We start from the raw sequence: 57,671 nt of genomic DNA, 5'->3' as shown, positions 1-57,671 counted from the left end.
CAGTACTCTCCTGGTTCTCGGGGGGTGACGGTGGTTCAGGCGTCGATGCGCGGACGGTGCTCGGCGTAGAGCGCCCGCACCGAGGCCTCGATGCGGTCGTTGAAGGACGAGGTGGGCTCCTTCTCCCGGGCGACCAGCGGCTCGCCGACGGCCACCACCACGCGGGGGCGGCCGCGGCGCGGCCAGCGGGCGCCGCGGGGCATCGCCTCGTAGGCACCGATCAGGGCGACGGGGACCACCGGCACTCCCACGGCCTTGGCCAGGCCCGCGGCACCGATCTTGAAGGACCCCATCTTCCCCGTGCGGGACCGGGTGCCCTCCGGGAAGATCAGCAGCGGGACGCCGGCCTTCAGCAGCTGCTTGGACAGCCCCCGGTTCGCTCCGGTGCCCGTCCGGTCCACCGGGAAGGCGTTGAAGATCAGCTCGGTGAACATGCGCTTGTGCGGGGCGGTGAAGAAGTAGTCCGCGGCCACCCCGGTGGCGAGGTCCCGGCGGATGCGCCGGGGCACCGAGCCCAGGACGAGCGGCGCGTCGAGGTGGCTCGAGTGGTTGGCCACCACGATGCACGCCCCGTCCAGGGCGTCGGCCGCGGGGTGCGTCACCACGGTCCGGCGGACCGTGCGGTACGCGAGGCCCTGCAGGAACACCCGCTGGGCGATCCGGCGGGCGAGGCGGCGCCGCGGGTCGCGGAAGCGGTCGGGGCTCAGCTGCGCGGAGGACGCGGGCGGGGCCTCCGGCGCGGCCTCGGGGGAGGAGCCGGCGCTGCCGCCGTCGATGGAGCGCTGGACCGGGACCGGGTCCTGGGGGTCGCGGCGGGTCACGAGCCGGCCGCCCGTTCCTTCTGGCGGGCCGAGGCGACGAGCCCCGAGATCCGGCGCACCGCGGAGCGCGGCAGGTGCCGCAGGGCGAACCCGAGGAGCCGGTAGCGCTTGGTGGGCATCGAGAGCACCTTGCCGCGCGCGACGTCGTCGAGGGCCTCCTCGACCACGCGCTCGGGGCTGAGCCACATGAAGGAGGGGATCGAGGAGCCGCTGATGCCGGCGCGCTCGTGGAACTCGGTGCGCACCCAGCCGGGCAGCAGGGCGGTGACGTGGACGCCCGTCCCGTGGAGCTCCACGGCGAGGGCCTCGGTGAACGCGGTCGTATACGCCTTGATCGCCGAGTACGAGCCCATCGTGACCAGGCCCGCGGTGGAGGAGACGTTGATGATCCAGCCGGAGCCGCGCGCCGTCATCGCCCGTGCCGCGGCCGAGGAGAGCACCAGGACGGCCCGGCACATGACCTCGAACGCGCGGTCGTGGGCGCCGGTGTCCGGATCGGCGAAGCTGGTCTTCACGGAGAACCCGGCGTTGTTCACGAGCACGTCCACGGGTCGCTCGGGGTCCTCGACCCGGGCGGCGACGCGGTCCACGTCGGTGCGGTCGGAGAGGTCCGCGGGCAGGACCTCGACCGGCACGCCGTGCTCCGAGCGCAGCCTGGAGGCCGTCTGCTCGAGGCGGTCCGCGTCGCGGGCCACCAGGACGAGTGCATTTCCCCGGCGGGCCAGGGCTTCGGCGAACGCGGCGCCGATGCCGGACGTCCCCCCGGTCACGAGAGCGGTAAGCATGAGATCTAGGCTACACTACGGTAGCCGTAGCGCAGCCGGGTGCGGTCCGCTCGAGGGCGTCGTCGTCGCCCGCCGGGCAGGGCCCGCCCGCAGCCCCCCGCCCGCTCCGCACCGGCGGCGGACCAGCACACCACCGGAGGAACACCGTTGACCGAGACCCCCACCACGCGCGTCCTGCTGACGGGAGCCACCGGCTTCCTCGGGCAGGCGGTGCTCGAACGGCTGCTGTCCGCCCACGAGGGTGTGCACGTCACCGCCGTCGTCCGTCCCAAGGGCAGCATCAGCGGTGAGCAGCGGCTGCGGCAGCTGCTGCGCAAGCCCGCCTTCCGCACCTGGCGGGAGAGCGTGGGCGACGACGAGGCGAAGCGGGTCTTCGCGGAGCGCACCGCGGTCCTCGAGGGGGACCTGTCGGCACTCGCGGGCATCACGGAGCCGTTCGACGTGGTGATCCACTCGGCCTCCACCGTGTCCTTCGACCCGCCCATCCACGAGGCCTTCAGCACCAACGTCGGCGGCGCCACCGGTCTCTACGACGCGCTCCTGGCCTCCGGGCAGGACCCGCACGTCATCCACGTCTCCACCTGCTACGTCGGCGGGATCGCGAAGGGCCTGCGCCCCGAGGCGGCCGTGGACCACGAGGTCGACTGGGCCGCCGAGTTCGAGGCCGCCCAGCGGGCGCGCGAGGAGGCCGAGATGGCCTCCCGCACCCCGGAGCGGCTGCAGGCCATCATCGACGCCGCCACCGCGGACCACGGCAAGGAGGGGCCCAAGTCGGTGGCCCGCGCCGCGGAGGCCGCGCGCGAGGAGTGGGTCCGCACCCGCCTCGTCGAGTACGGGCGCACCCGGGCGCAGTCCCTCGGCTGGACCGACATCTACACCTTCACGAAGGCCCTGGGCGAGCGGGTCGCCGAGCAGAAGTGGGCGGGCGCCGGCCACCGCCTCTCCGTGGTGCGTCCCTCCATCATTGAGTCCGCGCTGCGCCACCCGTACCCCGGCTGGATCGACGGCTACAAGGTGGCCGACCCGCTGATCATGGCCTACGCCAAGGGCGCCCTGCCGGAGTTCCCGGGGCTGCCGGACTCCGTGCTCGACGTCATCCCCGTCGACTTCGTGGTCAACGCGATCGTGGCGCTGGCCACGGGCGGGCACCGCGCCCCGTCGGGCGCGGCCACCCCCGACGGGCAGGCGGACCCCGCCCCCGCGTACTACCAGGTCTGCTCGGGCGCCTCGAACCCGCTCCCGTTCCACCAGATGTACGAGAACGTCCGCTCCTTCTTCCTCGCCCACCCGCTCGAGGACGCCGACGGCAAGCCCATCCGGGTGCCCGAGTGGAAGTTCCCGGCCAACAACGCCGTGGAGCGCTCGCTGGCGGTCAAGGAGCGGCTCTCCGCCGTGGGCGGCCGGATCACCTCCGCGCTGCCCGCGACCTCCCGCACCCGGGAGTGGTCGACCTCCCTGCACCGGATGCAGTCCGGCCTCGGCTCCCTGCGCACCTACGTGGACCTCTACCAGTCCTACACGCGCACCGAGATGATCTTCGACGACGCCAGCACGCGGCAGCTCAACGACTCGCTGCCCGCCGGCACGCCGGAGGACCGGACCTTCGACGTCCGGTCGATCGACTGGGCCGACTACTGGAAGAACGTGCACCTGCCGGCGCTGACCACGATGACCAAGGCCTACGGCCGGCTCCAGGCGGCGTCCAAGCGGCGCGGCACGACCCGGCGGGGTCTCAGTGAGGGCACGGACGTGCTCGCGGTCTTCGACCTCGAGGGCACCGTCCTGGACTCCACGGTCATCCGCCAGTACCTCCAGCTGCGCCGCCGGACGCTGCACCTGGCGAAGTGGCCCGCGGAGGTCGCCGACCTCGTCTCGAGCGCCCCGACCTACCTCAAGGCCGAGAAGCGGGACCGGGGGGAGTTCATCCGGGCGTTCATGCGCCGCTACCAGGGCGTGCCCGCCGGGACCGTGCGGGAGCAGGTGGCCGGGCCGCTCGGCGAGGACATGCGGCGCCTCCTGCGCCCCGGGGCCCTGAGCCGGATCGAGGAGCACCGCGCCGCGGGGCACCGCACGGTGCTGGTCACCGGGTCCATCGACCTGCTCGTGGAGCCGATCGCGCACCTCTTCGACGAGGTCGTGGCGGGCCGGATGGACGAGCGCGACGGCGTGATGACCGGCTACCTCGCCGCTCCGCCCCTGGTCGACGAGGCGCGGGCCCAGTGGCTCAAGAAGTACGCCGAGCAGGGCGGCTACGACCTCTCCCGCTCCTACGGCTACGGGGACTCCCACGCGGACGCCAGCTGGCTGCTGCTCATGGGCCACCCGTACACGGTCAACCCCGACCTGCCCCTGTACCGGCTGGCCCGGAAGAACCACTGGCCCATCGAGGACTGGAAGACCGCCTGAGCGCTCCGGCGGCGGACGGCGAGCAGGAGGGCACCGATGGGCGACGACGACCGGACCGATCCGCGGACCGTCACCACCGACAAGAAGATCACCGCGGCGGCACTGGCCCTCCTGCGCGAGGGCGGACCGCACCGGGTGACCATCGAAGCGGTCTCGGCGGCCTCCGGCGTGGCCAAGACGTCGATCTACCGCCGCTACGCGAACAGCCTGGAGATGCTCGAGGGGGCCCTCGAGGACGCCGTGGCCACGTACTCGCCGCAACGGCCGAGCGCCCCGGCGAGCTGGGACGAGGGCCTCGCCGAGGCACTGGACTTCCTGCTCCACGACATGGGCATCGGGGTGGCGGTCTCCCTGCTGAGCGACCCGGAATCGGAGACGTCCCGGATCCTGCGCGCGCACCTGGTCCGCCCTCGCGTGGAGCGGCTCAAGGAGCTCCTCGCGGCGGAGACGGCGGCGGGACGGCTGAGCCCGGACCTGGACGTCGACGTCGTGCTGGACTTCGTGCTGGGCTCCGCCTACTCGCACGTGGCCCGGTACGGGAGCCTGGGCGACGACTGGCCCCGGCGGGTGCACCGGACCCTGACCGGGGTCCTCGAGACGCACCGGCCCTGACCCGTGCGGGCCGACTCCCGGCTCAGAAGACCTCCCGCTCGTCCGGGCGCTGGGCCAGCTCCGAGGCCACGTAGTCCTCGACCGCCGTGTGTGTCGCCACGTCCTTGCCGGCGCGCTCGGAGAGGAACCACCGGTGCTCGAGCACCTCGTGCACGATCTCGGCGGGCTCGAGCTTGCGGCGCATCGGCGGGGTGACCGCCTCCATGATCGGGGAGAACACCTCGCGCATCCACAGCTGGGCCACGAGCTCCTCGGGCAGGCCGGGGTAGAGGTCCTGCCCGAGCTGGGCGATGTCGGTCAGCAGCCGGCGCGCCTGGTTCTCGTGGGCGCCGAGGCCGGTGAGCCGCTGCAGGCGGCGGGTGTGGTGGCCGGGCTCCACGACCTGCGGGCGCAGCCGGATCCGCCCGTCGACCGTGTCCATGGACGCCTCCTCGACGTCGAAGCCGAGCTCGTTGAGGCGGCGCACCCGCTCGACCACGCGCCAGCGCTCGTCCATGCTGAAGGTCTCCTCGACCGTCAGCTCGCGCCACAGGAACTCGTAGGTGGCCACGAGCCGGTCGGAGACCTCGAAGGGGTCCACCACGTCCGCGATGTCGTGGCCCTCCTCGACGGCGCCCGCGAGCAGATCCATGATCTCCCCGGCCACGTTGGTGCGGGCCAGCTCGATGTCGTACCCCCGCTGGCCGCGCGTGAGCTCCGGGTGGATCTCGCCGGTCTCGGCGTCCACCAGGTAGGCGGCGAACGCGCCGGCGTCCCGGCGGAACAGGGTGTTCGAGAGCGAGACGTCGCCCCAGTAGAAGCCCGAGAGGTGCAGCTGCACGATGAGGGAGGCCAGCGCGTCCACGAGCCGCTCGACCGTGGCGGCGCTGGGGCCGGCGGAGAAGATGGCCCGGTAGGGCAGGGAGAAGCTCAGGTGGTCGGTCACCAGGGCGGCGGGCAGGGGCTCGCCCTCGGGCGTGTACCGGTCCGTGACCACGGAGTCCGGTACCACGGACGGGATGCCCATGCGCTGCAGCCGGCGCAGGGTGGCGTACTCGTGCCGGGCGTAGTGGGGGACGGTCTCCTTGACGGCGACGATCTTCTCGCCGGCGTGGGCGAAGCGCACCACATGCCGGGAGATGCCGCGGGGCAGAGCGGCGAGGACGTCCTCCGGCCACTGCTCGAGGGGGGTGTCCCACGGCAGCTCCAGGAGCACGGGGTCCGGGAAGGCCGTCTGGATGGACACGCTCCCGGACCGTCCGCCAGGGGCGGTACCGTCCTGGGGTGCGAGGGGGAAGTGTGGGGCCAGGGAACCCTTCATACCTGGTCATGCTAGCAACCGGCACAGGCCGGAAGTCCCCGCGGGGCCTCCGGCGCTCGATCCCGGCGGTCGCTAGGGTGGGGAGGGTGTCGATCGAACAGCGCATCCATGCGCACTACGCCGGGCTCTCGCCCCAGGAGCAGCGGGCCGCCGACCTGATCCTGGACCACCTGGACGACCTCGCCCTGTACAGCTCGGCGGAGCTGGCGCAGATGAGCGGCGTCTCCCGCGCCACCCTCTCCCGGCTGTACCGGCACCTGGGCTTCGAGTCCTTCACCGACCTCCGGGAGACGGCCCGCACCCTGCGCCAGCAGGGCGTGCCGCTCGGCCCCGACGCGGACCCGGAGCTGAGCCAGCACCTGGAGCAGGAGCTCAAGAACCTGCGCAAGGTCCTGGACCCGGCGGGGGAGGACCGCCCGGCCCGGGCCGTGCGCGCGCTCGCCGACGCGGGAACGGTCCTGGTCGTGGGCCTGCGCAACAGCTACCCGGTCGCCCTGCACCTGAAGCAGCAGCTGCAGCAGGCGCGGGACCGCGTCCGGCTCGCCCCGCTGCCCGGCCAGACCCTCGGCGAGGAGCTCGTGGACGTGGGCGAGGGCGACGTCGTCGTCCTGCTGGGCTTCCGGCGGCGCCCCCGCGGGTTCGAGCGCCTGGTGGAGGTCTGCGCGGCCACGGGGGCGCGGACCGTGCTCGTCGCCGACAGCACGGCCCGGCGCCACGCCTCGGCCGTGGACCTGTGGATCGAGTGCCCCCTCGACGGCGTGGGCCCGTTCGACTCCTACGCGGCGGCCATGAGCCTCGTGTCGGTGCTCGCCGACGGCGTGCTGGCCGCCGCGGGTCCGGACGGGCGACGACGGGTGGGCCGCACCGCCGAGCTCTACGAGGAGCTCGAGGAGCTGGACCTGCGCTGAGCGCCCGGCGGTGCCGAGGAAAGGGCCACCGGGCGCCGCGTCCACCACGGCGGTCCCGGCCCGACCCTGGGTCGGCAGTGCGCGGCCCCGGAACATCCACTAGAATTCGTCAGTTGGCTGATCACTCCGGGTCCTGAGCGACCCGGTCCGTCCCGAGAGGAACCCGCCATGCATGAACCCCAGGCGCTCGCCCAGGCCGAGACGCACCTTCTCCACGTGCTGGAGCACTCCGATCCGCCGCGCGACGCCAGTCGCTACAACGTGACGGCGGCCGCACGGGACTACCACGACCGCACCGGCACCTGGGACGTGCAGGACGCCGACCCGGACCTCGTCGAGCAGGTGCTCGCCGCTCACCCCGCCGACGGCTGATCCGGCCCCGGACGCGCCACGGCGCCCTCCCCGTCGGGGGAGGGCGCCGTGGCGTCGGTGCGGTCGGTCGGCCGCTGGGGTCAGTCGGGGAGGCGGTTGCCGGTGGCGGTGTCGAACAGGTGCACGTGGTCGAGGTTCGGGGCGACCCAGATCGTGGCCCCGGCCCTCGGCGGGGTGCGGCCCTCGACCCGGACGATGATCTCGTGGGCCCCGGCGGCGTCCTCCTCCACGGTCCCGGTCGGGTCCACCGTCACGACCGTGTTCGCCGCGGTGACCGGGGCGAGGTGGCCGTAGACGAAGGCGTCGGCGCCGAGCTCCTCGACCACGTCGGCCTCGATCGGCAGCCCGGTGCCCTCGGCGGCCGGGTGCAGGTCCTCGGGGCGGATGCCGACGGTGACCTTGTCCCCGGTCAGGGCCGCCTGCTGCTCCCGGGTCAGTTCCAGGCGCATGGTGCCGAAGGTCGCCGCCCCGCCCGCCACGGGCACCCGGAAGAGGTTCATCGCCGGGGAGCCGATGAACCCGGCCACGAACTCCGTGGCCGGCCGGTCGTAGAGCGCCCGCGGGGTGTCGACCTGCATGAGGTGCCCGTCCTTGAGCACCGCGACCCGATCGCCCATGGTCATCGCCTCGACCTGGTCGTGGGTGACGTAGACGGTGGTGACCCCCAGCCGGCGGGTCAGGGAGGCGATCTGGGTGCGGGTCTGCACGCGCAGCTTCGCGTCCAGGTTCGACAGCGGCTCGTCCATCAGGAACACCTGCGGGGAGCGCACGATGGCACGGCCCATGGCCACGCGCTGGCGCTGCCCGCCGGACAGCGCCTTGGGCTTGCGGTCCAGGTAGTCGGTCAGGTCCAGGATCTTCGCCGCCTCCTCGACCCGGCGGCGGCGCTCCTCGGCGGAGATCTTGGCGATCTTCAGGGCGAAGCCCATGTTCTCGGCCACGGTCATGTGCGGGTAGAGGGCGTAGTTCTGGAAGACCATCGCGATGTCGCGGTCCCGGGAGGGGACGTCGGTGACGTCGCGGTCGCCGATGTAGATGTTGCCCCCGGTGACCTCTTCCAGCCCGGCGAGCATCCGCAGGGTGGTGGACTTCCCGCACCCGGAGGGGCCCACCAGGACGAGGAACTCCCCGTCGGCGATGTCCAGGTTCAGGTCGGTCACCGAGGGCCGCTCGGCCCCGGGGTACTGGCAGGTCACATTGGCATAGCGCACAGAAGACATGGTTCAAGGCCTCTTTCCCGGCAGGCACGTGCCGGACGATCCGAAGGAGAAGAGCTGCCCCCTCAGGTGATGGGGGCCACAGTGATCCTAATCACCTTCGGGGCGTCTCCGCCATCGGCGCGCCGTCATCCGAGGTCACGGCAGCGCGCCCCGGCGCAGTTCGGACAGCCGGATCAGGGCCGCGGCCAGGTCTTCCGGGGACGCGACCCGGTGCGCGGCCACGCTCTGCCCCGTGCCCACCTTGATGCCGAGATCGGCGGGGCCGAGCTCGCGCATCGCGTTCTCGTCCGTCACGTCGTCGCCGGCGAACAGGGTGACGTCGGCGCCGGTGGCCTGCATGAACGCCGTGATGCCCTCACCCTTGGTCGCGGAGTGCACGGAGGACTCGACCACGTGCTGGCCCGGGGTGATCTTCAGCCCCTCGAGCTGCTCGAACTGCTCGACCATCTCCTGCTCCGCGCGGGCGCACAGGCTCTGGTCCGCCATCGTGCGGGTGTGGAAGGCGGCCCCCGTCGGCTTGAGCTCCAGCCTGGACCCGGGGTACCGGGCCACCTGTGCCTCCACGAGCGCGGTGGCCTGTGCCAGCAGCTCCAGCTGGGCCGGGGAGAGCTGCAGGGCGGTGTCGGCGGCGGCGTCCCCCAGGGCGTCGAGGAGCAGCTCCGCCCCGTGCGAGCCGGAGAGGAGCATCCGGCCGTCCGGGTCCACCACGGAGCGGAGGAACCGCATCGGCCGGCCGGAGATGACGGCCACGTACGTGCGGTCCAGCGTCAGGAGCTCCTCCAGCGCGGACCGGGCCTCCGGCAGCGCGCGGCTGTCGTCCGGGTCGTCCGTGAAGGGCGCCAGGGTGCCGTCGAAGTCGAGGGCGACCAGCAGGGTCCCGGCCTCCGCCGCGCGGGCGAGGGCGTCCTCGAGCGCCGGGCGGGTGTCGTCGTGCGGGGCCATCACTGCTCCTCCTCCTCGGTCGTCCCGGGGCGGGTGCGGGCGAGGTCCCGCAGGAACGCCTCGGACCAGTCGTTGACGTCGTTGCCCAGGACCTGCCGGCGCATCGAGCGCATCCGCTTCTTCGCCTCGGGCGCGGGCATGTCCTTGGCCCGCAGCATCGCGTCCTTGAGTCCGTCGATGTCGTGGGGGTTGACCAGCAGCGCCTGCTTGAGCTGCTCGGCGGCGCCGGTGAACTCCGAGAGGACCAGGGTCCCGGACCCGTCCGTCTTGGCCGCCACGTACTCCTTCGCCACCAGGTTCATGCCGTCCCGGAGGGAGGTCACGAGCATGACGTCGGTCGCCAGGTACAGCGCCACCATCTCCTCGAACGGATAGCCGTGGTGCAGGTAGCGGATCGCGGTGTGCGAGATGGTGTCGTGCTGGCCGTTGAGGTGGCCCACGAGGCCCTCCACGTCCTCCCGCAGCTGGACGTAGGACTCCACGCGCTCCCGGGAGGGGTTCGCCACCTGGATCAGCACCGACGGCCCCACCGTCAGCCTGCCGTCCTCGAGCAGCTCGCCGAAGGCCTTGATGCGGTGCAGGATGCCCTTGGTGTAGTCCAGGCGGTCGACGCCCAGGAACACGGTCTCCGGGTCGCCGAGCTCGTGCCGGATCTCCCGGGCCCGGTCCTTCACCTCCGGCCGGGAGGCCAGCTCCTGGATCGACTGCGCGTCGATGGAGATGGGGTAGGACGCCGCGCGCACGGTCCACGCGTCGTCGTCCGTGCCGAACCGGGCCGCTCCGTTCTTGAACGGCACGTCCAGGAACCGCCGCACGCAGCGCTGGAAGTTCTGGGCGTCACCCGGGCGCTGGAAGCCGATGAGGTCCGCGCCCGAGAGCCCGTCGAGGACGGCCCGCCGCCAGGGCAGCTGCGCGAAGATCTCCAGGGGCGGGAACGGGATGTGGTTGAAGAACCCGATCGTGAGGTCCGGCCGCAGCTCGCGCAGCATCTTGGGGACCAGCTGCAGCTGGTAGTCCTGCACCCACACCGTGGCGTTCTCGGCGGCGATCTCGGCGGTCCGCTCCGCGAAGCGGCGGTTGACCTGGCGGTAACTGTTCCACCACGTGCGGTGGAACTCCGGCGGCGCGATGACGTCGTGGTAGAGCGGCCAGAGGGTCGCGTTGGAGAAGCCCTCGTAGTAGGCCTGCACCTCCTCGGCGGACAGCGGCACGGGGGCGAGGTGGAAGACGTCGTGGTCGAAGCGCTCGAGCGTCTCGTCAGGGGCCCCGTGCCAGCCCACCCAGGCGCCGGCGTTGCGGGCCATGACGGGGGACAGGGCGGCCACGAGGCCGCCGGGGGAGCGGCGCCAGGAGGACTGCCCGTGCTCGACGACGCGCTCCACCGGCAGCCGGTTGGAGACCACGACGAAGTCGTAACCGGCCTCCTGCGGCACGTCCGTCCGGGGTTCCGGCACCTCCTCCAGGTCGGCCGAGGAGGCGGTGGGGGGATGCTCTGCACTCACGGGATGTCCTTCCGGTAGGTCGTCGTCGTCCTCGTCCCAGTCTATTCATCAGCGTGCTCACGGTTCTGCCTGGGGATCTCCTGAGTCGGCGGCCCGGGAGGGGGTCCGATAATCTGGGCGACGACACCTCCCCGTCCACCCCCCAGGATCTTTCGAAGAGGACCCATGGCAGCCAGCAGCAGCACCACCCCCGATCCCCGGAACCGCGACGCCGCCCGGGAGCGGGCTCGGCAGGTCGCGGACCAGCACGCACGGCAGGACAAGCGCTCCCGCCGGATCCTGCAGCTGGGCATCCTCGCCCTGGTCCTCGTGATCGTCGCGGTGATCGGCGTCGTCGTGGCGCAGAACCGGGCCCAGCAGATCCCCGAGGCCGGGCCCGTTCCCGCCAGCGCCAACCAGTGGGGCGGCACGGTGCTGACGGCCGACGGGATCCGCACGGGCGAGTCCGAGGTCGAGGAGCGCGACCTCGCCGAGGTGCCCGAGGCCCCGGAGACCCCGGACGACTCCGCCGTCCCGCCGGGCGTCGAGGCCTCGGGCGACGGCGAGCCCGTGCAGGTCGTGATCTTCCAGGACTTCGAGTGCGTGCACTGCGCCGACTTCGAGGCCGAGAACGCCGATGCGCTCGAGAAGGCCGTGACCTCCGGCGACATCGTCCTCGAGTACCGCAACCTCAACTTCCTCGACCGCTCGACGCCGACGCAGTACTCCTCGCGGGCCGCGGCCGCCGCCTACGAGGTGGGCAACCAGTCCTCGGCCGAGCAGTACCTGGCCTTCGTCGAGGAGGTGTTCAGCCACCAGGGCACCGGTGGGCTGGACGACGAGCAGCTCGTGGAGATCGCCTCCTCGCACGGCGCCGACATCGCGGGCGCGCTCGAGGAGGACACGTGGCGGCCGATGGTCAACGTCGTCTCGCAGGAGTCCCTCGCCAACGGCGTGTCCGGCACCCCGACCGTCTTCATCGACGGAGAGCGGCTGGGCAACGAGGCGTTCCAGGAGGCCCTCGACGCGGCCGTGGAGGCCAAGGAGTAGGGTCCCCGCTCCGCCGGAGCAGCGCGACGGCGCCGTGCCCCCGCGCGGGGCACGGCGCCGTCGCGCTGTGCGGACCGTCCGGGCGCCCGGGGATTTCGGGGTCCTGCAACGCGTCCGATATCCTGGGGAACCGGCCGCCGGGGCCGCACCCGTGCGGAGGCCCGAGGGCCGATCCGCCTCCTTAGCTCAGCTGGCCAGAGCACCTGTCTTGTAAACAGGGGGTCACCGGTTCGAATCCGGTAGGGGGCTCCACCGGTCCGCGACGTTGCACTCGCGACCGCTCATGACGTCACATGTTGCGCCGCGGTCTCGGTGCGGGGTGTGCGCATGCTGATGTCCGTGTCCCGGCCGGGCTGCGGCGAACTCGCTCCTGACCCCCTCGGAAGATGTGCGGTGGCAAGGGGTGAGCCGGAGATCCGCGCCGTCACGGGGATTCTGCCGGTCCGGCTTCCGGGGTTGCCGGCGGCCCGACCGCGCCGGGACCGCACCGGCGAGGGTCCGGACAGGACATGCCGCTCCGGGGATGCGACGAGACGGAACCGTGATCGTGATCGCCCCGGCCGGAGTCTTGAACCGTGACTCAGCTCACTCCTACGGTGTTCCTACCTATCTCATAGGTGAGACCTCTTGCCCAGGTCTCGGAACATCTCGATCGCATGACGATCCCCATGTCATGCCCTCTCCACAGGAGCAGCAATGAGCAGTCTGCGGAAGACCCTCGTCGGCGCGGCCATGGCCGCCGCCCTCGTGGGAGGAACGGTTGCCACCCCGGCGGTCGCGGGGTCAGATCAGGATAACGGCAAGAGCCGTGGAGACCACAGTGAATCGCATGAAAGTCGTCACGACCGCGGCGACCGCGGCGATCGCGGCGATCGCGAGGATCGCAGGGACCGCGGTGACGACGAGGAGCGGAAGTACGCATACCATCGCGGCGGCAACGGCGACGACGACCGGGGTCGCGACGAGGAGCGCGACCGGGACGACCGGGACCGCAGGGAGCACCGGGACGACAAGTACGACCGGGACGACCGGGACCGCAGGGAGCACCGGGACGACAAGTACGACCGGGACGACCACGACGGCAAGTACGACCGGGACGACAAGGACGACAAGGACAACAAGGACGACAAGTACGACCGGGACGACGAAGACGACCACGACGGCAAGTACGACCGGGACGACAAGGACGACGAGTACGACCGCGACGACGGCGATCACCAGGACCACTGGTGGTACTGCGAAGAGCACGAGAAGTGGCACTTCTACGACGACGACGACTGGAGGAGCAGGAAGCACCACGACGACATGAAGGACGAGGGCGAGCACTCGCACCAGAAGGGCGATGACGACGGCGAGCACTGAGCGGCCCGGCACCGACGGATCCCGCCGGCGCGGTCCGCACGAAGCCGGGGGATCCTGAGGGGGAGCCTCCGGGGACACGGCCCGAGCCTCCGCGCATCCGGAGCCGCACCGTGATGATATCGGTGGACGCACGCGGGGAGAGTCCTCCCGCGTGACGTCCGTCGTCCGCCGCAGGCCCCCCGGCCGCCTCGGCACCCCCGGGCGACGGTCCCCCCTGCGAGCGGACGACGCCGCACGCGGACCGACCCTGGAGGGCACCCTGGTACCCATCGTCCGAGGACGCGTGCGCCCCCCGGCCACCGCGGCGCTAATCCTGCTCCTGCTCGCGCTCCTCCTCGTGCCGTCCGGGGCCGCCCGGGCCGCGGAGGACGAGGGCCCAGAGGGCCCGTACCTGGGGGCCCTGCTGGACTGGGGCACGGACACGGCGGCCGGCCACGCCGAGCGTCTCGGCGCGCCGGCGGCCGTCTACGGCAGGCCCGTCCCGCTGCCGATGGACGAGCAGGAGCAGGGCCACCTGCGGGACTACCTCTCCCAGGTCTCCGCGCAGGGCGCCCACGCCCTGCTCACCGTCCGCCCCGAGATCGCGCTGGACCGGGTGGACCAGGCGCAGGCCGCGGTCCTGGCAGGACAGCTCGCGGACGCCGCGGAGGGGTTCCCCGGCACGGTCTTCGTCCGCTTCGCCCCGCAGATGAACACCACCTGGGTGCCGTGGGGGCAGCAGCCCGAGGCGTACACGGAGGCGTTCCGCACGGTGGCGAGCGCGCTCGACGCCGAGCTCCCGGACCCGGTCATGGTCTGGTCGCCCACGGTCGGCACGGACTACCCCTTCCGGGATTCGTCCAGCGCCCCGGCGCGCAGCGGTGGACCGGCCGCCCCGGACACGAACGCCGACGGCGTCTGGGACCGGGAGGACGACCCCTACGGTCCCTACTACCCGGGCGACGACGTGGTCGACTGGGTGGGGCTGGTGGCCTATCTCGACGAGACCGGCACGGGTCCGGCCCGCAACGTCCTGCCGGAGGCCGGCTCGTTCGGCGCCATGCTGGGCTCCGGGGAGCCGGCCGGATCCGCGGGGCAGGACGACTTCTACGCCGCGTACGCCGTCGGCCGCGAGAAGCCGCTCATGGTGGAGACCGGCGCCTTCTACGATCCGGGGACGGACGGCCCGTCCGAGCGCGACATCAAGGAGGCCTGGTGGGACCAGGTGCTCGCGACGGTCGCCGCCGGCGACCACGACCGCATCCGCGCGATCGTGTGGAACGAGACGGTCGAGCAGCGCGACGACGGTGCGGTGACCGTCGACTGGCGCATCACGGCCGATCCCGGGCTGGCCGCGGCCGTCGGCGAGCGGCTCCGGGACTCCGCCCTGGTCAGCGGGCCGGTCACGGCGGCGGCGCCGCTCCCGGGCGCCGGTCCGGCGGCGGCGGGGGCCGTCCTCGAGGGGCCGGCCGCCTGGGGCGCGGCGGCGGCCGTGCTCGCCGCGGGCGCGCTCCTCTGGCTCCTGGCGCGGCGGGGGCCGGCCCGGGCCTGGGCGTACGCCGAGCCCGCCCCGCGCGACAGCCGGATCGACATGCTGCGGGGCCTCGCGATCGTGTTCGTCGTCGTCAACCACGTGGGCCTCACCTCGTTGTTCCAGCTGCTGACCCAGGAGACCGTGGGCGTGGTCTCGGGGGCCGAGCTGTTCGTCCTGCTCTCCGGGGCCGTGCTGGGGATGGTCTACGGGCCCCGGACGAAGGACGACCTGGGGACCGTCGTCGACCGCACCGCCGCGCGGGCGTGGAAGCTCTACGTCACCGCGCTGGTCGTCGTGCTGCTCGTCTACGGACTCAGCCTGCTGCCCTTCCTGGACGCGGGCGCCGTCACCACGTTCACCGACCAGGGCACCGGCGCCGCCGGCAGGGGGGCCTCCGGCGCCACGTACGACCTCTACGCGGGCATGGACGGGCTCCTCGAGTTCCCCGTCCGGGCCCAGCTGATCCCTGCCGTGCTGCTGCTGCAGGTGGGCCCGTGGCAGTTCAACATCATGGGTCTCTACGTGATCCTCCTCCTGGTGAGCCCCCTCGTGCTCGCCGCCCTGGCCCGAGGCTGGGCCTGGCTGGTCCTGCTGGTCAGCGCCGGGCTCTACGCCGCGGGCTCGGTCTTCCGGATCCGCCTTTTGCCCTCCCAGTTCGAGGACTCGTTCCCCCTGCTCGTGTGGCAGGTGCTCTTCGTGCTCGGCATGGTCACCGGGTTCTACCGGCGGCAGATCGTCACGTGGTTCGCCGACCGGCGCCGCCGGCCGCTGCTCGTCGCCTGCCTGCTGCTCGCCGTCGCCCTCGCCCTGTTCTCCTGGTCGAGTCCCTACGCCAGCAGCGCCTACGACGTCCGGCTGGCCCTGCTGCCGGAGCCGGCGTTCCGCACGGTCTACGACGCCTACTTCGGCCGGACCTACCTGGGGATCGGCCGGCTGCTGAACGTGCTCCTCGTGGTGATCGCCGGCTACGCCGTCCTCAGCGCCTACTGGAGGCCGCTCGAGCGCGCGCTCGGGTGGTTCCTCGTTCCGCTGGGACGGGCCACCCTCTACGTGTTCATCGTGCACGTGTTCCTGATCCTGGCCGTGGCCAACGTGCCCGCTCTCCAGCAGGGGGACGTGTGGCTCAACACCGCCGCCTACGTGGTGGTCCTCGGCCTGCTGTGGGTCATGGTCCGGACCCGGTTCCTCTTCCGGCTCGTCCCCCGGTGAGATGCAGCCGGCGGCCCCGGCCCGGCCCAGGCCGTGGTCCACTGCCGGCCCGCGTCGTTCCGTGACGGAGGGACCCCCCGTCCGGTCAGCGCGTATGACGCGGCCGGCGGGCGGGTGGGGGAGCGGCCGCCCGCGGGTGGTAGTTTGCGCTCGCTAATTCTCGTGGCCCCGTGCGAGACCCCCAGCGCGCTCGCCGTCGGCGGGGAGCCCGCTCCCGTCGGAAGAACCCCCATGCCTGCTTTCGTTCCCCCACGTGTCCTGTGCTCCCTCACCGCGGCCGCCGCCGCCGTGGCCCTGGGGCTCGTCGCCGTGCCCGCGGCGCACGCGGCACCCTCGGTCCACCTCCCGGCCGGACCGGCGGCGCTCGCCCCGGCCAAGAAGCCGGTCCCGACGGCCGCCGTCGTGCCGGCCGAGCCCCAGGTCCGCACGTGCCCCCTGCGCTTCGGCGTCGGCACGGCCGGTGGTCCCGCCGCCTCCACCGAGCTCGCCGAGGTGGCGTCCCTGGCCGGTGAGAAGCCGTCGATCGTCCTCTCCTACAAGGACTTCGCCCAGCCCGTTCCCTCCTGGGAGCTCGAACAGACCCGCGCGGCCGGGGCCACCACCCTGCTGACCTGGGAGCCGTGGGTCTGGGGCGGCGGGATCGACCAGCCGGCCCACTCCCTGGACGCGATCGCCTCCGGCGCCCACGACGCCCACATCACCGACTGGGCCACCCGCCTGGCCGACTGGGGATCCCCGGTGATGCTGCGCTTCGGCCACGAGATGAACGGGAACTGGTACCCGTGGGCCGAGGGGGTCAACGGCAACGGCGCCGGGGACTACGTCGCCGCCTGGCGCCACGTCCACGACATCTTTACCCGCGCGGGGGCCGACAACGTCCAGTGGGTCTGGAACCCGAACGTGCCCTACTACGGGTCCACGCCCCTGGACGGGCTCTACCCCGGCGCCGACTACGTCGACGTCGTGGCCCTGGACGGCTACAACTGGGGCACCTCCCAGAGCTGGTCCAGCTGGCAGCAGCCGTGGGACCTGTTCGCCTACGGCCTGTCCGAGATGCGGCGCCTGGCCCCGGGCAAGGAGATCGTCGTCGCCGAGACCGCCACCGCCGAGGCCGGCGGGTCCAAGGCCGAGTGGAACGCGCACCTGGTGTACTACCTCGCGCAGCAGCCCGACGTCACGGGGCTCGTCTGGTTCCACCTCGACAAGGAGGTGGACTGGCGGATCAACTCCTCCACCGCCTCGGCCCATGCCCTGGCCGCCGAGCTCGCCAAGCGCCCCTGCCCCTGAGCACCGCGGCGCCGCGCGCCACACCGGGTCATGCGAATCACAAAAGCAAACCGCGCGTGTAGCGTGACCCCCAACGACCGGCGCCGCGCCACCGCTCATCCGGAGGCGGCGCGGCGCCGGTCGGTCCCCCCAGGACCGTGTCGAGGAGTCCCCCCCATGGCAGTTCCCCTCACCCCGCCCCCCGGCCGCCGGCTCGGACCCGTCTGCGCGGCGCTGCTCGTCGTCGCGCTGGCGGGCTGCGCCGAGGACCGGGGGACCGGCACCACCGCGGCGTCCAGCGCGAGCCCGCCGGCGGCCACGGCCGGTTCCGCGCCCGCGTCGGGGGCGGACGGAAGCACGACGCCGGAGACGCCCCGCGACAGCCCGGCCCCGCCGGGCAACGACGTGGCCCCCTACGACGACACCGCCACCCGGGACGCCGCCGGATCCTTCGGCGCCGCCCAGCGGCTCGAGGACTCCCTCGAGGCGGTCGTGGAGGGCCCCCGCCCCGGCACCACCGGCGAGCGCCCCGTCCGGGCCGCCCCCGGCACCCCGGTGCAGGTGTTCACGCTGACCCTCACCAACACCGGGGCCGCCCCGGTCGACGCCGTGCCGTGGTCCTTCCCGGTCGCCGTCGACGGCGAGGCCCCGGCGCCCCCCGTCTTCGACGACTCGCTGGGCGTGCCGATGGAGACCTTCCCGACCATCGCCCCCGGCGGGAGCGCCTCCCTCGAGGTCGCCTTCTCCGCGGAGCACGACGCCGACCTGGCCGTCCGCGTCTTCGACAACACCACCCCCGACCACTACGTCGAGTTCACCGACTGAAGCCCAGCAAGGGACCCCCCATGAAGATCTCAGCTCTGCGCATCCCCGCCGCGGTCGCGGCCTGCTTCGCGGTCGTCCTCGCCGGTGCCCCGGGGGCGTCCGCGGCGCCGTCCGCGCCCGCCCCCGGCGTCTCGGCCGGTCCGACGACGACCCCCGGACCCACGGCGGGTGCCGTCGCGGCGACCGTGCGGCTCGAGCCGGTGGACGACGAGTCGACCGTGCCCGAGCGGGAGACCTCGCTCGTCGACGTCCTCGCCAACGACGGCCTCGAGGACCCCGCGACGGTGCGGCTCCTGCTCGTGGACCCCGCGGCCCGCGCGGCCGAGGACGAGCTCGTCGACGAGCTGCGCACGGATCTCGGGTCCCTGCGCGTGGTGTCCCCGGACACGGAGCCCGACGCCCTGCCCGAGGGCTGGGAGGTCCCGGACCACCCGGTCCTCGCCCTGACGCCCGCTCCGGACCGGCCCGCCGACGCCGCCTCGGTGGAGGTGGCCTACGCCGTGCTGGGCGCCGGGGGCGAGGCGGCCCGGGCCGTGCTCACGGTCGCCCCGGACCAGGAGGCCCCCGGGGCCTCCGCCGCGCCCACCGCCTCGGGGGAGCCGACGGAACCGGCGGTCCCGGCCGAGCCGACGGACGGCGCCGAGCCGACGACGGAGCCCTCCCCGGGCGCGGAGCCCGCCGAGGAGCGGCCGGCCGCACCGCGGCCGGAGTCGCAGGAGACCGCCGCCGCGGCCGCCGCGGAGAACGCGGACGTGCCCGCCGAGGTCCGGCAGGCCCTGGAGGCCGCCGCGGCCCGGGCGTCCGCCAGGACCGGGGAGCCGACCGGGGAGATGCGCCCCTGGAAGGGGGGCTGGGAGTGGCCGCACCAGAGGGGCGTGGTCCTCTGGTCCGAGGCGCACGGTGCGCACTTCGTGCAGCTGCGGGGCGCGATCGGGCACCGGTGGAGCTCCACGGGCGGCGTGGACGTGCTGGGCTGGCCCGTGGACGACGAGTCCTGCCTCCTGACGGGCGGCGGGTGCCGGCAGTCCTTCTCGAAGACCCGCACGATCTACTGGAGCTCCTCCACCGGGGCGCGGACCGTCAACACCCGGGGGGCGATCGGCCACCAGTGGGTGCTCGGCGGGCGCGAGGCCGGGGCCTACGGCTACCCCACGACCGACGAGGTCTGCGGGGCGGCCGGCGGGTGCCGCCAGTCCTTCGCGGGAGACCGGACGATCTACTGGACCTCGTCCACCGGGGCGCGGACCGTCAACACCCGGGGCGCGATCGGCCACAAGTGGGTCCTCGGCGGGCGCGAGGCCGGGAGCTACGGCTACCCCACGACCGACGAGGTCTGCGGGCTGGCCGGGGGCGGGTGCCGTCAGTCCTTCACCAAGGCGCACACGATCTACTGGAGCCCCGGGACGGGGGCCCGGGCGGTCAAGACGAAGGGCGCGATCGGGCAGCGGTGGATCGCCACGGGCCGCGAGCGGGGGTCGCTCGGCTACCCCGTCACGGACGAGGTCGGCACCGGCACCGTGCACCAGAAGTTCCAGCGGGGACTCGTCACCTGGAGCCGCGCCACCGGCGCCCGGACGCACCTGTTCCGCGGCGAGTGCCACCACCTCAACACGGGGCGCTCCGTGCAGCCGACCCGTAACGCGGCGCGCGTGTCCCTGACCATCGCCGAGGGCTACGGGCGCTCGCAGGCCACGTTCGTCAACTGCGTGCGGATCGGCGGAAGCTACGTCGAGGAGTGGCGGACGTCCGCCTACGTGGGGGCCAGCGGGTTCAAGCGGCCCGGGGTGCCCTCGGGGCACACGCAGTACCTGTTCTCCCCGCAGGGCTCGTACTCGGTCACGGAGTCCTTCGGGGTCTACAACCCGGGCACCGCGCTGCCCTACCGGCAGCTCAACCCCAGCTCCCGGTGGGGCGGCCGCCTGGGCACGCTCTACAACAAGTACTTCGAGTCCACCGGCTACACCTGGCCGGACGAGAACATGTGGTACTTCTCGCTGTCCGGCGACTACCGGCTCGGCGTGGTGATCAACTACAACCGCCCGCCCGACTCGTCCATCGTCCAGGGCAACGGCTTCGCGATCTTCCTGCACGCGAACAAGAAGCCCACGGCGGGGTGCATCGCCCTGCACGAGCACGAGGTCGCCCGGTACATGCGCACCGCGCGCCCCGGTGACCGGATCATCATGGGCGTCCGGGCGGACCTGTTCCGCTGACGGACCGGGGACGCCAGGAGGGGGACCGCGCGGCGCGCGGTCCCCCTCCGTCGTCGGTGCGGGTCACGGGCTACTCGACGGACTGCTCCACCCGGGCCTGCTCCCGGCGGCCCAGGGCCCACAGCACCAGCTCGCTCGGCACGGCGCGCAGCACGCGCACGGTCCCCGTCCTGCCGCGGCCGCCGCGCACCGCGCCGTAGGACGGGGCGATGAGCACCACGGTGTCCTCCTCGTCCTTGAGCACCACCTTGGCCAGCAGGCTCAGGGACCGCCACAGGGCCTGCTCCTCGTCGTGCAGCAGCGGGCGCTCGTGCCAGTCGGGCTGGGCCCGGCGGACGTCCTCGTGGTGGACGAAGTACTCCACGGTGTTGATCCGCTTGTCCACCGGTCCGAGCCGCGCGGGCGAGTACAGCGGCGGGTGCTCCACCTTCCGCACGAGCTCCTCCCAGGGCTGGCCGGCGACGGCCTGCTCGGCGCGGCGGGCGCGCTCGCCCAGCACGGGCACCCGCGGGAGCACCTGGCCGGCCAGGACGTCCGGCCGCCCGGAGCGCACGACGAGGTGCACGGCGAGGTCGCGGGTCCTCCAGCCCTCGCACAGGGTCGGGGCGTCGGGGCCCAGTCGGCGCAGGAGCGCGGCGAGGTGCCGGCGCTCGACGTTGGCGAAATTGGTCACGTGGATCCTCCTCGTGGCGCCGCCGTCGGTCGGCGGGGCCGTCCTGATGTCCACGCTATACCGGGTGCGTGCCCGCCAGGAACCGGCGCGGCCGGGCCGGGCTCAGCCGCGGGGGACGGGCGGGCCCAGGTACAGGAGCACCGAGGTGAGGCCCGCCACCACGACCGCGCCCGCCGCCACGGCCAGCCATGGGCTGCGGAGGGACCAGGTCTCCAGCCGCTCCGGCACGGTGGTGGGACGGTCGCCGCCGGGGGCCAGGCGCCAGCCGCCGTCGAGCCGGCCCGTGCGCTCGGCGCGGCGCTCGAAGGGGATCGTGGCCCAGGGGACGACCGCGCTGGCCAGGCCCAGGGCCCCGAAGCCCGCCGACCACCGCTGGTCCACCCAGACGAAGCAGGTCACCACGCAGTAGCCGAGGAACACGACCCCGTGCAGCATGCCGAAGACGGGCACGAAGGCATCCGAGACCCCCGTGTACTTCAGGACCATGCCGAGGATCAGCAGCGTCCAGGTCACCGCCTCGGCGAGGGCGAAGCGGCCGTAGAGCTCACGGGGTGTCATGGGTGGTGCTCTCCTGCACGTCGAGGGGCTGCTGGTCGGTGGGGGCGTCGTCGGGGACCGCCGGAGCCGCGAACTGGCTCGCGTGCAGCGCGGCGTACGCGCCCCGGGCGGCGAGCAGGTCGTCGTGGGCGCCCCGCTCCACGATCCGGCCGTCCTCCATCACCAGGATGATATCCGCGTCGCGGACGGTGGAGAGACGGTGCGCGATGACGAACGAGGTCCGGTCGCTGCGCAGCGCGGCCATGGCCTGCTGCACGAGCACCTCGGTGCGGGTGTCCACCGAGGACGTCGCCTCGTCCAGGATCAGCAGGGAGGGGTCGGACAGGAAGGCCCGGGCGATGGTGATGAGCTGCCGCTCGCCCACGGACACGTTGCTGCCCTCCGGGTCGATCACGGTGTCGTAGCCCTCCGGCAGCGCGCGCACGAAGCGGTCCACGAGGGTCGCCCGGGCGGCCTCGAGCACCTCCTCGTCCGTGGCGTCCAGCCGTCCGTAGCGGATGTTCTCCCGGATGGTCCCGCCGAACAGCCAGGCGTCCTGCAGGACCATCCCGACCCGGGAGCGCAGCTCGGCGCGGGAGAGGTCGGTGATGTCCACGCCGTCCAGCGTGATCCGCCCGGCGTCGAGCTCGTAGAAGCGCAGCACCAGGTTCACGAGCGTCGTCTTGCCGGCGCCGGTGGGCCCCACGACGGCCACGGTCCGGCCGGGGAGCGCCTCGAAGGTCAGGTCCTGGAGGAGCGGGGCCCCCGGGACGTAGGAGAAGGAGACGTGCTCGAAGCGCACCCGGCCGGGGGACCGTTCGGGCAGGCGGGCGCGGGCGGTGTCGGCCTGCTGCTCCGGGGCGTCGAGCAGCTCGAAGGCGCGCTCCGCGGAGGCCACCCCGGACTGCAGGGTGTTGGCCATGCCCGCCATCTGGGACAGGGGCTGGGTGAACTCCCGCGAGTACTGGATGAACGCGGTCGCCGCCCCGAGGCTCAGCTGCCCGGAGGCCACGCGCAGCCCGCCGAGCACGGCGATGCCGACGTAGGAGAGGTAGGAGATGAACTGCATGACGGGCATGATCGTGCCGGAGACGAACTGTGCCCCGAAGGCCGCCCGGTACAGCTCCTCGTTGCGCTCGTCGAAGCGCTCGGCCATCTCCTGCTCGCGGCCGAAGACCCTGATCAGCTCGTGGCCGGAGAACGAGTCCTCGATGTGCCCGTTGAGGGCGCCGGTGGCGCGCCACTGCTCCGTGAACAGGCGCTGGGCGCGCACCCCGATGAACCCGGCGGCCCCCGCGGACAGGGGGAGGGCGACGAGGGCCACGAGCGCCAACTGCCACGACACCACGAACATCATGATCACGATGCCCACCACCGTGAGCAGGGACTGGACCAGCTGGGCGAAGGAGTGCTGCAGCGCCGTCTGGACGTTGTCGACGTCGTTGGTCACCCGCGAGAGCACGTCCCCGCGCTCACGGGTGTCGAACCACCCCAGCGGCAGCCGGTTCAGCTTGTCCTCGACCGCGCTGCGCAGGTCGTGGACCACCTGCATGACCAGGCGGTTGAGCAGCCAGCCCTGCGCCCACATCAGCAGCGAGGCCACCAGGTACATGACCAGCACCGCCGCGATCAGCCGGGCGAGCGCGGAGAAGTCGATGCCCGCCCCGGGGACGACGTCCGCGGCGGAGACCAGGTCCGCGAGGTTCTGCTCGCCCCGGTCCCGCAGGTCCTGGGCCACCTCCTCCCGTGTCGCGCCCGCGGGCATGTCCCGGCCGAGCACCCCCGTGAAGATCACGTCCATCGCCCGGCCCAGGACGAGCGGGGCCCAGACGTTGAGCGCCACGGACACGGTCCCGGCCAGGAGGACGAGCGCCAGCGCCCGCCGCTGCGGGGCGAGCAGGCCCAGCAGCCGTCCGGCGGAGGACCAGAAGTGCTGGGGCCTGCGCGGCGGGGCGGGCGCGGCCATCAGGCCACCTCCTCCGCGCGGGTCTGCGACTCGACGATCTCCCGGTAGGTGCCGGAGGAGGCCAGCAGCTCGTCGTGGGTCCCGCGCGCCGTGATCCGCCCGGCGTCCAGGACGAGGATCTGGTCCGCGTCCCGGACGGTGGACACGCGCTGGGCCACGACCAGGACGGTCGCGTCCCGGGTGGCCGGCACGAGGGCGGCGCGCAGCCGGGCGTCGGTGGCCACGTCCAGGGCGGAGAACGAGTCGTCGAAGAGGTACACCACCGGGCGGGCCACCAGCGCCCGTGCGATGCACAGCCGCTGCCGCTGCCCGCCGGAGACGTTGACGCCGCCCTGGGCGATCGGGGCCTCGAGCCCCCCGGGCATCCGGCGGACGAAGTCCTCCGCCTGCGCGGTGCGCAGCGCGGTCCAGAGCTCCTCGTCCGTCGCCCCGGCGTCCCCGAGCCGGAGGTTGGAGGCCACGGTGCCGGAGAACAGGTACGGCCGCTGCGGCACGAGGGCCACCCGGGCGGCGATCTGCTCGTGGGACAGCCGGGGCAGCGGGACGCCGTCGAGCTCCACCGTGCCCCCGGTGGGGTCCAGCAGCCGGGGGACGAGGTGCAGGAGGGTGGACTTGCCCGACCCGGTGGCGCCGACGACGGCGGTCGTCCGGCCCGGCCCGGCCCGGAAGCCCACGCCCTCCAGCACGGGCAGCTCCGCCCCGGGGTACCGGAACGTCACGTCGCGCAGCTCCACCGCACCGGTCCGGGAGGCCGGGACCACGGGCTCGGCGGGCTCCCGCAGGGAGGGCTCGGTGCGCAGCACCTCGGTGATGCGCTCGGCGCACACCATGGCGCGCGGGACCATCATCACCATGAACGTCCCCATCATCACGGCCGTCAGGATCTGCAGGAGGTACTGCAGGAACGCGGTGAGCGAGCCGACCTGGATCTGCCCGGCCCCCACCCGCTGGCCGCCGAACCACAGCACGGCGGCGGTGGCCAGGTGCAGGATCATGGTGATGACCGGGAACATCAGCACGAACAGGGAGCCGATGCGCACCGACACGTCGGTGAGCTCCCGGTTGGCGGCCGCGAAGCGGCGGCGCTCGTGGTCCTCCCGCACGAAGGCCCGCACCACCCGGATGCCGACGATCTGTTCGCGCAGCACCGCGTTGATCCGGTCGATCCGCCCCTGCATGAGCCGGAAGAGGGGCATGAGCAGGCCCACCAGCACGCCCACCGCGATCCCGAGCACGGGCACCGACACCCACACGAGCCAGGAGAGCCCGGCGTCCTCCCGGAGGGCCATCACGATCCCGCCGGCGCACATGATGGGCGCCGCCACCATGAAGTTGAGCCCCATGAGCACGAGCATCTGGATCTGCTGGACGTCGTTGGTGCCCCGCGTGATGAGGGTGGGGGCCCCGAAGCCGTTGACCTCGCGGGAGCCGAAGGAGCCGACCTGCCGGTGCACGGCGCGGCGGAGGTCGCGGCCGGTGCCCATCGCCGCCCGGGCCGCGCAGTACACCGCGGCGACGGCGGCCGCGACCTGCAGGAGCGCCACGCCGAGCATCACCTCCCCGACGCGCAGGATCAGGCCGGTGTCACCCCGGACGACGCCCTCGTCGATGATCCGGGCGTTGAGGCTCGGCAGCAGCAGCGCGGCGATCGTGGCGACCAGCTGGAGCGCGACGACGGCCAGGACCCACGGCAGGTAGCGGCCGGTGTGCTGCCGGACGAGGCGGAGAAGCATGGGCGTCCGCTCCTGGTGGCGGGACGGGCGGGGTGGGCCGGACGGTCCGTGATCCAGGCTACGCCGGGACGCGGACACCGTGGCCCGCCCGGTCGGCCGGGGCCTCGCCGCCGATTGTGGCCTTTCGTGAAGTGGATCACCACAACCCCTGGTAAAACCACACGAACTCACATAAACTCAAGGGAACGCAAGGACAGTCCATCGTTCCCGTCCGTGAGGTGCACGCCATGTTCGCAGAAGAACGCCAGGCCGAGATCGCCGAGCTGGTGCTCACGACTCGCCGGGTCAACGGCGCGGACCTGGCACGTCGCTTCGACGTCACCATGGAGACGGTCCGCCGCGACCTCGCGGCCCTCGAGGCCGCGGGCAGGCTCCGCAGGGTGCACGGGGGCGCCGTCTCTGCGGACCAGTCGACGTCCGACGAGAAGGCCATCTCGTCCCGCAAGCACCTGAACACCCCGGAGAAGCGGCGGATCGCGCAGGCGGCGTTCGACCTCCTGCGCACCAGCGGGGCGGGGGCCGTCGTGCTCGACGCCGGCAGCACCGTCGAGGCCCTGGCCGACCTCATCGTCCGCACCGACTCCACCCTGTCGGACGGGCAGGAGCAGCTCATCATCACCCACGCCCTGCACATCGCCGCCAAGCTCGCCGACGCCTCGGGCATCGGGCTCGAGCTCGTCGGCGGGCGCGTCCGCAAGCTCACCTGGGCCGCCGCCGGCGGACGGGCCGCGGAGCACTACACCCGCCTGCGCCCGGACCTCGCGTTCGTGGGCTGCAACGGGATCCACGCCGCGTTCGGGCTGAGCACCCCGGACCCCATCGAGGCGGTCGTCAAGACCGCCATCATCCAGACCTCCCGCCGGGTCGTGGTCCTCTGCGACTCGGCCAAGCACGATCAGGAGACCCTCATGCGCTTCGCGTCGCTGGACGAGATCGACACCCTCATCACCGACCGGGCCCCCGGTCCCGAGCTGGCCGCCGCCCTCGAGGAGGCCGACGTCGAGGTGGTGATCGCGTGATCCTCACCGTCACCCTCAACCCGTCCCTCGACCGCACGGTCGAGCTCCCGGCGCCGCTGCGCCGCGGCGCCGTCCAGCGCGCCGACGGCGCCCGGCAGGACGCCGGCGGCAAGGGCGTGAACATCTCCCGGGCGCTGCGCGCAAGCGGCGTCCCGACCCTGGCCGTGCTGCCGGGCGACCCCGGCGATCCGCTGCTGGCGGAGCTCACCGCGGCCGAGGTCCCCTACGAGGCGGTCCCCGTGGGCGCCCCGATCCGCTCGAACATCACGATCACCGAGCCGGACGGCACCACCACCAAGATCAACGCCCCGGGTGCGCCGCTGGGCACCGAGCACGTCGACGCCGTCGTCGAGCTCCTGGTGGACCGCGGCGCGGACGCCTCCTGGGTGGTCCTGGCCGGCTCGCTGCCGCCCGGCGCCCCGGAGGACGTCTACGCCCGGATCGTCCGCCGGGTCCGCACGGCCCTGGGGGAGCGCTCGCCCCTGTTCGCCGTGGACACCTCCGGGGCGGCGCTGCAGGGCGCCGTGTCCGGCGACGACGCCCTGCCCGACCTCATCAAGCCCAACGGCGAGGAGCTCGCCGAGCTCGTCGGGACGGTCGACGGCGAACGGCTCGAGGCGGACCCCGACCTCGCGGCCGCCACCGCCGCCGCGCTCGTGGACCGCGGCCTGGGCGCGGTCCTCACGACCCTCGGGGCCGGCGGGGCCGTGCTCACCGTCCCGGAGGGCTCCTGGCACGCCGTCCACGCCCCCGTGGCCGTGCGCTCCACCGTGGGCGCCGGCGACAGCTCGCTCTCGGGCTACCTCATCGCCCAGGAGCGCGGGGACGCGGCGCCGGAGTGCCTGCGGCAGGCCGTGGCCTCCGGGTCCGCGGCGGCCGCGCTGCCGGGCACCCGGGTCCCCACCCTCTCCGAGACCACCCCCGAGGCGGTCACCGTGCGGGAGCTCCCCGCGCGCGCCGTCTCCGGCTGAACCGGACCACTCCACCCCACCTCATCCGAACCACCCGGGCCACCGGCCCGGCCGCTCAAGGAGGACATCGTGTCCGAGCTCATCACTCCCGACCTGGTCTCGCTCGACCAGGACCTGGGAGCAGACAAGGAATCCGTCATCGGCCGGCTCGCCGCCCTGGTGCAGCGCACCGGCCGCGCCGAGCAGCTCGACGGGCTGCTGGCGGACGCCATCGCCCGCGAGAACAAGACCGCCACCGGCATCCCCGGCGGCATCGCGATCCCGCACTGCCGCTCCGCCGCCGTGACCGAGCCGACCCTGGTCATGGCCCGGCTCGCGCAGGGCGTCCCCTGGGGCGCCAAGGACGGCCCCGCCGACATCGTCTTCTTCATCGCGGCGCCCGAGGGCGCCGACCAGACGCACCTGAAGCTGCTGGCCAAGCTCGCCCGCTCGCTGATGAAGAAGGACTTCGTGGCCGCCCTGCGCGCCGCGCGGTCCGAGCAGGAGGTCGTCCGGATCGTCGACGACGCGCTGGGGCTCGGCGGGACCGCCGAGGGCGCCTCCGCGACCGGCCCGGCGACCGCCGGCGCCACGTCCGCCGCCGCGGTGCCCGCCTCGGTCGACGCCCGGGCCGCGGACGGGGGCGCCGCGCCGGCGTCCGCCGCCCCGGCCGCGGGCGACGCCGGCCCGCACGCCGGCAAGAAGATCGTGGCCGTCACGGCCTGCCCCACCGGCATCGCCCACACCTACATGGCGGCGGACGGGCTGACCTACGCCGCCGAGGACATGGGGGTCGACCTCCAGGTCGAGACCCAGGGCTCCGCCGGCTTCACCAAGCTGGACCCCGCCACGATCGCCGCGGCGGACGCGGTGATCTTCGCGACCGACGTCGACGTCCGGGACCGCGCCCGGTTCGCCGGCAAGCCCTTCGTCGCCTCGCCGGTCAAGCGCGGCATCGACGAGCCGAAGGTCATGATCGAGGAGGCCCTCGCCAACGCCGGGAACCCGAACGCCCCGCGCGTGCAGGGAGGGGCCGGCGGGGACGCCGACCAGGGCGCCACCGGCGGCGCGAACGAGGGCTGGGGGACCCGCATCCGCAAGGCCGTGATGACCGGTGTCAGCTACATGATCCCGTTCGTGGCCGCGGGCGGGCTGCTCATGGCCTTCGGCTTCATGGTGGCCGGGGCGGACATCGCCAACATCGCCGACGACGTGCTGACCGGCTCCACCATCTGGAACCTCGGCGAGTTCACCCTCGCCCAGTACATCGGCGCGGTCCTGTTCAAGATGGGCAACCTGGCCATGAGCCTGCTGGTGCCCGCACTGGCCGGCTACATCGCCTACGGCCTGAGCGACCGTCCCGGCATCGCCCCGGGCTTCGCGGCCGGCCTGGTCGCGAACTTCATGGGCGCCGGGTTCCTCGGCGGCATCGTCGGCGGTCTGCTGGCCGGTCTCGCCGCCTACTGGCTGGCGCAGCCCCGGCTGCCCCGCTGGCTGGGCTCGCTGATGCCCGTGGTGATCATCCCGCTGCTCGCCACGATCTTCGCCGCGGGCCTGCTGCTGCTGGTCCTGGGCGGGCCGATCGCCACCTTCATGGCGTGGCTGACCGAGGTCCTCAACGGCATGACCGGTGCCAGTGCGCTGGCGCTCGGCGCGATCCTCGGCCTGATGATGGGCTCGGACCTGGGCGGGCCGATCAACAAGGTCGCCTACACGTTCGCCGCCGCCGGCCTCGGGGCCGCGACCGTCGCCAACACCGCCCCGCAGGAGATCATGGCCGCGGTCATCGCCGCCGGCATGGTGCCCCCGCTGGCCATGGCCCTCGCCTCGACGGTGGCCAAGCGCTACTTCACGGTGGCCGAGCGGGAGAACGGCAAGGCCGCGTGGCTGCTGGGAGCCTCCTTCATCTCCGAGGGCGCCATCCCGTTCGCCGCGGCCGACCCGCTGCGCGTGCTCCCCGCGTCCATGGTCGGCGGCGCCGTGACCGGCGCGATCAGCATGGCCACGGGCGTCACCTCCGCCGCGCCGCACGGCGGGGTGTGGATCCTGCCGGTGATCGGCAACCCGCTGATGTTCCTGCTCGCGGTGGTTGTCGGTACCGTGGTCACAGCAGGCATCGTCGTCGCCCTCAAGCACGTGGGCGGTGCGCACGGCCGGGTGGCCGACGCCACCCGCTCGCGCGAGGATGCCGCCGCTGTGCCGACCACCGCCTGAGCGGTGCGCACGGGCCCCGACCGGGGCCCGTGCGCACCGATCCGAGCCTTCTCGAGGAAGAGGAACACGATGCAGACACTGACAGGCGTGGGGGTGTGCGCGGGCCGCGTCATCGGCGAGCTCGTGAGCATGCCGGAGCCGGTCTCCGAGCCGGCCGCGGGGCTGATGCTGCGGGACGAGGAGCCCGAGGCGGCGGTGGCCCGGCTGCACACGGCCGCCGCCGCGGTCAAGGCCGAGCTCAAGCGCCGCGCCGAGGTGGCGACCGAGAAGGACGCCGCGGACGTGCTCAAGTCCACCGCGCTCATGGCGGGGGACAAGGCACTGCTGAAGAACGCCGCGAAGCTCGTCAACGGCAAGGGGCTCGCCCCCGAGCGCGCCCTGTGGGAGGCCGCGAGCGACTACGCGGACCAGATGCGCGCCCTGGGCGGGTACATGGCCGAGCGCGCCGCGGACATCGAGGACGTCCGGGCGCGGCTCGTGTCCCAGCTCCAGGGGCTGCCCATGCCGGGCGTGCCGCAGCGGGACGTCCCGTTCGTGCTGACCGCCGAAGACCTCGCGCCCGCCGACACGGCGACCCTGGACCCCGAGATGGTCCTGGCCCTCGTCACCTCCGGCGGCGGCCCGCAGTCCCACACGGCCATCCTGGCCCGCAACCTCGGGCTCCCCGCGGTCGTGGCGGCCCGGGGCGTCGAGGCGCTCGCCGACGGCACCCGCGTGTTCGTGGACGGCGCCACCGGTGAGATCCGCACCGAGCCCGGCGCGGACGAGCAGGAGCTCGTGGAGGCCTGGGTGCGCAGCGCCGCGGCGCGCGAGGCCTTCGACGGCCGCGGCGTGCTCTCGGACGGCACCGAGATCCCGCTGCTGGCCAACGTGGGCACCCCCGAGGACGCCCGCACGGCGGCCGGGGCCGGGGCCCAGGGCGTGGGGCTGCTGCGCACCGAGTTCTGCTTCCTGGGCCGGGACAAGGAGCCCTCGGTCGAGGAGCAGGTGGAGCAGTACACCGCGATCCTCGAGTCCTTCGCCGGCAAGAAGGTCGTGGTCCGCACGCTCGACGCCGGGGCGGACAAGCCGCTGCCCTTCCTCACCGACACCGCCGAGCCGAACCCCGCGCTCGGGGTCCGGGGCTACCGCACGGACCGCTCCGTGCCGGGCGTGCTCGCCCGGCAGCTCGAGGCGATCGCGCTGGCGGAGAAGGCCACGGACGCGGACGTGTGGGTCATGGCGCCGATGATCGCCACGCCCTCCGAGGCCCGGGACTTCGCCGTGATGGCGACCGCCGCAGGCCTGCGGGTGCCCGGGGTCATGGTCGAGACGCCGTCCGCGGCCGTCACCGCCGACCAGATCCTGCGCCACGTCAAGTTCGTGTCCCTGGGCACCAACGACCTGACCCAGTACACGATGGCCGCCGACCGGATGATGGGCTCCCTCGCGGAGCTCAACAACCCGTGGCAGCCCGCCGTGCTGCGGATGATCCGGTACACCGTGGAGGGCGCCCGCCGGGCCGAGTCCGAGGGCGCCGGTCCGCGCAACGTGGGCGTCTGCGGCGAGGCCGCGGCCGACCCCGCGCTCGCCGTGGTGCTCGTGGGCCTCGGGGTGCACACCCTGTCCATGAGCCCCCGCGGACTGGCCGCGGTCGCCGCCGTGCTGCGCAGCGTCGACCTCGCCACCGCCCAGGCCCTCGCCGAGGTCGCGATCGAGCAGCCCAGCGCGGAGGAGGCCGCCGCCGCCGTGCGGACCGAGCTCAGCGTGCTCGCCGAGCTCGGCCTCTGACCCACCGACCGCACCGTTTCCGCACCACCCCAACCACCGGGGCCCGTCACCCAGGGCCCCGCAACCCGAAGGAGCACCACCATGGCAGAACGCACCGCCACCATCGCCTCGTCCGTCGGCCTGCACGCCCGTCCCGCCGCGATCTTCGCCGAGGCCGCCGGGGAGTACGACCTCGACATCACGATCGCCGCCGAGGGCGAGCCCGAGGACGAGGCGATGGACGCCTCGAGCGTGCTGTCGCTCATGTCCCTCGGCGCCGGCCAGGGGGACAAGGTCGTCCTCCGCGCCGAGGGCGCGGGCGCCGACGACGCGCTCGACGCGCTCGTGCAGATCCTCGAGACGGACCACGACGCCGAGTAGGACCCCGCCGCACCGTCCAGTCACGGCGCCCGCCCACCGCACGGTGAGCGGGCGCCGTCGCGCGTGCCGACCCGCCGCACCGACCTCTCACGTGCTCCGACTACCGTGGAGGGGATGCCCGCACACTCCGATGGAGGACCGATGACCGCCGCTCGACCACCGCTCGACCACCGCCGCCGGGAGCCGGAGCGCGCCGCGCAGGCCCCGCGGCGGGCCCTCGTCGTGGGCACGGGCCGGGACCGGGGGGCCCTCGCGGCGGCGCGCGCCCTCGAACGGGCGGGCTGGCACGTGGGCGTCGGCACCCCCGACGGACCGGGCATGCTCGGCGCCACGCGGGCGGCCGCGGCCCGCCACGAGGTGCCCCGCCCGCGCGGGGACGGCGCCCGCTTCATCGACGGCGTCCGCCGGGCGGTCGCGGAGGGGTCCTACGACGTCGTCTTCGGCGCCGGCGACGACTGGATGGCCGCGGTCTCGGCCTACCGCCAGCACCTCCCGGCGGCGGTGGCGCACCCGGGCCCGGACGTGGTCGCGGAGGCCCTCGACAAGGTCGGGCTCGCGGACCGGGCGGCCCGGGCGGGCCTCGCCGCCCCCCGGACGCTGGCGGCCACGGACGAGGCGCTCGCCGCCTGGGACGGCCCGGTCGTCGTCAAGTGCCGGGCGCACTGGGCGCCCGGGCAGACCCGGCCCCACCGCATCGAGGCCAAGCTCTTCCCGGACGCCCCCGCCGCCGCCGGACAGGTGCGGCGGATCCGCGAGGCCGGTGCCGAACCGGTGCTGCAGGTGCCCGTGCGCGGCACCCTCGGGGCCCTCATCGGGGTCCACCACGACGGCCGCCTGCGCGGCCGGGTGCAGCAGACCACCTCCCGGCTGTGGCCCACGCCCAACGGCGTCTCGGCCCGTGCGCAGACGGTGCCCGTCGACGAGGAGCTCGCGGCGCGCGCCGAGGTGCTGCTGCGCGACCTGGGCTGGTGGGGGCTCGTGGAGCTGCAGTTCCTCACCGGGGACGACGGCGTCCCGCAGCTCATCGACCTCAACGGCCGCTTCTTCGGCTCGATGGCCCTGGCCGAGGCCGCCCGCCCCGGGCTGGCCGACGCGTGGGGCCGGCTGGTGCTCGGCGCGCCCGTGCCGGAGCTGTCGGACGCCCGCCCCGGGGTCCGCTACGCCTGGCTCGCCGGGGACCTGCGGCGGGCCTCCGTGGAGCGCCGCGGCGGTCTGGCCGCGGACGTCGCCGACACCCTCCGCTGGGGCCGCGGCGCCCAGCACAGCGTGTGGGACCTGCGCGATCCCGGGCCCACGTGGCACCTGGCCACCTGGCGGCTCAGGAACGGCGCCCGCACCGGGTAGGGCGGTGCCGCGTCAGCGCCGGCGCAGCGTCCGCAGCGTCTCGCCCACGAGCAGGCGCTCGGGAGCCCGCAGCACGACGAGCCCGAGCAGGTACGTCCCGCCCACCACGGCGGCGCAGAGCGCCGCGAGCACGAACGAGGGCAGCTCCGCCAGCGCCTCCCGCGCACCCAGCCCTGCGGCGCCGGCGACGGCCGCCAGCACGAGCGCCCGCGCCACCAGGGCCGTCGTCGCCCTGACGTCCAGCCCGGCGTGCCGCCGGTGCAGCAGCCACGCGTTGAGCAGCGCGGCCACGACCAGGGACGCGGTCGTGGCCGCGGCGATGCCGGCGAGGCCCAGCACCGGGGCCAGCAGGACGTCGCCGACCACGTTGACGACCATCGCCAGCACCGCCACGACCACCGGCCCGCGGGAGTCGCCGAGGGCGTAGGACGCGCGGACCACCACCTGGCGGAAGCCGAGCGCGAGCAGCGCCGGCGCGTACCAGGCGACCGCGGTGGCCGTCGCCGCGACGTCCCCGTCGTCGAACGCGCCGTGCCCGAAGGCCGTGGCGACGAGGGGTCCGGCCGCGACCACGAACACCGCGCACACCGGGGCGAGCACGGTGACGACCACGGACAGCCCGCGGTCGACGAGCCGGCGCAGCTCGGGCCGGTCGTCCGCGGAGGCGCCCAGGGCCGGGTACAGGGGGACGAGCAGGGCCGCGATGACGAGGGTCTCCGGCAGGTCGACCAGGCGCCAGCCGTAGGTCAGCGCCGTGATCGTGCCGTCCTCGAGGGTGGAGCCCACCGCCCGGTCGACGAGGGTGTTGATGTTGACCACGGCGTTGCCCACCAGCATGGGCGGCACGAGCCGGGCGATCTCCCGGAAGCCCGGGTCCCGCAGGTCCCACCGGGGCCGGAGCCGGGCGCCGAGCGCCCGCACGGGGGGCACCTGCATCAGCAGCCGCGCCGCCGAGCCCACCACGTAGCCCACGGCGAGCGCCGAGACGCCGTAGCGGGGCCCGAACAGACCTGCCGCGGCGATCATGACGAGGTTGAACGGGACGCCCTGCAGGGAGGACCACGCGAAGCGGCCGTGGGCCTGGACGAGCGAGGCCAGCAGGTCCGTGCCGGCCACGAGCACCGTCGCGACGAGGACGATCCGGGTGAGCGAGGCGGCCGTGGCGGTCTGGGCGTCGTCGAACCCGGGGGCGAGCAGGGCCGTCACCGGTTCCGCGAGCAGCCCCGTCACCACGGCGGCCAGGCCGAGGACGACCACGGTGACGGTGAGGGAGACCTCGAAGCCGCGGTGGCCGCGGCACCCCGTGTCGTCGACGCGCTCCCGGGCGGCCTCCCGCGAGGTCACGGGGGTCACGGAGCGCGCCATCGCCCAGGCCACCAGGCCGAGGACGACGTTCAGCACGCCCTGGGCCACCAGCCACGCGTCGAGCTCGGCGCCCGCGCCGAAGACGGCGCCGACGACGACGTCCCGGGCGAAGCCCAGCACGGTGGAGACGGCGGTCAGGCCGGTCACGAGGACCGCGGCGCGGGCGATGCTCCAGCGCCCGCCCGGTCCACCCACGGCTCCCGCCACCTCCCTGGTCCGGACCGCGCCGGGGATCGGAGCGGACCTGCCGGTGCGCGCCGCGGACCTGCCGGTGCGAACCGCCTGAACAGAATACACAGCGCGGCACCCGGCGCCGCCCCGGGCCCGTCCCGGGCCCGCCGCGGGGACGGGAACGGGGGCGCGGCGCCCGACCGGCACGGCTCAGAGGCCCCTCAGGCCCGCGCGGTTAGACTGACCGGGGCCGGCCCCCGCCGGCGCACCGGCCCGCGGGCCACCCCCGGCCGGCCGGCCCCGACGACCCCGACGATTGAGAGAGCCTTGCGAGAGTTCACCGCACGCTTCGCCACCGCCCAGGAGATCGAGGCCTGGGACACCCACGTCACGGCGAACCCGCACGGCGGCAACCTGCTGCAGTCGGCGTCCTTCGCGGACGTCAAGGCGGACCACGGCTGGCGGCCCCTGCACCTCGTGCACGAGCCCGCCGACGGCGGACAGGCGTCCTACAACCTCGTCCTCGAAAAGGCGGTGCCCGCCCTCGGCAAGCTCTGGTACATGATCAAGGGCCCGGACGTCGCCTCCGTCGACGACATCCCCGGGATCGCCGCGGCCAGTGCCCGGCTCGTGGCCGAGCAGCGGCTGAACGTCTTCGCGATCAAGATCGAGCCGGACGTCCTGGACTCCGACTACGCCCGCGGCGTGCTCGCGCGGGCGGGGCTGAAGAAGTCCTTCAACATCCAGCCCAACGACTCCACGGCGGTCCTCGACACCGACCGGGACGAGGAGGCCGTGCTGAAGTCGCTGCACTCCCGCGGGCGCAACGCCGTCCGGCGGGCCCTGCGCGAGGGCTGCACCGTCGAACGCGTCGAGCTGACCGAGCAGAACATGCGCCGGATGTACGCGCTCATGGACACCGTGGGGCAGGGGGACGCGAACGTGAACCTGCGCTCCTACGAGTACTACGCGAAGTTCTGGACGGCGTTCGAGCAGGCCGGCCAGGGGCGGCTGTACTTCACCTACGAGGACGGCGAGCCCTCGGTGGGCGCCTACGTCATCGCCTACGGCACCAAGGGCACCTACAAGGACGGCGGCTCGAAGCCCCGGCGCCGCCAGTACGGTGACTCCCACCTGCTGCAGTGGACCGCGATCACGGACCTCATGCGGGAGCACGGGATCGTCGAGTACGACTTCTGCGGCACCCCGCCGAGCGACCAGCTCAAGAACAAGGAGCACCCCTACTACGGTCTGGGGCTGTTCAAGACGAGCTTCACCAAGACCGTGGTCGACTTCGTGGGCGTCCACGACCAGGTCCTGAGCCCCGCCAAGTACGCGGTGTGGACCAACGTGGCCGAGAAGGTCCAGCGCCAGCTGTGGGTCCGCCGCACGGGCCAGCCCTTCTACTGATCCGACCCCGACCCCGACCGCCCGCCGGGCCCCCGCCCCCGCGCCCCGGAAGGAGGAACGCCGCGTGGTGACCGACCAGCGCGCCCCCCTGCGCCCGTTCGCCGCCTACCCCTCGTCGGACGGGGCCGAGGAGCCCGACCTCCACGTCGTCGAGCCCTTCGGTCCCGGCGGGGACACGACGCTCACGGGCGCCGCCCGCCCGGTCGCCCGGCACGGCGCGGGCCTGCCCGCGGTGCGCCCCACCGAGGACCAGGCCCAGCACGCCCGGCGCCGCGCCGGGACCACCGTGCTCGACATCGTGCCCGACGCCCCGCAGGCGCTGCCCGTGCTCAGCACGAGCCTGATCCGCCGGCACGGGGACACCCCCGAGCCGGAGAAGCGCCGCGAGCTGCTCTCCGCCGCCGAGACCGTGCCCCTGCCGGCGTCGGCGCGCCGGCGGCGCCGCACCGGCACCGACACGGTCCCCGTCTCCCGCCCGGAGACGACGACGATCGGGCCGCTCCCGGCTCCCGGCAAGAGTTCCGACCGGATGCAGCGGGGCGCCTACCCGTCCACCCGGGCGCAGGGGGCCCGGCCCGGCGGGCGCGCCCGGCTGCGCTCCATCCTGCAGGGGGAGGCCGCCCCGACCGCCCCCATGCGCGTGGTGGAACGGCTCAACGCCTCGCCCTTCGCCAATCTGCGCCGGTTCGGGGAGTCCACCAGCCGGCAGGCCCGGCGCACCCTGAACTTCGCGCTGCGGCTCGCGGAGACCATGTTCCACTACGGCGCCGACGCCCTCGACGTCGAGAACGCCATCATCGCCGTGTGCGCCACCTACGGGGTCGAGAACGTCGAGGTGGACATCACCAACCAGGCCGTGACGATCAACTACATCGCCGACGACCAGCCGGACGGCGGGGACACCCGCACCCGCGAGGACGTCTTCAACGACCCGGACACCAACAGCCACACGGTCATGCGGGTCGTGCGCTCCTGGACGGACAACTACGCGGGGCTGGCCGAGACGCACCAGCTGGTCGCGGACATCACGGGCGGTGAGATGCCCCGCGGGGAGGCGGAGCGGCGCCTCGAGGCGATCAATGCCAAGCCCAAGCCCTATCCGCGGTGGATGGTGCGGGCCGCCACGGCCGCCGCGGCGATGACCATCACCGTCGGCATCGGCGGGGGAGTGCTGGGGGCGCTCGTGGCCGGTCTGTCCTCGGTCATCAATCAGGTCGTGGCGCACCGGCTGGGCGTCTGGCGGATCCCCGAGTTCTTCACCATGGCCGCCCAGTCGGGGATCCTCACCACGATGGCCCTGCTGATGTCCTGGGCCGGTGTCGACCTGTCCCCGGCACGGGTCATCGCGGGCGGGATCATCCTGCTCCTGCCCACCACCCGCATGGTCTCCACCATGCAGGACGCGATCAACGGGTTCCCCGTCACGGCGGCCGGGCGGCTGCTCTCCACGTCCATGGCGTTCCTCGGCATCGTGGCCGGCATCGCCGGTGGCATCTCCGTGGCCGGCTACGCCGGCATGCCCCGGGTCGACGTCTCGCAGAGCGCCTTCGACCCGGTGGGCCCGCTGACCAACTCCGTGTTCATGCTGATCGCCACCGGGCTCATCGCGGTCACGATGCAGGCCAAGCCCCGTCACGTGCTCTCGACCGTGGCCGCCGCCCTCGGCGGTCTCGTGGTCTACCACACCGGCATGGCCGCCGGCCTGGGCTCCCGCCTGGACACGGCGCTCGCGGCGATCACCAGCGGGTGCGTGGCGACCGTGCTCGCGGCCCGGCACCGGATTCCCCAGCTGGTCCTGGCGATCCCCGCGATGACCTTCCTGCTGCCCGGGCTGTCCATCTTCCGCGGCATGTACACCATCACCGTGGAGACGGACACCTACGGCCCCGGGATCGTGGGGCTCGTCAACGCGATGGCCTCCATCGTGGCCCTGGCCTCCGGAGTGGTGCTCGGCAAGTACCTCATGCGGCCCTTCGTGGGGCACCTCAACGGCACCAGTTCCCGGCGCAACCGGCGCCGCTGACACGCTGACCAGTGTCAGCACCGTAGGGCGCTGTGGGCCGGGCCGGCACCGTGGTGGGCTGTGGGCCGGGGTATCGCCGGGGTGGATCGTCGGTGCGGCTCAGAACGGAGGCGGGTCGTCGTCCTGCCGGACCCCGTGGGGGCGGACCTGGTGAGGTCGGGCGCCGGAGGGCACGGTCCTGCGGGGTGTCCACAGGACCGCAGCCGGTGACGGCTCGTCCGGTGCCTGCTCTGCCGGGGGGCCGCCGTCGACGGGCAGGTCGTCGGCGATCCGCAGCGGCGAGAGCACGGGGTGGTGGTGCTGCTGGGGGTAGGTCACGTGGACGCGTCCTGCCGGTGAGGTCCATTCCAGGACGCCCTCCGGGGACTCCCGGCGGCGGTGCCGGACCCGCCAGCGCCCGAGCGGGCCGTCCCGGTGCTTGAGGACGTGGTGGTGACGGCACAGATGGGCGAGGTTGTCCGCGGCGGTCGGCCCGCCCTCGACCCAGGCCACGGTGTGGTCGAGGTCGCAGCGCTCGGCACGGCGCCGGCATCCGGGGAACCGGCAGGTGCCGTCCCTCGCTCGCAGCCGGCGCTTGAGATCGGCCGGCACGGCGTACGTGGTGCGGTCGTGGTCCAGGACGGTGCCGGTGACCGGATGTGTCAGAACCCTCGACCAGGACCCGGCGCCGGCGGCGATCCGCTCGGCCACGCTCACCGGGATCGGCCCGTAGCCGGCCAGCTCCGCGCAGCCCGGGCTCCAAGCAGGCCCGCCGCAGGTCGTTCCGCCGGCGCTGCGTGATCGGCCGGGGAGCCCGTCTCCGTTGGATGATTCACCGGGGACCGCGTGTCCGTCGGGTGATCTGCCGGGGAGCGCGCCTCCGTCGGGCGACCGGCCGGAGGATCCGCGGCCGGAAGTCGGTGCGCTGTGCTCCAGCAGCGAGAGCACGGGAACGGTGACCGTGACCTGCCCGCGGATCCCGCGCAGGTGCTCCGGCATGCAGGAGGGCTCCCCGTCCAGCAGCAGTGCGGCGAGCACGTCCGCGCGCAGCTGCCCTGCCGTGCGCGGCCCGTCCTCCCAGCAGCTCCGCTCGTCGTCCGGGCCCGGGCCCTCGGCGACGCCCTGGCCGCCACACGCGGACCCGGCCAAGTCCGACGGCGGGCTGTGCGGATCCACACGGGCGGCGACGGACGCGAGACGGGCGTGGACGGCGTGGGCGGTGGCCGCGTCCAGGAGCGCGCACAGCCGCGCCATGCCGTCCTCCTCGGGTTCTATCCACACCCTGCGCCCCCGGCGGGCCAGCCGGTGACGGTCCTCCTGGGACCCGGCCAATAGCCATGCCCGCCGCCGCCGGGCCAGCGCCCGGAGCTGCGACGCGGTGGCCGTCGGCGCCTTCTCCAGCAGCTCGTCCACGACACGGGACACGGCCTCGCCGAGTGGCCACGGCTCGGGCGGCCGACCGGTCGCACCCACCAGGTCCCGCCACAGGTCCACGATCACCTCGGTCTGGCGCGGGGCGATCGCCCCGGACTCGAGAGCCTGCAGGACCCGGGGCAGGCTCTCGGCGAGCAGGACCGCGTTCTCCACCCGGCGCACCGCCGTGCCCGCCGGCAGCCGCAGCGCCGGGCCGATCTCGTCGGCCACGTCCAGCACCGTGCGCTTCTCCGGTTCCGGGACGTGCTACCCACGACTGCGGGCGCGCTCGTTCGACCAGCGTGCCCGGGCCGCCCGACGCCGATCGTGCGCCTGCTCCTGCAGCTGCCACATCCGGTGGATCACCCGCAGCTGTCGGCCCGCAGCGCGGGCCTCCGCCCGGGCGTCCTCGACCAGCTCCGTCACAGCACCGGCGTACTCGCGGTCGGCAACGGCCGTGTCCTCCCGGAGGACCTCCTCCGGGCTCCGCGGCCGGCCGGCGGTAGTGGTCATGTCTCATGATCCCCACCGGGTCCGACACCATAAGGACGGAGACGGAGACGGAGACGGAGACGGAGCCCGTGACCCGGACCGTGACCATGCCCTGGGACGGGGAGGAACGGCCGTGAGATGGGGAGGAACAACCCGGTTCTCGGGCGCGTCCGAGATCCGGGGCCCGATCTCGGGACGAGCAGCTCAGCGCCGCACAGTCCGAAGGATCACCGCTCGCGGGTCCGGCTCAGAGGATCTGGCCGACCGGCAGCTTCTTCTCCGCCTGGAACACGTCCTCGGTGCGGCCCCTCGCCCAGTAGCCGGACAGCGAGACCTGGTCCCGCTCCAGCCGACGGCGCGTGAACAGCTCCTCGCGCAGGGCCTTCATGACCTCCCGCTCGCCGTGGGCGAAGACCTGGACCCCTTCCGGGTCGGTGGGCCACCCGACCTCGCGCACGGCTCGCACCAGGGCAGGGTCCTCTCCGGGACCGCTGTCCGCCCGGAACACCCAGCGCACCGTCATCCCGGCCGGGGCGGACACCGGCTGGATGTCGGAGGGCGTGTCCACCTCCAGCAGCACCTCTCCCTGCGCGGAGGCCGGGAGGGTCTCCAGGACGGCGAGGGCGGCGGGGATCGCGGCGTCGTCGGCGGCGATCAGGGTCCACGCTGCGTCCGGGGCCGGCGCCCACTTGCCCCCGGGGCCGAGGGCGATGATGCGGTCCCCGGGCTCGGCGCGGGCCGCCCACGGGCCGGCGAAGCCGTCGTCGCCGTGCAGCACGAAGTCCATCCACAGCTCGTGCCGCTCCGGCACGTACCGGCGGATGGTGAGGTGGCGGGTGACGGGCTGCCGGTCGCCCGGCAGGGTCTCCTTGAGCTCCCAGTAGTCGGGGTTCCGGCCGGGCTCCGCCCCCGGCCGCGACGAGCCTGCGGTCTCGGAGTCCGGAGCGTCCGTGCCAGGGTTCGCGGTGCCAACACCTGCCGTGCCGGGGAGCGCGGTGCCGGCTTCGCCCGTGCCGGGCCGGAGGAAGACGAGCTTCACGTACTTCTCGGGCGGGACGATGTCCGCGTAGCGCTCGGGCTCGTCGATGCCCAGGACCACCCGGACCATCGACGGGGACAGCAGCTCGCGAGAGCGCACCGTTAGGTTGAGCTGCGGCTTGCGGGGTCTGGCGGGCCGGGCCCCGGGGGTCGTCGTCATGCCGCCCACCCTAACGGAGGCCTCCTGGTGTCACAGCCGCCAGTCGACCGGCTCCGCGCCCTGCTGCTCGAGGAGCTGGTTCGTGCGGGAGAACGGCCGGGAGCCGAAGAAGCCCCGGGACGCGGACAGCGGGGACGGGTGCGCGGACTCGACCGTGGGGAAGCCGTCCAGCCACGCGGCAGTGCTCCGCGCGTCCCGGCCCCACAGGATGGCCACCAGCGGGGTCCCGCGGCCGGCGAGGGCCTTGATGGCGCGCTCCGTGACCGCTTCCCAGCCCTTGCCCCGGTGGGAGGCCGGGGCCCCCTCGCGCACGGTGAGGACCCTGTTCAGGAGCATCACGCCCTGCCGGGACCACGCGGAGAGGTCCCCGTGCTCCGGCGGGTCGACGCCGAGGTCGTCCCGCAGCTCCTTGTAGATGTTCTGCAGGGAGCGGGGCACTGGACGCACGTGGGGCTGCACGGAGAAGGACAGGCCCATGGCGTGGCCGGGAGTGGGGTAGGGGTCCTGCCCGACGACCAGCACCCTGACCTGCTCGAGCGGCTCCTGGAACGCCCGCAGGACCGCCGGGCCCTCCGGGAGCGTGCGGTGCCCGTCGGCGTGCTCCTCGCGCAGGAACCGGCCCATCTGCCGGATCTGCGGTTCCACGGGGGCGAGGGCCTCCGCCCAGTCGGGGGCCATGATCCTGTCCAGGGGCTGGGTCTCGCTCACGGTGCTCCTCGGTGCGGGTGCGGGGTCGATGCGGGTGCGAAAACGGGTGCGCCGTGCACCACTCTAGGCCGGTGCCGTGCCGTCCCTGGCGCGGGCGTGCTCCGTGGGGTCGGGACCGGCGTGCCGACGGCGCAGCGCGCGGCCCTCCTCGACGAGCTCCTGCTCCTTCGCTTGCATCCGCCGCACGCCCCGGAGGTCCCGCGGCGGCAGCCGCAGGTTCTCCTCGGCCTCGATCCCGGCCTGGAGCTGGCGTCCGCGCTCGATCTCGGCGTTGAGCTCGGCGCCCGCGAGCAGCACGATGTTCATGATCCAGATCCACAGCAGCAGGACGATCACTCCGCCGATGGCACCGTAGGTGGCGTTGTAGTCGTTGACGTTGGACACGTAGAAGCTGAACCCTGTGGTCGCAGCGCTCATGACCAGGATGGCGACCACCGAGCCGATGCTGAGCCACCGGAACCTCGGCTGCCGGATGTTCGGGGTGGCGTAGTAGAGCAGGGCGATCACGAAGACGAGCAGCAGCAGCAGGGCCGGGATCCGGGCGGCCTGCCAGAGCCGGAGTGCCGCCTCGCCGAGGCCGATCAGCCCGCCGAGCCGCTCGGCGACCGGCCCGGAGAGCAGCAGGAGCAGCATCATGCCCACCACCAGGACCACCAGGGACAGCGTCACCGCGATCATCAGGGGGTAGAGCTTCCAGACGGGGCGGCCCTCCTCGACCTCGTAGATCCGGTTCATGGACCGACCGAAGGCCCGCACGTAGCCCGAGGCCGTCCACAGGGCGCCGACCAGACCGGTGACCAGTGCCAGGCCCGCGGACGGGAAGCCGGTGAGCTCGCCGATCGGCCCCTCGAGCACGGCCACGGCCCCCTCCGGGACCCCGAACTCGTCGAGCAGGCGCAGCAGGGTCCTGGTGGTCGCCTCGGCCTGACCGACGACGCCGAGCATCGACACCACCGTGAGCAGCCCCGGGAAGATGGACAGCACGGCGAAGAACGTCATCACCGCCGCCGAGTCCGTGCACTCGTCGCGGCGGAACTCGTGGACGGTCCGGCGCAGGATGTAGCTCCACGAGGGTCTCGTGATCTGTGCCGGCGACGAGGGCTTCTCCGCGCTGTCCGGGTCCGCCCCGGGATCTCCCGCGGCGTGGGGGTCGGCTGCCATGGGGCTCCTCCGTGTGGTCGGCTGCGGGCCAGGATACCGGGGCCGCCACCGCCCCGGCCCGTTCCGTCCGGGGCGGGCGGGACCGGCGGCGGACTGGCTAGAGTGGGCGCATGAGCGCTTCCTCCACCGAGACCCGACCCCTCGCCGTCGTCACCGGGGCCACCGGAGGCATCGGCCGCGCGTGCGTGGTGGACCTCGCCCGCGACCACGACGTCCTGGCCCTGGGCCGGGACGCCGGCCGGCTGGCCGAGCTCTCCGGCCTCCCGCACGTCACCGTCCGCGCCGCCGACCTGACCGACGTCGCGGCCCTGCCGTCCGTGGTGGCCGGCCTGGACCGGGTCGACGTCCTGGTGCACTCGGCGGCCGTGGCCGGGCGCACCACGGTGGAGGCCGCCTCCGTGGCGGACTGGCGGGCCCAGCTCGAGCTCAACGTGGTGGTCCCCGCGGAGCTGACCCGGCTCCTGCTGCCGGCCCTGCGAGCGGCCCGGGGGAAGGTCGTGTTCCTCAACTCCGGCTCGGGGCTCAACGCCCGCGCCGGGGACGCCGTCTACGCGGCCTCGAAGTTCGCCCTGCGCGCGCTCGCCGACTCGCTCCGACAGGAGGTCGAGGCCGACGGCGTCGTGGTCAGCTCGGTGCACCCCGGCCCGGTCGACACGCAGATGCAGCGGGACATCCAGGCGGGCCTGGGCCACGAGTACGTCCCGGAGCGCTACCTCCGGCCGGAGTCCGTGGCCGCGGCGGTGCGCGCCGTCGTGGACGCGGGCGAGGACGCGCAGCTGACCACCCTCTCCCTGCGGCCGCGGGCCGAGTCGCGGTGACCGGCGAGGACGCGGTGCCCGAGGATGCGGTGCCCGCGGACGCCCGGGCCGGCGACGACGCCGCCCTCGGCGCGGAGCCGGTGCCGGACGGGGAGGCCGCCCCCGGCGGGGAAGACCCCGGCGAGGGGACCGGTCTGGACGCCGTGGACCGCGAGATCCTCTCGCTCGAGAACCTGCAGTGGAAGTACCAGGGGGCCAAGGAGATGGAGATCCGCCGCCGCCTGAACCTCTCGCCCACCCACTACTACCAGCGGCTCAACGTCCTGATCGACACCCGCGCAGCCCTCGAGCACGACCCGATGCTCGTGGCCAGGCTGCGCCGGCAGCGAGGAGACCACGGATGACCCAGTACCCGCACGACGAGTTCGACGACGTCCCCGAGGACGGGCCCCGCCAGGGCGCCCACCGCGGTGTCCGGCCGACCGTCCGCGTGGGCGCCCGGGAGCTCACCGCCATCGTCCTGGCCGGGGTGCTGACCCTCGGCGTCGGGGTGTTCTCGTTCCTCAACGCCCCGGGCGAGGCCGCCCCGGCGCCGGGCGCCACGTCCACGGGGTCCTGAGCCGGCCCGGTCCTCGAGGCGTCCCCCATCGGCTCCGATCCCGGAGCCCGACCGCTCCGACGCCGTTCACCACGACGTCGTCCACCCCTGACGCCACCGGAAGGAACCACCGTGCAGATCGAAGGAAGCCGAGTCCGCGTCCGCGACTGGACCGAGGAGGACCTCGTCGACTACGAGGCGTGGATCATGCCGCCCGCCGGCGGCGGCGAGCACGAGTGGCAGCGCACGGACGGCCCGTTCTACCCGAACTTCACCGCCGAGGGCGCCCAGCGCTGGCTCGGCACCCTCCGGGAGCACGTGACGGCCGGGGACTGGCCGGACCCGCGCGAGACGATGGTGATCGCCGACGCCGCCGACGACCGGTTCATCGGGCAGGTGTCCTGGTACTGGTCGGAGAAGCCCACCGAGGACCCCGGTGACGGCACGCACCTGCTGCCGCTGCGCTCCCTGGGCATCACCGTGTACTCCCCGGAGCACTGGAGCGGCGGCTACGGCACCGAGGCGATGCGCCTGTGGATCGACTACCTCTTCGCCCACTCCGACTCCCACCGCCTCGACCTGGAGACGTGGAGCGGCAACGCGGGCATGTGCCGCGTGGCGGTGAAGCTGGGCTTCACCGAGGAGGCCAGGATCCGCCGGGCCCGCAGGGTCGGCGGCGAGTACTACGACCGGATGGTCTACGGCGTCCTGCGCGAGGAGTGGCAGGGCTGAGCGGAATCGGCTCAGGGGTTTGCACTCTCCGGGGACGAGTGCCAAGATTGCGATTAGCACTCAGTCGTGTGGACTGCTAATGGCTCGGTCCCCGGCCCGACCCGGGCAGCCACCGGCACAGGAGTGACACCTCAACCACCACGGTGAGGTGCCGCACGGCGTCGGGAAGAGTCCGCCGTCGTGCGCGCCGTCCGTCGCGGGCACCGTGGAGGTCGACCGTTTGTCTACCGTCCAGGAGGGACGAAGTCACATGGCAAAGATGATTGCTTTCGACGAAGAGGCACGCCGCGGACTCGAGCGGGGCCTGAACACCCTGGCCGACGCCGTCAAGGTCACCCTCGGCCCGCGCGGCCGCAACGTGGTCCTCGAGAAGGCCTGGGGCGCCCCCACGATCACCAACGACGGCGTGTCCATCGCCAAGGAGATCGAGCTCGACGAGCCGTTCGAGAAGATCGGCGCCGAGCTCGTCAAGGAGGTCGCCAAGAAGACCGACGACATCGCCGGCGACGGCACCACCACCGCCACCGTGCTCGCCCAGGCGCTCGTCAAGGAGGGCCTGCGCAACGTGGCCGCCGGCGCCGACCCGCTGAGCCTCAAGCGCGGCATCGAGAAGGCCGTCGCCGCGGTCACCGAGGAGCTGCTGGCCTCCGCCAAGGAGGTCGAGACCGAGGAGCAGATCGCCGCCACGGCGTCGATCTCCGCCGGCGACCCCGAGATCGGCCGCCTCATCGCCCAGGCGATGGAGAAGGTCGGCAAGGAGGGCGTGATCACGGTCGAGGAGTCCAACACCTTCGGGCTGGACCTCGAGCTGACCGAGGGCATGCGCTTCGACAAGGGCTACCTCTCGGGCTACTTCGTCACCGACGCCGACCGCCAGGAGGCCGTCCTCGAGGATCCCTACATCCTCGTGGTCAACTCCAAGATCTCCGCGGTCAAGGACCTGGTCCCCGTGCTCGAGAAGGTCATGCAGGCCGGAAAGCCCCTGCTGATCATCGCCGAGGACGTCGAGGGCGAGGCCCTGGCGCTGCTGGTGCTCAACAAGATGCGCGGCTCCATCAAGTCCGTGGCCGTCAAGGCCCCCGGCTTCGGCGACCGCCGCAAGGCGCAGCTGGCCGACATCGCCATCCTCACCGGTGGCCAGGTCATCACCGAGGAGGTCGGGCTCTCCCTCGAGACCGCCACCGTGGACCTGCTGGGCCAGGCCCGCAAGGTCGTCGTGACGAAGGACGAGACCACCATCGTCGACGGCGCCGGCACCGCCGAGGAGATCGAGGGCCGCGTGGCCCAGATCCGCGCCGAGATCAACAACTCGGACTCGGACTACGACCGCGAGAAGCTGCAGGAGCGCCTGGCCAAGCTGGCCGGCGGCGTGGCCGTCCTCAAGGCCGGTGCCGCCACCGAGGTCGAGCTCAAGGAGCGCAAGCACCGCATCGAGGACGCCGTGCGCAACGCCAAGGCCGCCGTGGAGGAGGGCATCGTCGCCGGCGGCGGCGTGGCCCTGATCCAGGCCGGCCAGAAGGCGTTCGACAAGCTGCAGCTCACCGGCGACGAGGCCACCGGCGCGAACATCGTGAAGGTCGCCATCGACGCCCCGCTGAAGCAGATCGCGATCAACTCCGGCCTCGAGGCCGGCGTGGTCGTGGACAAGGTCCGCGGTCTGGCCCAGGGCCACGGCCTCAACGCCGCCACCGGCGAGTACGAGGACCTGATGGCCGCCGGCATCAACGACCCGGTCAAGGTGACCCGGTCCGCGCTGCAGAACGCGGCGTCCATCGCCGGGCTGTTCCTCACCACCGAGGCCGTCGTCGCCGACAAGCCGGAGCCCGCGGGCGCCGGCGCCGGTGCCGACGACGGCATGGGCGGCATGGGCGGCATGATGTGATCGACGGCTGATCCGTCGAGCGTGCCCAGCACGCATCCGGCACGGGCCGGGCACCTCGCGGAGGTGCCCGGCCCGTCGTCGTCCCGCACGTGGTGCCGCGGGGCCGGAAGTGGTGTTCAATCGTGAGCACCAGCTGCCGGAGGAGGAGCCGTGGACGTCGTCGTGTGGGACGCGGTCCCCGTCCAGGTCGCGCTCGTGCTGATCGCCTTCGGGCTCACCTCGCTGGTGGGCCTCGAACGGCGGCTGCGGCGCAAGAGCGCCGGGCTGCGCACGCACGCCCTGGTCGGCACCGGGTCGGCGGTGTTCACCCTCGTGTCCGCCTACGGCTTCGGTGTCCTGCCCGGCATCGACGCCGGTCCCGACCCCTCCCGCGTGGCGGCCCAGATCATCACGGGCATCGGCTTCCTGGGCGCGGGCGTGATCTTCACGAACCGGGACGTGGTGCACGGCCTGACGACGGCCGCGAGCATCTGGCTCTCCGCGGCCATCGGGATGGCCTGCGGGGCCGGGCTCGTGCCGCTCGCCGTCGTCGCCACGGGCCTGCACTTCGTCTCCGCGATCCTGCTGACCCCGCTCTCCCGCCGCCTGCCCGGGATGGTGGCCCCGCAGGGACTCCGGCTGCGCTACGAGGACGGGCACGGCGTGCTGCGGGAGGTCCTGACGGTGGTCGACGAGCTGCAGCTGAGCGCCTCCGTGGTCTCGAGCCGGACGGTCGAGGGGTCCGAGGGCACCGAGGTGGAGCTGCTCCTGCGGCTCGAGGGCAAGACGGACCTGCGCACGGCGGCCGTGCAGGTGTCGAGGGTCGCCGGGGTGCGCGACGTCGCCCAGCAGCAGCTCGAGCAGGAGCCCGGCGACTGAGCCGGTGGTGCACGCGGCCCGTGGTGCACGCGGCCCGTGGCGCACGGCGTCCGGGCGCCGTGAAAAGATGAGTGCCATGACGATCACTGCTGCCGCCGACGGCTCCGCGCTGGGCAATCCCGGTCCCGCGGGATGGGCCTGGTACATCGACGACAACACCTGGCGGGCCGGCGGATGGCCGCACGGCACCAACAACATGGGCGAGCTCAAGGCCGTCCTGGACCTGCTCGAGGCCACGGCACACCGCCCCGACGAGCCCCTGCGGGTGCTGTGCGACAGCCAGTACGTCATCAACTCGATCACGAAGTGGATGCCCGGCTGGAAGAAGAAGGGCTGGAAGAAGAGGGACGGCAAGCCCGTCCTCAACGTGGAGCTCATGAAGGCCCTGGACGCCGCGATGGCGGGCCGCGACGTGCGCTTCGAGTGGGTCAAGGGCCACGCCGGCCACGAGCTCAACGAGGCCGCCGACATCCGTGCCCGGGCCGTGGCCACCGCGTTCCAGACCGGTCGCCCCGCGCCCGAGGGACCCGGGTTCGACGGCGCCGCCCGGCACCCGGACGGAGCGGGCACCCGGACCCCGGCCCGGGAGCTGCTGGACGCCCCGGAGCCGGTGGACGCCGCGCCGCTGGTGGAGGCCCCAGGGCCGGGGGAGGACACGGATCCTGGCGCGTTCGAGGACCGGCACGACCCCGATCTGCTGAGCGAGCTGCTCGCCCACGAGGAGGAGCTCGCCCGCGGCCGCACGGCGGGGGAGACCGTCCAGGAACTCGAGCGGGACCTGCTCCGCCCGGAGGTCAGGGCGGACCCGGGCCGGCTGGGCCAGCTGCTGCACGAGGCCTTCGCCGAGGTCGGTGCCTCGGGGTCGTGGCGCTCCCGGGCGGACGTCCTCGACCGGCTGCCCCGCGAACCCGGGCTCGGCGCGGTGGACGTGCACGTGCTGGAGGCCACCGAGCTCGGCCCCGCGGCCGTGCACCTTGTCTACCGGCTCACGGCGGGGGACCGCACGAGCCTGCGCAGCTCCCTGTGGGTCCGGGAGGACTCCCGCAACGAGCTGGGGCCCTGGCAGCTGCGCTTCCACCAGGGCACCTACGAGTCCTGACGGGCCCGCTCACACCTCCGGGGCGTCGTCGGCGGGCTCGATGCCCGGCACGCGCACGGTCATCGTCGCCCCGCCGCCGGGGGTCTCGGTGAGCCGCACCGTGCCGTCGTGCTGCTGGACGATCGCGGCCACGATGGACAGCCCCAGCCCCGTCCCGCCGGTCTCGCGCGTGCGGGAGGAGTCGGCCCGGTAGAAGCGCTCGAAGACGCGCTCCGCGTCCTCGCCCTGGATGCCCGGGCCGTGGTCGCGCACCTGCAGGACGGCGTTGAAGGAGTCGTCGACCGAGCGCTCCACGCCCACCGCGATCTCGATCGGCGTGCCCTCCGGGGTGTAGCGCAGGGCGTTGGTCACGAGGTTCGCCACGACCTGGCGCAGCCGGAACTCGTCGCCGTGCACCCATGCCGAGACCGGGCCCCCGCCCCCCAGGCCGCCGACCTCGATCCGCCGGTCGGGGGCGGAGGCGCGGGCGTCCCCTGCCGCGTCGAACGCGAGGTGGAGCAGGTCCACGTCGACGTTCTCCGCGGGCCGCCGCTCGTCGAGGCGCGCGAGCATCAGCAGGTCCTCGACGAGCTGCGTCATCCGCTTCGCCTCCGACTCGATCCGGGACATCGCCCCGGCCACGTCCTCGGGCTCCTGCAGGGCGCCGTGCCGGTAGAGCTCCGAGTAGCCCCGGATGGTCACCAGGGGCGTGCGCAGCTCGTGGGAGGCGTCGGCCACGAACCGCCGGAGCTTGGTCTCGGACCGGGTGCGGGCGTCGAAGGCGTCCTCGATGTGGCCGAGCATCGCGTTGAGCGACGCCGAGAGCTGGCCGATCTCGGTCTGCCGGTTGTAGCCCTCCATGCGCTGGGAGAGGTCGCCCTCGGCGATCCGGGCGGCGGTCTGCTCCACCCGGTGCAGGGGCGCGAACGCCCGGGTGACCAGGATCCAGCCGACCGCCATGGCCGCGAACAGGGTCGCCACCCCGAAGCTCAGCGTCAGGAGGGTCACCGCGCTGAGCATCGCGTTCATGTCGTCGAGCGGCTCGGCGACCGCCACCACGAGGTTCAGCCGTTCCGTCTCGGCCGCGACCACCCGCCACCGGCGGTCCGGGGCGTCCACGGAGCCCACGGTCGTCGGCTCGAAGGGGTTCTCCCGCACGTGCTCGAGGTCGACCTGCGACAGGTCCGGCCGCCGCTCGAGCACGCCCTCCGGGGTGTGCACCGCCTCGGCGAGGGTCTCGCCGTCGGCGTCGAGCAGGAACCCGGCGTGCGGCACCTGGACGCCCTGCGCCCCGCCCATGTCGGCGACCAGCACGGTGGAGACCGGCCGGACGGAGTCCCGCAGCCCGCGGTCGATGTCGTTCAGGAGCGAGGTGCGCAGCACCGAGATCGCCACGAAGCTCGTCACCAGGATGGACAGCGCCAGGAGCAGGCCCGTGAGCACCATGAGCTGCGAGCGCAGCGATGCCGAGCGCCACCGGGAGGACAGGGTGTGCATCCCGGGGCCGGGTCAGTGGTTCTTGTGCTGGGAGCGCAGGAGGTAGCCGACGCCGCGCTTGGTGTGGATCAGCGGGGGCAGCTCGGGGTCGTTGTCGATCTTCCGGCGCAGGTAGGAGATGTAGGACTCCACGATCGAGGCGTCCCCGTTGAAGTCGTACTCCCACACGTGGTCGAGGATCTGCGCCTTGGACAGCACGCGGTTCGGGTTGAGCATGAGGTAGCGCAGCAGCTTGAACTCGGTGGGGGACAGGTCGATCTCCCGCTCGCCCCGGAACACCTCGTGCGCGTCGTCGTCGAGGACCAGGTCGTCCACGCGCAGCCGGGAGTCGTCCTCCTCGGCGGGCTGCGTGCGGCGCAGGACCGCGCGGATGCGGGCGACGACCTCGTCGAGGCTGAAGGGCTTGGTGACGTAGTCGTCGCCGCCCACGGTCAGACCGGTGACCTTGTCCTCGGTCTCGTCCTTCGCCGTGAGGAAGAGGATGGGGAAGTGCTGCCCGGACGCGCGCAGCTTGCGGGTCACGGTGAAGCCGTCCATGTCCGGGAGCATGACGTCGAGCACCGCGAGGTCCGGGTTCTCGGACTCCGCCTTGGCCAGGGCGTCACGGCCGTTGGCGGCGGTGACCACCTCGAAGCCGGCGAAGCGCAGGGACGTGGCCAGCAGCTCGAGGATGTTGGGCTCGTCGTCGACGACGAGCAGTTTCGCTTCGGGGTTGTCGTTCTTCACGCCGCCCATTTTCTCGGAACACCCTGAACGCCGCCTGAACGGCGCTCACCGGTCCTCGGGGAGTTCGCCGGGGGCCTCGACGGCGGCGGCGTCGACGATCCGGTAGGCGTAGCCCTGCTCCGCGAGGAAGCGGCGGCGCCGGGCCGCGTAGTCGGCGTCCACGGTGTCGCGGGCCACCACGGTGTAGAAGGTCGCCGGGCGGCCGTCGTGCTTGGGCCGCAGCAGTCGGCCCAGGCGCTGCGCCTCCTCCTGGCGGGAGCCGAAGGCCCCCGAGACCTGCACCGCGACCGAGGCCTCCGGCAGGTCCACCGAGAAGTTCGCGACCTTGGAGACCACGAGCACCGGCAGCTCCCCGGCCCGGAACGCGGCGAAGAGCTTCTCCCGCCGGGCCGTGCCGGTGCTGCCGTTGAGCACCGGGGCGGCCAGCAGCGCGCCCAGCTCGTCGAGCTGGTCCAGGAACTGCCCGATCACGAGCACCGGCTCCCCGCGGTGGCGGGCCACGAGCCGGGCCACGACGTCGAGCTTGTGCGCGGAGGACGAGGCGAGGCGGTGCCGGTCGGCGTCCTCCGCGGAGGCGTAGGCCATCCGGTCCGCGAGGGGCAGCTCCACCCGGACCTCGACGCAGTCGGCGGGGGCGATGTGGCCCTGGGCCTCGATCTCCCGCCACGGCGCGTCGTAGCGCTTCGGGCCGATGAGGGAGAACACCTCGCCCTCGCGGTGGTCCTCGCGCACCAGGGTGGCCGTCAGGCCCAGCCGGCGCCGCGCCTGCAGCTCGGCGGTCATCCGGAACACGGGGGCGGGCAGCAGGTGCACCTCGTCGTAGACGATCAGCCCCCAGTCGTGCCCGTCGAGCAGCTCGAGGTGCGGGTGGATCCCGCCGCGGCGCGCCGTCAGCACCTGGTAGGTGGCGATCGTCACCGGGCGGACCTCCTTGACGGCTCCGGAGTACTCGCCGATCTCGTCCTCCGTCAGGGTGGTCCGGCGCAGCAGCTCGGCCTTCCACTGCCGCGCCGAGACCGTGCTCGTGACCAGGACGAGCGTCGTCGTCGAGCTCGCGGCCATCACCCCGGCACCCACCAGCGTCTTGCCGGCGCCGCACGGCAGGACGACGACGCCGCTGCCGCCCGCCCAGAAGTTCTCCACCGCGTGGCGCTGGTAGGGGCGCAGGGCCCAGGCCTCGCCCGTCACGGGGTCCGTCTCCGTCAGGGCGACCGGGTGGGGCGTGCCGTCCACGTAGCCGGCCCGGTCCTCCGCCGGCCACCCCACGGTGAGCAGCAGCTGCTTGAGCTGGCCGCGGGCGCTCGCGTGCACCACCGTGGTGGCGCCGTCGATGCGGGGACCGAGCAGCGGGGCGATCTTCCGATGCCGGGCGATCTCCTCCAGGACGGGGGCGTCGTGGCAGCGCAGCACGAGCCCGTGCACCGGGTCCTGCTCGAGCACCAGGCGGCCGTAGCGGGACATCGTCTCGTCGATGTCCAGGAGCAGGGCGTGGGGGACCGGGAAGCGGGAGCGGGTGAGGAGGACGTCGAGCACCTGCTCGGCGTCCAGCCCGGCGGCCCGGGCGTTCCACAGGCCCAGCGGGGTGATGCGGTAGGTGTGCACGTGCTCCGGGGCGCGCTCGAGCTCCGCGAAGGCCGCGAGCTCCCGCCGGGCGTCGTCGGCGTCCTCGTGGTCGAGCTCGAGCAGCACGGTCCGGTCGCTCTGGACGATCAGGGGTCCCACGGGGCGGCTCCTCCGCTGTCGGTCGGGTCGTCGATCAGGTCCTCGGCCAGGTCGTCGGGCGGGTCCTCGGGCGGGCACCGCGCGCGGTCCCGGCCGGTGAGCCGGTCCACCAGGTCCTCGATCTCCTCCGCGGAGGGGACGGGCAGGCGCGGGGCGGGCACCTCGAGCAGCAGGGTCGGGTCCGCGGCGGGGGCCTGCGGCGCGGGCTCCGCGGGGGCGACGTCGAGGGCCGGCTCCGTGCCGGTGGCCCGGACGGCCGCCGCGAGCTCCCGGAGCCCGCTCTCCCGGCCGGCGGGTCCCCGGCGCCGGCCGGGGGCCTCCTCCCCGGCGTCGACCACGAGCACGCCGGGGGCGGGCCGGCGAAGCCGCCGCCCCGCGAGGTCCGGGGAGCCGGCGAGCGCCTCCAGCAGCTCCTCCTCGCCGGTGAGCACCCAGTCCGCCCGGGTGATCCGGATCCGCCCGTGGCCCCGGCCGGCCTCCTCGACCAGGTAGGCCAGGGCCTGGGGCACCGGGCCCCGGCCGTGCTCCTCGAGCCAGGCCAGGATCGAGGGCGGGGTCCAGCCGGCGTCGAGCGCCCGGTGCAGGGAGCGCTCGCTGAAGCGGTGCCGCGGGACCGGCCCGTGGCCCTCCGGCTCCGCGAGCCGGTCGAGGGCGCGCGCCACGTCCGGGGCGAGGTGGCCCGTGGCCGTCGCCGTGAGGTCGCTCTGCAGCAGCACCGTCCGCGAGGGCGCGGGCAGCCACCCGGCCACGGAGCGGACGGCGTCCTCGGGCCGGTCCTCCGCGAGCGCCCGGCCGGGCTCGGTCAGGGCGTCGGCGCCCACCAGGCCGAGTTCGGCGGCCTCCGTCAGCATCCCCGGGCCCCACCGGTCCAGGGCGCGGGCCAGGCGCGGGCGCCGCCAGCGGGCGAGCGCCAGCACGTCCTCGGGGCCGTGGCCCCCCGGCGCCCGCTCGGCGAGCTCGGCGTGGGCGGCGAGCAGCGCCCGGCGCACCACCGGGGCCTCCGGGGCGTGGGTGCCGCGGGTGAGGACCCCGACGACCGTGCCGTCCGCGAGGGGCAGGCCCACCGCGGAGGGGACGACGTCGGAGGCCAGCCACGACCGGACCACGTGCCACCACTGGTCGGCGCGCTCGGCGTCCTCGAAGGGCGCCGGCGCGGGGCGCCAGGCCGAGGTGTCCGGGTCCAGCCGCACGAGCCCGGCCAGTTCGCCCAGACCGAGGAGCCGGACGAGCTCGGAGTGCTCGATCCCGAGGGCGGAGCGCAGCCGGCGCAGCTCGCGCACGCCGATCCCGCCCGCCCGCAGGGTGGTCAGCGGGCGGGCCCGCAGCTCGGCGCGCAGGGCCGCGGTCCGGCGCAGCAGCTGCTCGACCGCCGCCGCGGCGGCGTTGTCCCGCAGCCGGTCGGGCACCCGGAGGGCCGGCCCGACCGGCGGCTCCGGGGAGGTCGCGGCCCACGGGTCGGGCCCGCGCAGGAGCAGCCCGACCTCCCTCGGGAGCTCCACGTGGCGGGAGTCCACGGGGAGGAGGATGCCGTGGGCCAGGAGCCAGTCGACGGGCCGGGCGCCGGCGTCGACGGCCGGGTCGACACGGCGCAGGGCGTCCGGCAGAGCGCCCACGGGACGGGAGCGGAACCGTTCGAGGACCTCCCGCGCGGGGGCGGGCCACTGCGCGAGGTCCTCGGCGGTGCGCGGCAGGGCCGCGGCCCCCGCCGCGTCCGGCGCCCCGCCGCGCAGCCGGGCGGCGAGGGCGGCGAGCACCGGCCGCGGACGGCCCAGGCCCGCCGGATAGCGGCCGAGGGCCTCCGCCAGGCCGGGCACGAGCCGGAGCGCGTCGTCGTCCCGGTGGACCAGGCCCAGACGGTGCAGCCGGTCCCAGGGCGGGCCGGCCAGCAGCCGCGCGGCGGGATCCTCCGGCGGGCCCAGCAGCACGGCGCGCTCGACGGCGTCCAGCTCGGGCCGGGAGAGGGCGTCGAGGGCCCGGCGCAGCCCCGCCCGGGACAGCAGGGCCTCGGCGAGGTCCTCGAGGGACCCCGTGCCCGGGCGCGCGGCGTCGGGCCGGGCGGCGAGCAGCTCGCCCAGCTCGGCGGGGGAGCGGGACGCGAGATCCCGGAGCAGCCCGTCCGGGAGCACGGATCAGGCCCGGCGGCGGCGCAGCAGGGAGCGCACGAGGACCGCGCAGAACAGCAGGAAGGCCACCGGGAACGCGAACCACGGCACCACCGTGAGCCCGTCCCAGGGGTCCGCTCCGACGGCCGTGAGCACGAGCAGCAGGGCGAGGCACACGGCGCACACCAGGCCGAGCACGACCGCGGAGACGCCGAGGACGTCGATCCCGGGGCGTCGGGCGGTGCGGGGCGCGGGCGCACGGTCGTCGGAGGCAGGCATGGCTCCAGGGTACCGAGCGCAACGGTGTGCCGCTGACCGCGCCCCGGCGGTCCCCGCCCCCGGAGCAGGGCTAGAATGGGAGGTTCCACAGGGTGGCTCGGCGGCAGGGACCGACGGGCCGCCCCTCCACGAACACGAGGACGAGGGAGACAGCGTGCCCACCGGCAAGGTCAAGTGGTTCGATGCGAAGAAGGGCTTCGGCTTCCTGGCGGCCGACGACGGCCAGGAAGTGTTCCTGCCCTCCTCGGCGCTGCCCTCCGGTGCCACCACGGTGAAGCCGGGCACGCGGATGGAGTTCGGGGTGGCCCAGGGTCGGCGCGGCGCGCAGGCGCTCTCCGTCCGGATCCTCGACCGGACCCCGTCGGTCGCGAAGAACGTCCGCAAGCCCGCCGACGAGATGGCGGTCATCACGGAGGACCTCATCAAGCTCCTGGACGAGATGTCCAACGGGCTGCACCGGGGCCGCTACCCCGACTCAGCGCACGGGAAGAAGATCGCGGCCATCCTGCGCACGGTGGCCGACAACCTGGACGTCTGAGGCCGCCGCGCCGTTGCCGTCCACCGATCCCGAGCAACCACCCGCCGGCCCCCGCCGGCACCCACCCGAGGGAGACCAGCAGTGACCGAGGAGACCGTCCAGGACGCGCCCGCCGAGGCCGTGCCGCCGGCGCCCGAGCAGGCGGCACCGGTGGCGGCGGCGCCCCGTCGTCGCCGGGCCCCGAAGCAGGACCCCCTGCTCGTGGCCGACGTCGCCACGGCTCGCGCCGGGGTGGAGCAGATCGCGGAGCCCTCGCAGATCGGCGCCGGTCACCGGGTGACGGTGGAGGAGGACCGGCTGGTCGTCCACCACTTCGAGTGCACCCTGCCCGGGTACCGGGGCTGGAACTGGTTCGCGAGCCTGGCCCGCGCCCCGCGCAGCAAGGCGGTGACGGTCTGCGAGGTCGGCCTGCTGCCGGGGGAGGATGCCCTGCTGGCGCCCGAGTGGGTCCCGTGGTCCGCCCGCGTCAGCGCCGAGGAGAAGGCCCAGGAGGAGCAGGACCGGGCCGAGGACGAGGCCGGGGAGACCGCGGCGGCCGGCGGGCCCGAGGGCTCCGGCGGCGCCCCCGACGGCGAGCCGGCGTCCGGTGACCGGGCCGAGGACATGCCGGTCCCGCCGCAGGAGGGCGAGGAGCTCTGACCGTCCCGCCGGGGACCGCGAGGACGGACGAGGCCCCGGAGCCCGCGCGCGGGATGTTCCGGTCCTTCCGGTTCCGCAACTACCGGCTGTGGTTCCTGGGCGCGCTCGTGTCCAACATCGGCACGTGGATGCAGCGCACGGCCCAGTCGTGGCTGGTCTTCGACGAGCTCTCGGACCACGACGCCACCGCCATGGGCGTGGTGACGGCCCTGCAGTTCCTGCCCCAGCTCTTCCTCGCGCCCTGGGCCGGCGTGCTCGCGGACCGGCTCGACCGGCGGCGCCTGCTGCTGTGGACCCAGACGGCCATGGCGGTGCTGGCGGCCGGTCTGGGGGCGCTGGTCCTGGCCGACGCGGCCACCCTGTGGCACGTCTACGGCTTCGCCCTCGCCCTGGGCGTCGTCTCCACCCTCGACGCCCCCGTGCGCCAGACCTTCGTCTCGGAGATGGTCGACGACGCCTACCTCTCCAACGCCGTGGCCCTGAACGCGACCTCGTTCAACGCCGCGCGGATGATCGGGCCCGCCGTGGCCGGCGTGCTCGTGGCCTCCATCGGCTCGGGCTGGGTGTTCCTCCTCAACACGCTGACCTTCGGCGCGATGCTCGCCGCCGTCCTGGCGATCCGCGCCGACGAGCTGCGCGGGATGCCGCGCTCCGGCCGGGGGCGGGGCCAGATCCGGGAGGGGCTGGCCTATGTGGCCGGCCGCCCCGACATCGTGGCGGTGCTGGTCACCATCTTCCTCATCGGCACCTTCGGGCTGAACTTCGCGGTCTTCCTGGCCGCCATGGCCGGACCCGAGTTCGGCCGGGGCTCGGAGACCTTCGGGCTGCTCAACTCGGTGCTGGCGGTCGGCACGGTGGCCGGGGCCCTGCTCTCGGCCCGGCGCCGCAGCGCCCGGCTGCGCTACGTCTACGGGGGCAGCGCCGTCTTCGCCCTCAGCTGCCTGGGCGCGGCGACGGCGCCCACCCTGCCGCTGTTCGCGCTGTGGCTGGTCCCCTGCGGGCTGTCCTCCCTGACCATCATGACCACCGCCAACGCGTACGTGCAGTCCACCACCTCGCCGGTGATGCGCGGACGCGTCATGAGCCTCTACATGGCCATCTTCATGGGCGGCACCCCGATCGGGGCGCCGGTCGTCGGCTGGATCACCGACGCCCTCGGGGCGCGCTGGGGCATGGGGGTCGCCGTGGCGGCGGGACTCGGCGGGGCCCTGGTGGGCTTCGTCGTCTGGCTGCGGCTGCGCGCGGAGCGCTCCGCGCCCGAGAACTCCGGCTAGCGCCCGGCTCCTCCGCGGAGCTGCCCGACGACGTGGTCCACGCAGGCCAGCAGCCGGGCGACGTCCTCGGGCTCGATGGAGACGAACGTGGCGATCCGAAGCTGGTTGCGCCCCAGCTTGCGGTAGGGCTCGACGTCGACCACGCCGTGGGCGCGCAGGACCGCCGCGACGGCGGACGCGTCCACGGCGGCGTCGAAGTCCACGGTGGTGATCACGG

At 73.9% G+C, this 57,671-nt stretch carries 50 protein-coding genes and 1 tRNA gene (1 of these 51 cut by a window edge); 29 read left to right on the top strand and 22 right to left on the bottom strand.

Annotated elements, in window-relative coordinates; genetic code table 11:
- Window positions 1-35: 35 nt before the first annotated feature.
- On the bottom strand, window positions 36-821 hold the full coding sequence (locus RF640_RS11560) for a 1-acyl-sn-glycerol-3-phosphate acyltransferase (protein WP_017832787.1): 786 nt from the start codon (window positions 819-821) through the stop codon (window positions 36-38).
- Window positions 818-1,606: an SDR family oxidoreductase gene (locus RF640_RS11555; RefSeq protein WP_035930281.1), complete on the bottom strand. Its 789-nt coding sequence runs from the start codon at window positions 1,604-1,606 to the stop codon at window positions 818-820. The genes RF640_RS11560 and RF640_RS11555 overlap by 4 nt, the downstream gene beginning before the upstream one ends.
- 147 nt (window positions 1,607-1,753) lie before the next feature.
- Here RF640_RS11555 and RF640_RS11550 point away from each other — a divergent pair, with 147 nt between their 5' ends.
- Together RF640_RS11550 and RF640_RS11545 are read left to right on the top strand one after the other, a co-directional pair.
- Window positions 1,754-4,012: an HAD-IB family phosphatase gene (locus RF640_RS11550; RefSeq protein WP_017832785.1), complete on the top strand. Its 2,259-nt coding sequence runs from the start codon at window positions 1,754-1,756 to the stop codon at window positions 4,010-4,012.
- Window positions 4,013-4,048: 36 nt separating this feature from the next.
- Window positions 4,049-4,624, top strand: a complete 576-nt coding sequence (locus RF640_RS11545; protein WP_017832784.1) for a TetR/AcrR family transcriptional regulator — start codon at window positions 4,049-4,051, stop codon at window positions 4,622-4,624.
- Window positions 4,625-4,646: 22 nt separating this feature from the next.
- On the opposite strand, the gene RF640_RS11540 is transcribed toward RF640_RS11545, so the two are convergent.
- A complete protein-coding gene (locus RF640_RS11540) occupies window positions 4,647-5,849 on the bottom strand; it encodes a DUF4032 domain-containing protein (protein WP_095650815.1) in 1,203 nt (400 codons plus the stop codon).
- A 161-nt stretch (window positions 5,850-6,010) separates the two neighbouring features.
- On the opposite strand from RF640_RS11540, the gene RF640_RS11535 reads away from it, so the two are divergent.
- The gene (locus RF640_RS11535; protein WP_017832782.1) at window positions 6,011-6,832 is read left to right on the top strand and encodes a MurR/RpiR family transcriptional regulator; all 822 of its coding nucleotides are present in this window, start codon (window positions 6,011-6,013) and stop codon (window positions 6,830-6,832) included.
- 168 nt (window positions 6,833-7,000) lie between these two features.
- Window positions 7,001-7,204 (top strand): hypothetical protein, encoded by a 204-nt coding sequence (locus RF640_RS11530; RefSeq protein WP_035930283.1) that lies wholly within the window; start codon window positions 7,001-7,003, stop codon window positions 7,202-7,204.
- 80 nt (window positions 7,205-7,284) lie between these two features.
- Here RF640_RS11530 and RF640_RS11525 read toward each other — a convergent pair whose 3' ends face one another.
- The 3 genes from RF640_RS11525 to RF640_RS11515 form a co-directional block, all read right to left on the bottom strand.
- Entirely contained in the window at window positions 7,285-8,424 is a 1,140-nt protein-coding gene (locus tag RF640_RS11525) for an ABC transporter ATP-binding protein (protein WP_109222497.1), read from the bottom strand.
- Between the two features lie 135 nt (window positions 8,425-8,559).
- Entirely contained in the window at window positions 8,560-9,366 is an 807-nt protein-coding gene (gene otsB / locus RF640_RS11520; protein ID WP_035930291.1) for a trehalose-phosphatase, read from the bottom strand.
- Window positions 9,366-10,820 (bottom strand): trehalose-6-phosphate synthase, encoded by a 1,455-nt coding sequence (locus tag RF640_RS11515; RefSeq protein WP_278186105.1) that lies wholly within the window; start codon window positions 10,818-10,820, stop codon window positions 9,366-9,368. Before RF640_RS11515 ends, otsB begins: the two co-directional genes overlap by 1 nt.
- Before the next feature lie 213 nt (window positions 10,821-11,033).
- On the opposite strand from RF640_RS11515, the gene RF640_RS11510 reads away from it, so the two are divergent.
- From RF640_RS11510 to RF640_RS11480, 7 genes are all read left to right on the top strand, one after another.
- On the top strand, window positions 11,034-11,897 hold the full coding sequence (locus tag RF640_RS11510; RefSeq protein WP_035930298.1) for a thioredoxin domain-containing protein: 864 nt from the start codon (window positions 11,034-11,036) through the stop codon (window positions 11,895-11,897).
- A 175-nt stretch (window positions 11,898-12,072) separates the two neighbouring features.
- Window positions 12,073-12,149: transfer RNA gene (locus tag RF640_RS11505), tRNA-Thr, on the top strand.
- Between the two features lie 444 nt (window positions 12,150-12,593).
- Window positions 12,594-13,259: a hypothetical protein gene (locus RF640_RS11500; RefSeq protein WP_109222498.1), complete on the top strand. Its 666-nt coding sequence runs from the start codon at window positions 12,594-12,596 to the stop codon at window positions 13,257-13,259.
- Window positions 13,260-13,542: 283 nt separating this feature from the next.
- On the top strand, window positions 13,543-15,981 hold the full coding sequence (gene opgC, locus RF640_RS11495; protein WP_109222499.1) for an OpgC domain-containing protein: 2,439 nt from the start codon (window positions 13,543-13,545) through the stop codon (window positions 15,979-15,981).
- Between the two features lie 231 nt (window positions 15,982-16,212).
- The gene (locus RF640_RS11490) at window positions 16,213-17,268 is read left to right on the top strand and encodes a glycoside hydrolase family 26 protein (protein WP_109222500.1); all 1,056 of its coding nucleotides are present in this window, start codon (window positions 16,213-16,215) and stop codon (window positions 17,266-17,268) included.
- Window positions 17,269-17,424: 156 nt separating this feature from the next.
- Window positions 17,425-18,072 (top strand): hypothetical protein, encoded by a 648-nt coding sequence (locus tag RF640_RS11485; protein WP_095650820.1) that lies wholly within the window; start codon window positions 17,425-17,427, stop codon window positions 18,070-18,072.
- A 20-nt stretch (window positions 18,073-18,092) separates the two neighbouring features.
- A complete protein-coding gene (locus tag RF640_RS11480) occupies window positions 18,093-20,285 on the top strand; it encodes a L,D-transpeptidase family protein (RefSeq protein ID WP_109222501.1) in 2,193 nt (730 codons plus the stop codon).
- A gap of 70 nt (window positions 20,286-20,355) precedes the next feature.
- On the opposite strand, the gene RF640_RS11475 is transcribed toward RF640_RS11480, so the two are convergent.
- From RF640_RS11475 to RF640_RS11460, 4 genes are all read right to left on the bottom strand, one after another.
- Window positions 20,356-20,958, bottom strand: a complete 603-nt coding sequence (locus RF640_RS11475; RefSeq protein ID WP_017832772.1) for a TIGR03085 family metal-binding protein — start codon at window positions 20,956-20,958, stop codon at window positions 20,356-20,358.
- Between the two features lie 102 nt (window positions 20,959-21,060).
- Window positions 21,061-21,516 (bottom strand): DUF3817 domain-containing protein, encoded by a 456-nt coding sequence (locus RF640_RS11470; RefSeq protein WP_368827895.1) that lies wholly within the window; start codon window positions 21,514-21,516, stop codon window positions 21,061-21,063.
- On the bottom strand, window positions 21,503-23,461 hold the full coding sequence (locus RF640_RS11465; RefSeq protein WP_109222502.1) for an ABC transporter ATP-binding protein: 1,959 nt from the start codon (window positions 23,459-23,461) through the stop codon (window positions 21,503-21,505). The genes RF640_RS11470 and RF640_RS11465 overlap by 14 nt, the downstream gene beginning before the upstream one ends.
- The gene (locus RF640_RS11460) at window positions 23,461-25,194 is read right to left on the bottom strand and encodes an ABC transporter ATP-binding protein (RefSeq protein WP_109222503.1); all 1,734 of its coding nucleotides are present in this window, start codon (window positions 25,192-25,194) and stop codon (window positions 23,461-23,463) included. Before RF640_RS11460 ends, RF640_RS11465 begins: the two co-directional genes overlap by 1 nt.
- Window positions 25,195-25,421: 227 nt before the next feature.
- Here RF640_RS11460 and RF640_RS11455 point away from each other — a divergent pair, with 227 nt between their 5' ends.
- From RF640_RS11455 to RF640_RS11430, 6 genes are all read left to right on the top strand, one after another.
- Complete coding sequence (locus RF640_RS11455; RefSeq protein ID WP_109222563.1) at window positions 25,422-26,213, top strand: DeoR/GlpR family DNA-binding transcription regulator; 792 nt, start codon at window positions 25,422-25,424, stop codon at window positions 26,211-26,213.
- Window positions 26,210-27,184 (top strand): 1-phosphofructokinase family hexose kinase, encoded by a 975-nt coding sequence (locus tag RF640_RS11450; RefSeq protein ID WP_017832767.1) that lies wholly within the window; start codon window positions 26,210-26,212, stop codon window positions 27,182-27,184. Before RF640_RS11455 ends, RF640_RS11450 begins: the two co-directional genes overlap by 4 nt.
- 69 nt (window positions 27,185-27,253) lie before the next feature.
- Entirely contained in the window at window positions 27,254-29,377 is a 2,124-nt protein-coding gene (locus RF640_RS11445; protein WP_095650825.1) for a fructose-specific PTS transporter subunit EIIC, read from the top strand.
- A gap of 69 nt (window positions 29,378-29,446) precedes the next feature.
- Complete coding sequence (gene ptsP, locus RF640_RS11440) at window positions 29,447-31,147, top strand: phosphoenolpyruvate--protein phosphotransferase (protein WP_109222504.1); 1,701 nt, start codon at window positions 29,447-29,449, stop codon at window positions 31,145-31,147.
- Between the two features lie 81 nt (window positions 31,148-31,228).
- Window positions 31,229-31,507: an HPr family phosphocarrier protein gene (locus RF640_RS11435; protein WP_017832764.1), complete on the top strand. Its 279-nt coding sequence runs from the start codon at window positions 31,229-31,231 to the stop codon at window positions 31,505-31,507.
- Window positions 31,508-31,648: 141 nt separating this feature from the next.
- Complete coding sequence (locus RF640_RS11430) at window positions 31,649-32,851, top strand: ATP-grasp domain-containing protein (RefSeq protein ID WP_109222505.1); 1,203 nt, start codon at window positions 31,649-31,651, stop codon at window positions 32,849-32,851.
- A 12-nt stretch (window positions 32,852-32,863) separates the two neighbouring features.
- On the opposite strand, the gene murJ is transcribed toward RF640_RS11430, so the two are convergent.
- Window positions 32,864-34,411: a murein biosynthesis integral membrane protein MurJ gene (murJ, locus tag RF640_RS11425; protein WP_109222506.1), complete on the bottom strand. Its 1,548-nt coding sequence runs from the start codon at window positions 34,409-34,411 to the stop codon at window positions 32,864-32,866.
- A 303-nt stretch (window positions 34,412-34,714) separates the two neighbouring features.
- On the opposite strand from murJ, the gene RF640_RS11420 reads away from it, so the two are divergent.
- Both RF640_RS11420 and RF640_RS11415 read left to right on the top strand, forming a co-directional pair.
- Window positions 34,715-35,797, top strand: a complete 1,083-nt coding sequence (locus RF640_RS11420) for a peptidoglycan bridge formation glycyltransferase FemA/FemB family protein (protein ID WP_109222507.1) — start codon at window positions 34,715-34,717, stop codon at window positions 35,795-35,797.
- A 64-nt stretch (window positions 35,798-35,861) separates the two neighbouring features.
- A complete protein-coding gene (locus tag RF640_RS11415; RefSeq protein WP_109222508.1) occupies window positions 35,862-37,820 on the top strand; it encodes a threonine/serine exporter ThrE family protein in 1,959 nt (652 codons plus the stop codon).
- A 99-nt stretch (window positions 37,821-37,919) separates the two neighbouring features.
- Here the strand turns inward: RF640_RS11415 and RF640_RS11410 are convergent, their stop codons facing one another.
- The 5 genes from RF640_RS11410 to RF640_RS11390 all read right to left on the bottom strand — a co-directional run bounded on the left by RF640_RS11410 (window position 37,920) and on the right by RF640_RS11390 (window position 42,771).
- On the bottom strand, window positions 37,920-39,452 hold the full coding sequence (locus RF640_RS11410; protein WP_109222509.1) for an HNH endonuclease signature motif containing protein: 1,533 nt from the start codon (window positions 39,450-39,452) through the stop codon (window positions 37,920-37,922).
- A 27-nt stretch (window positions 39,453-39,479) separates the two neighbouring features.
- Window positions 39,480-39,725, bottom strand: a complete 246-nt coding sequence (locus RF640_RS11405) for a hypothetical protein (protein ID WP_109222510.1) — start codon at window positions 39,723-39,725, stop codon at window positions 39,480-39,482.
- A 226-nt stretch (window positions 39,726-39,951) separates the two neighbouring features.
- Window positions 39,952-40,902 carry a siderophore-interacting protein gene (locus RF640_RS11400; RefSeq protein WP_109222564.1) on the bottom strand — a complete coding sequence of 317 codons (951 nt, stop codon included), beginning with the start codon at window positions 40,900-40,902 and terminating at the stop codon, window positions 39,952-39,954.
- A 30-nt stretch (window positions 40,903-40,932) separates the two neighbouring features.
- On the bottom strand, window positions 40,933-41,610 hold the full coding sequence (locus RF640_RS11395) for a uracil-DNA glycosylase (protein ID WP_017832755.1): 678 nt from the start codon (window positions 41,608-41,610) through the stop codon (window positions 40,933-40,935).
- A 63-nt stretch (window positions 41,611-41,673) separates the two neighbouring features.
- Window positions 41,674-42,771, bottom strand: a complete 1,098-nt coding sequence (locus RF640_RS11390; protein ID WP_109222511.1) for a YihY/virulence factor BrkB family protein — start codon at window positions 42,769-42,771, stop codon at window positions 41,674-41,676.
- A gap of 110 nt (window positions 42,772-42,881) precedes the next feature.
- Here RF640_RS11390 and RF640_RS11385 point away from each other — a divergent pair, with 110 nt between their 5' ends.
- From RF640_RS11385 to RF640_RS11355, 7 genes are all read left to right on the top strand, one after another.
- A complete protein-coding gene (locus RF640_RS11385; protein WP_017832753.1) occupies window positions 42,882-43,589 on the top strand; it encodes an SDR family oxidoreductase in 708 nt (235 codons plus the stop codon).
- Window positions 43,590-43,603: 14 nt separating this feature from the next.
- Complete coding sequence (locus RF640_RS11380; RefSeq protein ID WP_242630457.1) at window positions 43,604-43,933, top strand: DUF3263 domain-containing protein; 330 nt, start codon at window positions 43,604-43,606, stop codon at window positions 43,931-43,933.
- Window positions 43,930-44,148: a hypothetical protein gene (locus RF640_RS11375; RefSeq protein ID WP_017832751.1), complete on the top strand. Its 219-nt coding sequence runs from the start codon at window positions 43,930-43,932 to the stop codon at window positions 44,146-44,148. The genes RF640_RS11380 and RF640_RS11375 overlap by 4 nt, the downstream gene beginning before the upstream one ends.
- 111 nt (window positions 44,149-44,259) lie before the next feature.
- Entirely contained in the window at window positions 44,260-44,859 is a 600-nt protein-coding gene (locus RF640_RS11370) for a GNAT family N-acetyltransferase (RefSeq protein WP_095650833.1), read from the top strand.
- A gap of 250 nt (window positions 44,860-45,109) precedes the next feature.
- Window positions 45,110-46,741, top strand: coding sequence for a chaperonin GroEL (gene groL / locus RF640_RS11365; protein WP_035926880.1), 1,632 nt, complete (start codon window positions 45,110-45,112; stop codon window positions 46,739-46,741).
- 150 nt (window positions 46,742-46,891) lie between these two features.
- Window positions 46,892-47,599, top strand: a complete 708-nt coding sequence (locus RF640_RS11360) for an MgtC/SapB family protein (RefSeq protein ID WP_229587948.1) — start codon at window positions 46,892-46,894, stop codon at window positions 47,597-47,599.
- 76 nt (window positions 47,600-47,675) lie between these two features.
- Window positions 47,676-48,698: an RNase H family protein gene (locus RF640_RS11355; protein ID WP_109222512.1), complete on the top strand. Its 1,023-nt coding sequence runs from the start codon at window positions 47,676-47,678 to the stop codon at window positions 48,696-48,698.
- Between the two features lie 9 nt (window positions 48,699-48,707).
- On the opposite strand, the gene RF640_RS11350 is transcribed toward RF640_RS11355, so the two are convergent.
- The 5 genes from RF640_RS11350 to RF640_RS11330 are packed head-to-tail and all read right to left on the bottom strand — an operon-like array spanning window position 48,708 to window position 55,003.
- Window positions 48,708-50,174, bottom strand: a complete 1,467-nt coding sequence (locus tag RF640_RS11350) for a cell wall metabolism sensor histidine kinase WalK (RefSeq protein ID WP_017832746.1) — start codon at window positions 50,172-50,174, stop codon at window positions 48,708-48,710.
- A gap of 12 nt (window positions 50,175-50,186) precedes the next feature.
- Window positions 50,187-50,909 (bottom strand): response regulator transcription factor, encoded by a 723-nt coding sequence (locus tag RF640_RS11345; protein WP_017832745.1) that lies wholly within the window; start codon window positions 50,907-50,909, stop codon window positions 50,187-50,189.
- Between the two features lie 36 nt (window positions 50,910-50,945).
- Window positions 50,946-52,622, bottom strand: a complete 1,677-nt coding sequence (locus tag RF640_RS11340; RefSeq protein ID WP_017832744.1) for a DNA repair helicase XPB — start codon at window positions 52,620-52,622, stop codon at window positions 50,946-50,948.
- Window positions 52,610-54,748, bottom strand: a complete 2,139-nt coding sequence (locus RF640_RS11335; protein WP_109222513.1) for a helicase-associated domain-containing protein — start codon at window positions 54,746-54,748, stop codon at window positions 52,610-52,612. The genes RF640_RS11340 and RF640_RS11335 overlap by 13 nt, the downstream gene beginning before the upstream one ends.
- A 3-nt stretch (window positions 54,749-54,751) precedes the next feature.
- Window positions 54,752-55,003, bottom strand: a complete 252-nt coding sequence (locus tag RF640_RS11330; protein ID WP_109222514.1) for a hypothetical protein — start codon at window positions 55,001-55,003, stop codon at window positions 54,752-54,754.
- 154 nt (window positions 55,004-55,157) lie between these two features.
- Here RF640_RS11330 and RF640_RS11325 point away from each other — a divergent pair, with 154 nt between their 5' ends.
- The 3 genes from RF640_RS11325 (at window position 55,158) to RF640_RS11315 (ending at window position 57,454) form a co-directional block, all read left to right on the top strand.
- Window positions 55,158-55,541, top strand: coding sequence for a cold-shock protein (locus RF640_RS11325; protein ID WP_017832742.1), 384 nt, complete (start codon window positions 55,158-55,160; stop codon window positions 55,539-55,541).
- Between the two features lie 81 nt (window positions 55,542-55,622).
- Entirely contained in the window at window positions 55,623-56,180 is a 558-nt protein-coding gene (locus tag RF640_RS11320) for a DUF3027 domain-containing protein (RefSeq protein WP_052132930.1), read from the top strand.
- A gap of 53 nt (window positions 56,181-56,233) precedes the next feature.
- Complete coding sequence (locus tag RF640_RS11315) at window positions 56,234-57,454, top strand: MFS transporter (protein ID WP_035926901.1); 1,221 nt, start codon at window positions 56,234-56,236, stop codon at window positions 57,452-57,454.
- Here RF640_RS11315 and serC read toward each other — a convergent pair.
- Window positions 57,451-57,671 carry the end of a phosphoserine transaminase gene (serC, locus tag RF640_RS11310; RefSeq protein WP_109243244.1) on the bottom strand. The gene runs 919 nt beyond the window's last position, so only the last 221 of its 1,140 coding nucleotides appear in the window; its start codon lies beyond the right edge, outside the window; it ends in the stop codon at window positions 57,451-57,453. The two genes, RF640_RS11315 and serC, sit on opposite strands and share 4 nt — an antisense overlap.

Origin of the sequence: Kocuria sp. CPCC 205231, assembly GCF_040980965.1 — a bacterium.
GTDB classification, from domain to species: domain Bacteria; phylum Actinomycetota; class Actinomycetes; order Actinomycetales; family Micrococcaceae; genus Kocuria; species Kocuria rosea.
Note: the sequence above shows the minus strand (reverse complement) of the source record. Positions and strands in the feature narration are given on the sequence as shown.

What these genes read in the sequence shown, in the direction of transcription:
- RF640_RS11555 (WP_035930281.1), bottom strand. Translation starts at nt 1,606, where the DNA reads ATGCTTACCGCTCTCGTGACCGGGGGGACGTCCGGCATCGGCGCCGCG.
- RF640_RS11510 (WP_035930298.1), top strand. Translation starts at nt 11,034, where the DNA reads ATGGCAGCCAGCAGCAGCACCACCCCCGATCCCCGGAACCGCGACGCC.
- ptsP (WP_109222504.1), top strand. Translation starts at nt 29,447, where the DNA reads ATGCAGACACTGACAGGCGTGGGGGTGTGCGCGGGCCGCGTCATCGGC.
- RF640_RS11315 (WP_035926901.1), top strand. Translation starts at nt 56,234, where the DNA reads ATGTTCCGGTCCTTCCGGTTCCGCAACTACCGGCTGTGGTTCCTGGGC.
- RF640_RS11490 (WP_109222500.1), top strand. Translation starts at nt 16,213, where the DNA reads ATGCCTGCTTTCGTTCCCCCACGTGTCCTGTGCTCCCTCACCGCGGCC.
- RF640_RS11525 (WP_109222497.1), bottom strand. Translation starts at nt 8,424, where the DNA reads ATGTCTTCTGTGCGCTATGCCAATGTGACCTGCCAGTACCCCGGGGCC.
- RF640_RS11350 (WP_017832746.1), bottom strand. Translation starts at nt 50,174, where the DNA reads ATGCACACCCTGTCCTCCCGGTGGCGCTCGGCATCGCTGCGCTCGCAG.
- RF640_RS11400 (WP_109222564.1), bottom strand. Translation starts at nt 40,902, where the DNA reads ATGACGACGACCCCCGGGGCCCGGCCCGCCAGACCCCGCAAGCCGCAG.
- RF640_RS11500 (WP_109222498.1), top strand. Translation starts at nt 12,594, where the DNA reads ATGAGCAGTCTGCGGAAGACCCTCGTCGGCGCGGCCATGGCCGCCGCC.
- RF640_RS11435 (WP_017832764.1), top strand. Translation starts at nt 31,229, where the DNA reads ATGGCAGAACGCACCGCCACCATCGCCTCGTCCGTCGGCCTGCACGCC.
- RF640_RS11545 (WP_017832784.1), top strand. Translation starts at nt 4,049, where the DNA reads ATGGGCGACGACGACCGGACCGATCCGCGGACCGTCACCACCGACAAG.
- RF640_RS11460 (WP_109222503.1), bottom strand. Translation starts at nt 25,194, where the DNA reads ATGCTTCTCCGCCTCGTCCGGCAGCACACCGGCCGCTACCTGCCGTGG.
- groL (WP_035926880.1), top strand. Translation starts at nt 45,110, where the DNA reads ATGGCAAAGATGATTGCTTTCGACGAAGAGGCACGCCGCGGACTCGAG.
- RF640_RS11405 (WP_109222510.1), bottom strand. Translation starts at nt 39,725, where the DNA reads ATGACCACTACCGCCGGCCGGCCGCGGAGCCCGGAGGAGGTCCTCCGG.
- RF640_RS11385 (WP_017832753.1), top strand. Translation starts at nt 42,882, where the DNA reads ATGAGCGCTTCCTCCACCGAGACCCGACCCCTCGCCGTCGTCACCGGG.
- RF640_RS11530 (WP_035930283.1), top strand. Translation starts at nt 7,001, where the DNA reads ATGCATGAACCCCAGGCGCTCGCCCAGGCCGAGACGCACCTTCTCCAC.
- otsB (WP_035930291.1), bottom strand. Translation starts at nt 9,366, where the DNA reads ATGGCCCCGCACGACGACACCCGCCCGGCGCTCGAGGACGCCCTCGCC.
- RF640_RS11345 (WP_017832745.1), bottom strand. Translation starts at nt 50,909, where the DNA reads ATGGGCGGCGTGAAGAACGACAACCCCGAAGCGAAACTGCTCGTCGTC.
- RF640_RS11470 (WP_368827895.1), bottom strand. Translation starts at nt 21,516, where the DNA reads ATGACACCCCGTGAGCTCTACGGCCGCTTCGCCCTCGCCGAGGCGGTG.
- RF640_RS11375 (WP_017832751.1), top strand. Translation starts at nt 43,930, where the DNA reads ATGACCCAGTACCCGCACGACGAGTTCGACGACGTCCCCGAGGACGGG.
- RF640_RS11465 (WP_109222502.1), bottom strand. Translation starts at nt 23,461, where the DNA reads ATGGCCGCGCCCGCCCCGCCGCGCAGGCCCCAGCACTTCTGGTCCTCC.
- RF640_RS11480 (WP_109222501.1), top strand. Translation starts at nt 18,093, where the DNA reads ATGAAGATCTCAGCTCTGCGCATCCCCGCCGCGGTCGCGGCCTGCTTC.
- RF640_RS11485 (WP_095650820.1), top strand. Translation starts at nt 17,425, where the DNA reads ATGGCAGTTCCCCTCACCCCGCCCCCCGGCCGCCGGCTCGGACCCGTC.
- RF640_RS11430 (WP_109222505.1), top strand. Translation starts at nt 31,649, where the DNA reads ATGACCGCCGCTCGACCACCGCTCGACCACCGCCGCCGGGAGCCGGAG.
- RF640_RS11455 (WP_109222563.1), top strand. Translation starts at nt 25,422, where the DNA reads ATGTTCGCAGAAGAACGCCAGGCCGAGATCGCCGAGCTGGTGCTCACG.
- RF640_RS11330 (WP_109222514.1), bottom strand. Translation starts at nt 55,003, where the DNA reads ATGCCTGCCTCCGACGACCGTGCGCCCGCGCCCCGCACCGCCCGACGC.
- RF640_RS11355 (WP_109222512.1), top strand. Translation starts at nt 47,676, where the DNA reads ATGACGATCACTGCTGCCGCCGACGGCTCCGCGCTGGGCAATCCCGGT.
- RF640_RS11390 (WP_109222511.1), bottom strand. Translation starts at nt 42,771, where the DNA reads ATGGCAGCCGACCCCCACGCCGCGGGAGATCCCGGGGCGGACCCGGAC.